We start from the raw sequence: 55,419 nt of genomic DNA on the forward strand, positions 1-55,419 counted from the left end.
TTTTTTCTTTTTTTTCTCTCCCCGCCTCCCCCCGCGGGTTTTTACCCCCTCCCCCCCCCCACACCCCCCCCCCCCCCCCCGGGGGGCCCCCCCCCCCGGGGGGGGGGCCCCCCCCCGACTGCTGCGCGTCCCCCCGGTGGACAGGCCTGACAGTCGCTCCGGGCGGGCATGCGGCATGGTGGCCGGGAAGGCCAACGCAGGTACGCGGAACGGGTACGAGGGCCGGCGCGGATGCGGGAGCAGAACCGGCACGCGTACGTGCACGAAGAACCGGCACGCGTACGTGCACGAAGAACCGGCACGCGTACGTGCACGAAGAACCGGCACGCGTACCGGCACACGGAAAACACCCGAACAGCACAGCCCGGCCCGGCCCAACGGACCGGCCGGTACAGCCAACGCCCCTCGGCCGACGAGCCGACAGCACAGGACAGGACAGGAGGAACCGACCGAAGTGGTCGCGGCCCAGAAGCGGACCGGTCCCGATACAGAACTCGAGGACCGCAAACCGCACTCGGACGAGGCGCACAGCGCCTTCACTCCTCCGTCCGGCGTCCCCCTGCCCCCTCCGCCCGAGGACGAACACCCGACCTCGGAGTTCGCCGTGCCCAGCGGACTGGCGGCCGAGCAGGCGTCGGAGCCGGAAGGTTCGGCCTTCGCCCCGCCGGGCGGGCACACCGCCGCCGGGACGGGAGCCCAGGCGCAGATACGGCAGCTCTCCGGCTACCCGGCGTTCACGCCGCCGCACGGCATGCCCGTGGTCCGGCTGACCAAGGAGACGCCCTGGCAGGACCGGATGCGCACGATGCTGCGCATGCCGATCGCCGAGCGGCCGGTTCCCGAACGGACCGAGCGGCCGGAGGGTGAAACCGGCCCCGCCGTACCGCGCATCCTCGACCTGACGCTCCGTATCGGCGAACTGCTGCTGGCGGGCGGCGAGGGAGCCGAGGACGTCGAGGCGGCCATGTTCGGCGTGGCCCACGCGTACGGCCTGGACCGTGTCGAGCCGACCGTCACCTTCACGCTGCTGTCGGTGTCGTACCAGCCGTCGCTGGTCGACGACCCCGTCACGGCGAGCAGGACCGTACGGCGACGCGGCACGGACTACACCCGGCTGTCCGCGGTCTTCCGCCTCGTCGACGACATCTGCTCCGACGACGTCGAGGTCTCGCTGGAAGAGTCCTACCGACGGCTCGTCGACATCCGCCGGAACCGGCACCCGTACTCGAAGTGGGCGCTGTCCGGGGCCAGCGGCACGCTGGCGGGCGCGGCGAGCATCCTCGTCGGCGGTACGTGGCTGGTGTTCATCCTGGCCGCGATCGGCGCGATGCTGGGCGACCGGCTTGCGTGGCGCGCATCGTCGCGCGGACTGCCGGAGTTCTACCACTTCGTGGTCGCGGCGATGCCGCCGGCCGCGATGGGGGTCGCGCTGAGCCTGGCGCATGTGGATGTGAAGGCGTCGGCGGTCGTCACCGGTGGCCTGTTCGCCCTGATCCCGGGACGGGCGCTCGTCGCGGCCGTCCAGGACGGGCTGACCGGCTACTACATCACCGCCTCGGCCCGTCTGCTCGAGGTCTGCTACCTGATCGTCGGCATCGTCTGCGGCGTGCTGATCGTGCTGTACGGCGGCCTGCAGCTGGACGCGAAGCTGCAGCCCGGGGAGTCGCTGGGCATGACCCAGCGTCCGGTGCTGCAGATCCTGGCGGCGATGCTGCTGACGGTGGCCTTCGCGGTGCTGCTCCAGCAGGAACGGCACACCGTGCTGATCGCCACACTCAACGGCGGTGTCGCGTGGGTGGTCTTCGGGGCGCTGCACTACACGGTCGACATCAATCCTGTGGCGTCGACCGCGGTGGCTGCCGGGCTGGTCGGTCTTTTCGGGCAACTGCTCTCGCGTTACCGCTACGCGTCGGCGCTCCCGTACGTCACGGCGGCGATCGGGCCGCTGCTGCCCGGTAGTGCGACGTACTTCGGGCTGCTGCGGCTGGCCCAGGGGGACCTGAACGCCGGCATTGCCTCGCTGACCCAGGCGGCCGCGCTGGCGCTGGCCATCGCGATCGGCGTGAACCTGGGCGGCGAGGTGGCCCGCCTCTTCATCCAGGCGCCGGGCGCCACCGAGGCCAAGGCCCGCCGAGGCGCCAAGCGCACCCGCGGCTTCTAGCGGCGGGGCGCCGACAAAGGGGCAGGGGCCTGCCGGACACCGGGTTCCGGCGGGTCGGTCGGGTCGGTCGGTCGGTCGGGGCAGTCGGGGCAGTCGGGTCGGTCAGGTCGGTCCAGTCCGTCTGGTCGGCCGGACGGACTCGGAAGCCGCGCGCGCGATCCCGAAGCGGCGCGGGATCGGGCGCGGGTATCAAGGCGGCGCAGGGTCCGGCGTGGGATCCCAAGGCGGCGCGGGATCCGGCCCGGGTATCAAGACGGCGCGCGGGATCCGGCGTGGGTATCAAGACGGCGCGGGATCCGACGTGGGTATCAAGACGGAGGGCCGCCCGGGAACGGGCGGCCCTTTCGCTGTCGTCAGCCGTCGTCAGCTGTGTTCAGCGGGCTTCAGTCGTCCTGTGGTCCTCAGCGCTTGGCGTGACGGCCGCGCTGGCCCTGCGGCGGGGTGTCGCCGGACTCCGCGTGCGCCGCCGCGGAGTCGTCGCCTGCCTTCGACTTGTTCGACTTGGAGCGCGCGCGGAGGAACTCGATCGCGATCGGGAGCACCGAGATCAGCACGATCCCGATGAGGATCGCCTCGATGTGCTCGTGCACGAAGTCGATCTGCCCGAGGGCCGCGCCGAGCACCGTGACCCCGACACCCCACAGCACGCCGCCGATGATGTTGAACACGATGAAGGAGCGGTAGTTCATCCGGCTCACACCGGCGATGATCGGCGTGAAGGTCCGCACGATCGGCACGAAACGCGCCAGCACCAGGGACTTCGGGCCGTACTTCTCGAAGAACTCATGGGCCTTCTCCACGTTCTCCTGCTTGAACAAGCGGGAGTCGGGGCGCTTGAACAGTGCCGGTCCCACCTTGCGGCCGAAGAGATAGCCGACCTGGTCACCGGCGATCGCCGCGAGTGCGATCAGCGTGCAGATGAGCCAGAGCGGGGTGTCCAGCTTGTCCGTGACCACCAGCAGGCCGGTGGTGAACAGCAGGGAGTCGCCCGGCAGGAAGAACCCGATGAGGAGACCCGACTCGGCGAAGACGATCGTCAGGATGCCGATGATCCCGAAGGTGTTGATCAGGTAGTCCGGGTCCAGCCAGCTGGGGCCGAGCGCAAGGGTGGTCACGGTTGACAGGCTCCTGGGTCATGGGCGCAGGCACAAGCGGGGCCCGGGCACAGGTCGGGGCTGGGTGGAGATGCCGCCCAAAGCTATCAACGCGGGGGGAGTGCCCCCGGTTCCGGATAGCCGCTCCGGACGCTCCCGACGTGCGCCCGCCCCACCGTCACGCGACGCTACTCGACAGGAGGTGGATGCAATGAGCATCGACGAGTACGGCGGCGGCCAGGGAACCGGGGCGGACGTCCTGGTGGTGACGACGAACGATGTGCCGGGCTACCACGTCCAGCAGGTCATCGGTGAGGTCTTCGGCCTGACCGTCCGCTCGCGCCACCTGGGCAGTCAGATCGGGGCCGGACTCAAGTCGATGGTCGGCGGCGAGCTGCGGGGCCTCACCAAGACGCTGGTCGAGACGCGGAACCAGGCCATGGAGCGCCTGGTGGAGCAGGCCAGGGCCCGCGGCGGCAACGCGGTGCTCATGATGCGCTTCGATGTGACCGAAGCCGCGGACGTGGGCACCGAGGTGTGCGCGTACGGTACGGCCGTGGTGCTGGCCCCGCAGTCCTGAGGCGGACGCGGGGCCGGGCGCCCCTCCGTACGGTGACGCAGGGGCGGACGGCCCGTCGGTGACGCAGGGGCGGACACGGCCCGTACGGTGACGCCGGCCGAGCGGCCCCGTACCGTGACGCGCCCCCCGGTGACACAAGGCCGAGCGCCCCCTTTCGGTGATGCCAAACCGCACGGCCCCGTTCGGTTCCGCGAAGCCTGCCGGTCCCCGTACCGTGACGCGCTCCCCCGCCCGCTCCGCGCGGTCAGGCGTGGCGGGCGGCGTTGGCGAGGATCGCGTCGCGCAGGAACCGCGCCATGCCGGGCTTGATGGCTTCGTAGGTGGCGGTGAACCGTTCGTCGGCCACATACATCTCCGCCAGGCCGGTCTGTATCTCGTAGCTGCACTCGTAGTAGAAGCGGCAGATCTGCTGCCGGTGCTCCTCCGCGAGGTCCATGGCGGGCTCCGACCCGGGGCCTTCGCCCGAGTCCATGACCGCGGCGAAGCGGTTGCCCCAGTCCTCCTGCTCGGCCCTGATCCGCTGCCAGTCCTCCTTGGTGTAGGAGGTGACCCGGCGCTGGGACTCCGCGTAGGCGTCGGTGTCGCCCCAGCGCTCCTCGACCTCGGCCGCGTACTGGTCCGGGTCATGGTCGCCGAAGACCTCGAACTTCTCCTCCGGTGTGAGGTTGATGCCCATCTTCCGTGCCTCCATGGCGTGTTCGACGGCCGCGGCCATCTTCTGCAGCTCCTCGATCCGTGCGGTGAGCAGACCGTGCCGGCGCCTCAAGTGCTCCTGCGGGTCCGCACCGGGATCGTCGAGCAGGGCCGCGACCTCTTCGAGGGGAAAGCCGAGCTCCCGGTAGAACAGGATCTGCTGCAGCCGGTCGAGGTCACCGTCGTCGTAGCGCCGGTGGCCCGCGTGGCTGCGGGCGCTCGGGGAGAGAAGCCCGATCGCGTCGTAGTGGTGCAGGGCGCGCACCGTCACGCCGGCAAAGCCGGCGACCTGTCCCACGGAGTAGCTCATCGTCTCCGCGCTCCTTCCTTGTGCGCTCCTCAGCCTGAGTCCTCACGCCACGTGAGGTGCAACCCCCGAGTTTCTCGGATGGTTTGCTCTCTTTGCCCCCTTATGGTGTGGCAGTGGTCACGGAATCCGCCTCGCAGTCACCCCCGGAGGGCCCGCGACTTCTGCTCCGGCTCTCCCTCCCCGCGCTGGCGATCGGGGTCGGGTCGAGCCTTCTGCTCATCGGAGTGGAGGAGGTGGCCGAGGGGCTGGAGCATCTGCTGTGGACAACCCTGCCCGGAACGCTGGGCATCGGCCGCTGGTCGGTCGGCTGGATGCTCGCCGTCCTGACCGCTACCGGTCTCGTGGTCGGTCTGGTGGTCTGGAAGGTTCCGGGGCACGCCGGCCCCGACCCGGCCACCACCGGACTGGTGGAGGCGCCCATGGCGGTGGCAGCCGTGCCGGGTGTGCTGCTGACCAGCATTCTGGCTCTCGCGGGCGGCGTCAGCCTCGGCCCCGAGAACCCGATCACCGCGTCCAACATCGCCTTGGCCTACTGGTTCGGGCGGAGGGTCGCGCCGGGCAGCCCGGCCGATCTGTGGCTGGCGCTCGCGGCCGCCGGAACGATCGGGGCGCTGTTCGGGACACCGGTCGCTGCGGCGCTCGTCCTCACCGAGACACTCGCCGGCGGCGCCGTGCGGACACCGGGTATGCGGTCGCTGTGGGACCAGCTCTTCGCTCCGCTGGTGGCCGCCGGAGCGGGCTCCATCACGACCGTGCTGCTCTCCGAGCCGTCCTTCGCCGTGAAGCTGCCCCCGTACACCGGCCCCAGGTTCGGGGACATCCCGGCCGCGATGGTGATCGCCGCTGCGGGAGCCCTGCTGGGCATGGCGGCGGTCCACGCGTTTCCGTACGCCCACCGGGCGTTCCGGCAGTTGCGGCATCCGGTGGCGATGATCACCGCCGGTGGCGTCGTCCTGGGACTGCTTGCGGCGCTCGGAGGGCACCTCACCCTCTTCAAAGGGCTCGACCAGATGGCAGAACTGACGGAGGACCCGGGAGAGTGGTCGGCCGGGAAGCTCGCCCTGATGGCCGCGGTCAAGGTCGCCGCCGTGGTCGTCGCCTCCACCTGCGGCTTCCGCGGCGGCCGCATCTTCCCCTCGGTCTTCGCGGGCACCGCGCTGGGGCTGTTCGCCCATGCGATCGTGCCCGAGGTGCCCGCCGCCGTCGCGGTGGTGTGCGCGGTACTGGGCCTCCTCATGGCGGTCACCCGGCACGGTTGGCTGAGCCTGTTCACGGCGGCCGTCCTGGTTCCCGGAATCACCCTCCTCCCGCTGCTGGTCATTGCCGCACTCCCGGCCTGGCTGCTGGTGACGGGGCGTCCACTGATGCAACTGCGGGACGACGGGACTGCGGCGCGGTGACGCGACGCCGCCAGGCGCAGCAACCGGGCGGGCCCGGTGGGTGAAATGCCCGTATGGTCGCGGCGAAGGGAGGCGTGAGCACCATGTCGCTGCACCAAGGACCAGTCCCCGCCGGCGCCGAGCAGGAGGGCCACCTCTCGGTCAATCCCTTCTTCGGGCCTGCCGATCCGGTCGGAGGCATGACGGCGGCCCCGCCCCGGCACCGGTTGCCGGACGGTCCGATGCCCCCGGGTACGGCCTTCCAGCTCGTCCGCGACGAGCTGATGCTGGACGGCAACTCGCGGCTGAATCTGGCCACCTTCGTCACCACCTGGATGGAGCCCCAAGCCGGCACGCTCATGGGGACCTGCCGGGACAAGAACATGATCGACAAGGACGAGTACCCGCGGACCGCCGAACTCGAGCAGCGGTGCGTGGCGATCCTCGCCGACCTGTGGAACGCCCCCGACCCCTCCACGGCCATGGGGTGCTCCACGACCGGATCGAGCGAGGCGTGCATGCTCGCCGGCATGGCCTTCAAGCGGCGCTGGATGCGGGAGGCTGCCCAGCGGAGCGAGGACAGGCGCTATCCGGGGAATGCGCGGCCCAATCTTGTGATGGGCGCCAACGTCCAGGTGTGCTGGGACAAGTTCTGCAACTTCTGGGAGGTCGAGGCACGCCAGGTCCCCATGGAGGGCGATCGCTTCCACATCGATCCCCAGGCAGCGGCCGATCTCTGCGACGAGAACACCATCGGTGTCGTGGCCGTGCTGGGCTCGACCTTCGACGGGTCCTACGAGCCCGTGGGTGAGGTGTGCGCCGCCCTGGACGCGCTCCAGGAACGCACCGGTCTCGACATCCCCGTGCACGTGGACGGGGCGTCCGGCGCGATGATCGCGCCCTTCCTGGACGAGGACCTGGTCTGGGACTTCCGGCTGCCGCGCGTCGCCTCGATCAACACCTCGGGCCACAAATACGGCCTCGTCTACCCGGGTGTGGGATGGGCGCTGTGGCGCGATGCCGTCGCCCTCCCGGAAGACCTCGTCTTCCGCGTGAACTACCTGGGCGGCGACATGCCCACCTTCGCGCTCAACTTCTCCCGCCCCGGCGCCCAGGTCGCCGCCCAGTACTACACCTTCCTCCGGCTGGGCCGGGACGGGTTCCGGGCGGTCCAGCAGACAGCGCGGGACGTGGCCCGCTCGCTGGCCGAACGCATCGAGTCCATGGGCGACTTCCGCATGCTGACCCACGGCGAGGAGCTGCCCGTCTTCGCCTTCACCACGACCCCTGACATCACGTCCTACGACGTCTACGACGTCTCCCGGCGGCTCCGCGAAAAGGGCTGGCTCGTGCCCGCCTACTCCTTCCCGCCCAACCGCCAGGACCTCTCGGTCCTGCGGGTGGTGTGCCGCAACGGCTTCTCCGCCGATCTCGCCGAATTGTTCGTGGAGGATCTGAGGCAGCTTCTGCCCGAACTCCGGGAGCAGTCCGCCCCCTTGGGCCGCCCTGTCTCCCAGGCGACCGCCTTCCACCACTAGACCGCACAGATCGAGCAGCTCTGTCGTACGCACCTGACCGGCCACGATGCCCCCTCACCGCGGACGCCCCTCCCGGGCGCCGTTCACTCTCTCTACACCGCAGAGCTCCGCCGGGTTCCCAGCCCGGCGATGCCAGCCCGGCGATGCGAGGCCGCGGCACAAGAGGCCCGAGGCCCGGGAGGCCGGGGCCCGGGAGGCCGGGGCCCGGAACGCCGATGACCGGAAGGCGGGGCCCGGGACGCCGGGGCCCGGGAGGGCGGTGACCCAAGGCCGACGGCGCGAGCCGGCGATGCACGGCCTCCCAACGCCGACGGTGCGAAACCGGCAGTGCACGGCCGTTGGCCAACGCCGGGGTGTGGGGCCGCGGTGTGGGGCCGACGGTGCGAGACCGACGCTGCGAAGACTGGATGCACGGTCGGCGGTGCACAGCAGCAGGCCCACGACACGGGCAGTACGGGGTCGGGCGCCCCCGACCCCGTACTGGCTCTCCTACCGGCTCAGGCGGGCGAACCGGCTCACCGCGAGCGGGAAGAAGATCGCGAGCAGCACCAACGGCCAGGCCACGGCCATCTCCGGAGCGTGCTCGGCGATCCACGAACCGCCGCCCCAGCCCGGGTTGGCGAACAGCTCACGCACCGCGCCCGCAGTCGCCGAAAGCGGGTTCCACTCCGCGACCGCCCCCAGCCACCCCGGCATGTCCTCCGGGGAGGAGAAGGCGTTGGACAGGAACGCGACCGGCCAGATCAGGATCTGCACGGCCTGGACCAACTCCGGTTTCCCCGCCAGGAGTCCGAGGAAGATCCCGATCCACAGCATCGCGAACCGCAGCAGGAGCAACAGCCCCACAGCACCCAGCGCCCCGGCCGCGCCGCCCTGCCATCGCCAGCCGATCGCCAGCCCGACCCCGATCATGACCAACAGGCCGAGCGCCGACTGGAGCATGTCGGCCGCACTACGCCCCACCAGCACCGCGGACGACGCCATCGGCATCGACCGGAAGCGGTCCACGACCCCCTTGTCGAGGTCCTGGGTGATGGCGATCATCGTCGCTTCGAGCCCGAACGCCATGGTGAGGACGAACATGCCCGGCACCAGGAACTCCTTGTAGTCCCCGCCGCCCGCGATCGTCATCCCGCCGCCGATGAAATACGCGAACATCAGCAGCATCATCACCGGGAAGACCAGGCCGACGACGATCCGCACCGGCTGCCGTGCCCAGTGGGCGAGTTCGCGCCGCGTCATCGTCCAGCAGTCCGTCAGATACCGGCCCGGAACGGAGCCCGGCAGGGGGCGGGGCGTGGAGTCCTCCGAGGGGGCCGGCACAACAGTGGTGGTCGTCATACGGCAGCCTCCTGGCCCTCGCGCTCGTCCTGTCCGGCGCCGCTCCCGGCACCGCTCCCCCGCCCGGCACCGCGCCCCCGCCCGGCGCCGCGTCCAACTCCCCCGCCCCGCCCGGTGTCCCGACGACCCCCGCCACGAGCCGCGACACCGGCAGCGCCACCGCTCTCGTCCTCGCCCTCGTCCTCGCCCCCGTCCTCGCCCCCGCCCGTCACGTGCAGGAACACCTCGTCGAGCGTCGGCCTCCGCAGGGCGATGTCCTCCGCCTCGACACCGGCCGCGCCCAGCGCCCGTACGGTCTCCGTCAGCGCCGCCATGCGGTCCGTCACCGGCGCGCTGACCCGGCGGGCGTCGGTGTCCGTCCCGACCTCGTCCGTCCCCGCTGCGGCGCCCACCAGCGAGGCGGCCTCGGCCAGTCGGCCCGCGTCGCGCACCACGACGTCGATACGGTCGCCGCCGATCCTCGACTTGAGTTCGTCGGGCGTGCCCTCGGCGATGCACCGCCCCCGGTCGACGACCGAGATGCGGTCGGCCAACCGGTCGGCCTCTTCCAGGTACTGGGTCGTCAGCAGGACCGTCGTGCCGCCGCCGACCAGGGTGCGGACCGCGTCCCACACCTCCGACCTGCCCCGCGGGTCCAGACCGGTGGTCGGCTCGTCGAGGAAGAGGATGTGCGGGGCGGTGATGAGGGCGGCGGCCAGGTCGAGCCGTCGCCGCATGCCGCCGCTGTACTGTCGTACGGGTTTCCGGCCCGCGTCGCCGAGACCGAACCGCTCCAGGAGTTCGTCCGCGCGCGTCCCCGCGCGCCGGGCACCCAGGTGGTGGAGCCGCCCGAACATCTCCAGGTTCTGCCGGCCGCTCAACTCCTCGTCCAGGGCCGCGTGCTGGCCGAGCAGGCCGATCCGGGAGCGGACCTCGCGGGGCCGGCGCAGTACGTCGAAACCGGCCACTTCCGCGCGGCCGCCGTCGTGCCGGAGCAGCGTGGAGAGAATCCGCACGGCGGTGGTCTTCCCGGCGCCGTTCGGGCCGAGGAGACCGTGGACCGTGCCTGCGGGCACGGTCAGATCGAGGCCATCGAGGGCCCTTTTGCTCCCGTAGGTCTTCCGCAGTCCTTCGACGACGACCGAGGGTTCGACGACCGTGGTATCGAGGTCCGTCACAGTGCTCGCCTCCAGTTTCAGTAGTCAAACTTGACTACATCGCGCCCGAAAGTACGCCCGGACTCCCGGATTAGTCAAACTTGATTAATCCTGCTCCGCGCCCGACCCGCCGGATCCGGCCCCGCCCTATCCGGCCCCGCCGTCCTCACCGGATCCACCGGATCCACCGGACCCACCGGACCCACCGGACCCACCGGACCCACCGGATCCACCGGACCCACCGGACCCACCCGCATCCCCTGTCGCGAACGGGTTCTCCACCCCGTCCGGAAGAACGCCCACGAACGGCTCGCCCTCCCCGGCGAACGTGTACGCCCCACCCTCGATCCGCTCGATCAGCCCGCGCGTCCACTCCGCACCGTTGTCCGCCGAGTGCACCCAGAGGTTCATGATCTCGCCGATGTGGCCGATCGACTCCGGGCCCTCCTCAGGCGTGTAGTGGTCCGTCACCGCCGAGCGCCACTCCTCCAGCCGCCGTACGCGCTCCGTGAGCAGCTCCACCGCCTCCTCGCGCGGCAGGTCGACGATGAAGCCGACCGCGGCCGACAGCACATCGATCTTCTGGTCGTGCCGCCGCAGAGCCTCGCGCAGCAGCGCGAAGTACTCCTCCTGGCCCGCGTCCGTGACCTCGTACTCCGTCCGCGGCGGTCCGCCCGCCGTGCTCGGCGCGGTCTCGTGGACGAGCAACAGCCCTTGCTTGGCCATCTGTTTGAGCGCGTGGTAGATCGACCCGGGCTTGGCGTTGGACCACTCATGGGCGCCCCAGTACTCCAGGTCGTTGCGCACCTGATAGCCGTGAGCCCGCCCGTGCTGGCGGACCGCCCCCAGCACCAGCAGCCGGATCGCTGACATGGCCCGTATCTCCCCATCCGCCCTCGTGCCGTACGGCGTCACTGGCGTCACAGTAGCCCGCGCACCAGCCTGTTCAGGCTCGGGAGGGGGAAGCCGGGGGCGGATCCAGGTGACCGGCGGCCCGCCGGTCACCGGCGCTCAGGTGGTGCCGCCCGCCTCCGCCACCAGCTCGAAGGCCGTCTTCTCGTCCAGGGACTCGCGGACGATGTCGGCGTGGCCCGCGTGCCGCGCGGTCTCCTCGATCAGGTGCAGCAGCAGCCAGCGCTGCGAGACCCGCGAGGCCGGCGGGTACCAGGGGGCCTCGGGCAGCGGGAAGGTGTCGTCGAGGCTGGGCAGCGAGCGGATCCAGTCCTCGGTCTCCCGCGCCGTCTTCTCCCAGAAGGCGAGCATTCCGTCGATGGATTCGCCGTCCAGCAGCCGGAAGCTGTCGAGCCAGGTCTCCTGCGTCCGTACGATCTCGCTGGGCCGCTGCTGTGCCCTGCGGAGCCAGCCCAGCTCCGTCTCGGCGACATGCTTGAGCAGCCCCGACAGGGAGAGTTCGCTCGCGCTCGGCTTCTGTGCCGCCTGCTCCTCCGTCAGACCGAGGACGGCCCGGCGGACTCCGCCGCGCTGCGCCTCCAGGAAGGCGAGGAGGGCACCGCGCTCGTCACCTTCGGCCTCGGGGAGTACGTGAGTGGGCATGGGGCCGCCTTTCGTGGGGCACGTCGTCGTACGGGGAAGTCCTGGGGCCGTCAGGTGCGGCCGGTTCAGGTCGGTCCGGTCGAAGCGACCCGGCTCGGGCCCATCCGCGCCTTCCGACACCACCGAAGCTACGGGCGCTTGCGGTCAGGTACGGTCCGCAACTCCCGAGTTCGCAGCGTTCCGTCCGCCCGCGGCGTTCCGCCCGCCCGCACCACTCCCCCGCTCCGCCCACCGCACCAGGCGCCCCCGCCTGTCAGAACGCGAACGTGCTGCGTCCGTGCTGGATCGAGATCCACTTCTGCGTCGTGAACGCCTCCACCATCGCGTCGCCGTTCAACCGCCCCACCCCCGAGTGCTTCTCGCCCCCGAACGGCACGATCGGCTCGTCGTGCACCGTGCTGTCATTGATGTAGATCATGCCCGTGTGGATCCGCTGGGCGATGCGCACCCCGCGCTCGACGTCCGCCGTGTGCACCGCCCCGCTCAGGCCGTACGGGGTGGCGTTGGCGATCCTTACCGCCTCCTCCTCCCCGTCGAAGGGCACCACGAGCGCGACCGGGCCGAAGATCTCCTGGGCGAGCGCGGGCGAGTCGGCCGGGAGCCCGGTGAGGACGGTCGGGTGCACGAGGTTCCCCTGCGTGCTGCCCCGCAGCAGCACCGTCGCGCCCGCCGCGACCGTCGTGTCGACGAAGGCCGAAACCGCCTCCGCCTGAAGGGAGTTGATGAGCGGCCCGATGCGGGTCTCCGGGTCGGCGGGGTCACCGACCTTCAGGGCCCTGACCTTGTCGGTGAACTTCCGGGTGAACTCCGGCTCCACCGTGCGGTCCACCAGCACGCGGTTCGCGGCCATGCAGACCTGGCCCTGATGCACGAACCGGCTGAAGACCGCCGCGTCCACCGCGTAGTCGATGTCGGCGTCCTCCAGCACGATGAGGGCGCTGTTGCCGCCCAGTTCGAGGACGGCATGCTTGAAGTGGGCGGCGCAGACGGTGGCGACATGGCGTCCGGTCTCGTCCGAGCCCGTGAAGGAGATGACCTTCGGCACGGGGTGCTCGATGAGGGCGTCGCCGATCTCGGCGATGTCGGTGACGACGACATTGAGCAGCCCGGCCGGCAGACCGGCGTCCTCGAAGATCTTGGCCACGAGGGTGCCACCGCAGACCGGGGTGTCCTGGTGCGGTTTGAGGACGACCGCGTTGCCGAGGACCAGCGCCGCGGCGACCGACTTCAGGGACAGCAGGAACGGGAAGTTGAACGGGCTGATGACGCCGACGACGCCCACCGGCACCCGGTAGAGACGGTTCTCCTTGCCCTCGGAGGGCGAGGCGATGATCCGGCCCTCGGGCCGCAGGGCCAGGGCGACGGCCTCGCGCAGGAACTCCTGGGCGAGGCTCAGCTCGAAGGCGGCGTTGAGCCGGGTGCCGCCGAGTTCGGCGACGAGGGCCTCGGTGATATCCCGCTCGCGGTCCTCGACGATCCGCAGCGCGCGTTCGCAGACCAGGCGGCGGGCGTACGGGTCGGTGCCGGCCCAGGCGCGCTGCGCCCGCTCGGCGGCCCGGTAGGCCAGGTCCACTTCGCCCGTCGTGGCGATGGTGATCGACGCCAGCTTCTCGCCGTTGTACGGATTGACGTCGATGATGTCCCAGGAGCCGCTGCCCGTTCGCCATTCGCCGTCGATGTACTGGTGGGCCAACTCTGCGAAGTACGACATGCGATGCCTGTCTGGAGGCCGCGGCGCCGGTCGGGCGCCCGCGGACGGGTGCCGCTCCTGATGGCATGTCATCGTAACGACACACCGCAGGAGTTGGGGCTGCTCGCCCGATACGCCGAGGGTCCGCCGGACCGGCCGGACCGCACTCCTCACGCGCTCCGGGGTGCACTCCCCGAAAGCGCCGGACCGCAGCTCTCAGAGGCCCGACCGCGCTTCCCGGAAGTGCCGGACCGCGCTCCTCAGAAGGTCTGGAGGGTGCTCGACAGCAGGTCCCGGCTGCCGGACGGACTCAGGCCGTCCTCCTGGAGCCGCCGCATCACCCGGTCGTACTGGGCGACGTCCTCGGCCTTGTCCAGGTAGAGCGCGCTGGTGAGCTGCTCCAGATAGACCACGTCGGGCAGGTCGGACTCCGGGAAGCGCAGGATCGTGAACGCACCGCTCTCGCCCGCGTGACCGCCGAATCCGAACGGCATGATCTGCAGCCGCACATTGGGCCGCTCGGAGAACTCGATGAGATGGCGGAGCTGACCGCGCATCACCTCCGCATCCCCGTACGGGCGGTGCAGCGCGGCCTCGTCCAGGACCAGATGGAAGTCCGGTGCGCGCTCGGCGATCAGCAGCTTCTGCCGCTCCACACGCAGGGCGACGCGGCGGTCGACCTCGCCTCGGGAGGCGTCGGGCTGGCCGCGGACGACGACGGCGTGGACGTAGTCCTCGGTCTGGAGCAGTCCGGGCACGAACTGGACCTCGTATCCCCGGATGAGGCAGGCGGCGCCCTCCAGGCCGACGTAGGTCTGGAACCAGCCCGGCAGCACATCGCCGTAACTGTGCCACCACCCCGCCGCATTGGCCTCCCGGACGAGGCTCAGCAGCGCGTCGCGCTCGCTCTCGTCGGTGACCCCGTACAGCGTCAGCAGATCCTCGACGTCCCGTGCCTTGAAGCTCACCCGGCCCAACTCCATACGGCTGATCTTCGATTCGGAGGCGCGGATGGAGTAGCCGGCGGCCTCCCGCGTCACGCCACGGGCTTCGCGGAGGCGCCTGAGGTGTGAGCCGAGCAGGATGCGGCGCACCACCGAGCCGCTCGCCCCGCCTGCTCCGTCCGTCGCCCTTCCCGGTTGCACTGTGCTCATTTCCCGACTGCCCGTCTCGATTGGTGATGCACTGCGACCGTCAATGTGCCGAGTCTGCCATCCCCGGGCTCCGTTGCGTGCCCGCGCGGTTACACAGATGAGAAGTCGTCGGGCAAGGCCATGAATCAGGCCGCAGGGAGAATTGGGTTCCAATCCACCCGCGTAGCGATAAGTCCGGCGCCGTGCACGTGCATCTGCCCTTGCATCTGCCCTGCGCATTGGGAACGATGGTCCGCGAGCACAGCACGCCGCCTTGACCGATTCCTATAGGGCCAGGAGTGCCACGCATGGGGACCGAAGGATCGACCATGCTCGAGCCGTTACGGCAGGGCCTCCCTCCCATCGACCCGGCAAGTGTGTCGAGTTCCGTCTCCTGCTCACTCGCCGCGGCCTACGAATCGGTCAGAGAGGCCCGCGCGTTCACCAAGTCCGCGCTCGACCGCTGGGAGTTGACGGAGCGTTTCGACGACGTCGCCCTGGTCGTCTCCGAACTCGTCACCAACGCCCTCCGGCACGCGGTCCCCGACAGCCCCGCCGGGACGCCGGACCCTCCGGTCCGCCTCCATCTGATGCACTGGACCTCCCGCCTGGTCTGCGCCGTACGGGACCCCAGCGAAGCCAGCCCGGTCACCGCCCGGCCCGCTGGAGAACCGGACTTCGCGGCGGAGTCGGGGCGCGGTCTCCATCTCGTGGAGGCGGTCAGCGACGGATGGGGCTGGCATCCTCTCGCGGGAACGCTCCGCGGCAAGGTCGTATGGGCCCTCTTCCGGCTTCCTGCCACGCGTTTCCCCGCCTAGGCCGGGCCGTGGAAGCGGGAGGAATCCGGGGCGGGCGGCTCCATCCCCCTCGGGCACATTCCCAACGGGCCCGCTCTCGCGCGCCCTTGGCCGTACGCGGACCCCGTCCGGTGACCGTACGCGGGCCCCGTCCGAGAGCCACCGTGACGACGGGCCTAGTCGACCAGGTGGTCGAACTCCCCGTCCTTGGCGCCGAGCAGCAGCGCCTCCACCTCTGCCGGGGTGTAGATGAGGGCCGGCCCGTCGGGGAATCGCGAATTACGCATCGCCACACCGCCGTCCGGCAGCTTCGCCAACTCCACGCAGGCGCCCTGTGAGTTGCTGCGACGGCTTTTCGTCCAGACGACATCGTGGAGAGCCGCAGCCGCCATGCCATTACGGTACGGGTGATGCACAGGACTCTCCCGAGGTAGTTGCGTAAGTCAACTGACCTGGGATCATAGCTCCGTTCACATGCCGATGCATGGGCGAATGCACGTGCACGGACTGTGCCCGAAAGGCTTCGGACGGTTGTCCGCGCGGCTACTTGCCCTTTGCGCCGTAGGGCAGCAATGCCATTTCCCGTGCGTTCTTGACGGCACGTGCGAGCCGGCGCTGCTGCTGGGCGGTGACACGTGTCACCCTGCGGCTTCGGATCTTGCCCCGGTCGGAGATGAACTTTCTCAGCAGGTCGGTGTCCTTGTAGTCGATATAGGTGACGCCCGCCGCGTCCAATGGGTTGGCTCGCGGCCGGGAATTCCTTCTGTCGTCGCTGCGGCGCGGCATGAACTCCAGCCTTTCTCAAGAGGGTTGGGGTATCGGAGGGGTATTCAGGAAACGGGGTCGAGTAGCGCGTCGAACGCCGTCGGCAGCCCCTTCCACGCCTCACGCCCCGCCGCGTATTCGGCGTCGGTGAGCAGACAGGACTCGAGGAGCGCGAACAGGGCCTCGCGGTCCAGCCCGGGCGAGGTGAAGACCAGGTGCTGGGCGCGGTCGCCGAGTTCGGCGTCCCAGTCCAGGGCAGCGGCTGCCCGGCGCATCGGCGGGACCATCTCCCAGGCCGCCTCCGGCAGAGCGGCCAGCCAGGGCCCGGAGTTCTCCACACACAGGGCGCCGCCCGCCGCGTCCCAGGAGAGGAGCGTGTCGGGCCGGTCGGCGAGCCAGAAGCGCCCCCGGCTGCGGGCAGCCGCGCAGGTGAGGTCCTCCAGCGCCGCGTAGAGGCGCTCGGGGTGGAACGGCCGGGTGCGGTGCCATACGGCGGTGGCCACTCCGTGCTCCTCGGCGTCCTGGGGCAGCAGCGCACAGGCGGGGTGCTGCCGTGCGGCAGCGGCTTCGATGTCGAAGCCGGCGAACGCGGCGGCGGCCAACGCGCCTGATCCGACCGGGACATGATGGGCCGTCGGATGGAGCTGGCGCAGCAGGGCGAGATCGTCCGGGTCCGGATCCTCACCGCTCTCCGGGGGCGCGAGTGCCAGCACGGGCGGGTACTCCACCTGCCGTGCCCAGGTGTCGGCGACGGTGCGCTGATCGGTCGCCGCGGCCGCGAGACCGGTCTCGGCGAGGTCGTCACCGCACGTCAGGTACGGAACGACGAGGGAGGGGTCGACGACGGTGACGACGCCGGTCAGTTCGAGCGTCTCCCCGCTGAGGGCGGCCACCACCTCCGCCATAGCCTGGGGCTCGACGGAGTCCCACAGCTCCACCACCGCCAGGCGGCACAGCCCGTCGTCGGCGAGCCGCACGAGCTCGGGCACCAGATCCTCGCGCAGCGCGCAGCAGGCGCAGTCGTTGACGAGCGGGGCGTCGCCGCTGTCGAGGAGACCGCCCCCGTCGCGCACCGTGCGCCGCACCGTCCCTGCGACGGCCGTCGACAGGTCGTGGTGGAGCGCCACACTGCCGGGGACGGTCCGCAACAGCCCCTCGACGGCGGCCCTGCGGGCGTCGGCGTGCAGTCCCGCGACCAGCGCCACAGGAAGACGGTGGCGCCGGTCGCGGATGTGCTCAGCGCAGTCGCGGGCCTCCATCAGCGGGTCCCACGGCGGCCGTAGCGGCGCTCGAAACGCTCGACGCGTCCGGCGGTGTCCATGACGCGGGTCCTGCCCGTGTAGAAGGGGTGGCTCGCCGAGGACACCTCGACGTCGATCACCGGATAGGTGGCGCCGTCCTCCCACTCGACGGTCTTCTCGCTCGTCGCGGTCGAGCGCGTCAGGAAGGCGGTGCCGGACGCGCTGTCACGGAAGACGACAGGGCGGTACGCGGGGTGGATTCCGGGCTTCATGGCTGTCTCTCCTCTCGGTTCCTCGCCGGTCGGTTCACCGCCGGCTCGGCTCGGTACCGCGTCAGCGCTCTTCGCGGAAGGCGACGTGGCGACGGGCGACCGGGTCGTACTTGCGGAGCTGGAGCCGGTCGGGGTCGTTGCGACGGTTCTTGCGGGTCACGTACGTGTAGCCGGTTCCCGCGGCGGACCGGAGCTTGATCAGGGGGCGTAGTTCGTTGCGTGCCATGACCGGTACACTAACAGAAATGGTTTCCATTTTCATTAGGAGGTTCTGAGTCTTGTCCGCCCACTGCATGCTGACCGGCCGCAAGCCGGGCTTCGGCCACCACGTCTCCCACTCGCACCGCCGCACCAAGCGGCGCTTCGACCCCAACATCCAGGCCAAGCGCTACTGGCTGCCCAGCGAGCGCCGGTACGTCCGGCTCACCCTCAGCGCCAAGGGGCTCAAGACCGTGGACACGATCGGCATCGAGAAGGCCGTCGGACGGATCCGGGCGCGGGGGTCGCGCGTCTGATGGCCAAGAAGAGCAAGATGGCGAAGAACGAACGGCGGCGGCTGGTCGTCGCGCGGCACGCCGCCCGGCGAGCCGTGCTGAAGGCCGTGATCCGCGACCCGCGGACACCGCCGGAGGAGCGGAGCACGGCCGTGCGCGAGCTCGGTCGACAGCCCCGCGACGCGAGCGCGGCGCGGGTGCGCAACCGGGACGCGGTGGACGGCCGTCCTCGCGGATACTTCCGCGCCTTCGGCCTGTCCCGGGTACGGCTGCGCGAGCAGGTCCACGCCGGGCACCTGCCCGGTGTGCGCAAGTCGAGCCGGTAGGCCGGGTGGGCGGGCCCGCGGCTCCGCGCGGCCCGCCCCGCCCGCGCTCACCGGAGCGCGGCACGACGACAGGAGAGACAGGTGCGCGTACAGGCACGAACAGCCGGTGCTGCGGCGGCCGTTGCGGCGGTCGCCCTGCTGCTGGGCGGCTGCGGCAGCTCCGGCAGCTCCACGGACGACGACGCGGCGGGGAGCGGCGCACCGTCGGGGAGGAACGGCGGGAACGATGCGCAGGACGACCGTGAGGTCGGCCCCGAGTCGGTCGCCGGTGTCTGGCGCACGACCGGTGTCGACGGCGAGTACTACCTCTCGTTCTCGGGCGGGAAGGCCGTCCTGGCCGGCGAGCACGCATGCGCGGGCACGGTCGCACCGGGGAAGGGCAGGGCCGCGCTGAAGCTCGCCTGCCCGGACGGGAACACCGACCGGACCACGGGCACCGTCACCCCGTCCGCGGGCGGCAGGTCGCTCACGATCGAGTGGGGGTCCGGCGCCTCGGAGACGTACACCAAGGCGGGCGGCGGCAAGCTGCCGAAGGACCTGCCGACCGGCCTCGGGACCCCGGCTCCCTGAGCCGGCCGTCACGCTCGCCGACCGTCACCGGCTTCCCTGGTGCACAACGGCCCGTTGTGTCACGCCTGTCTGCGCGGGTCTGACCCACGCGTACGGGGCGGGTCGAGCCGTATGCGCGGGTCGGGCCCGGACGCGTGGGCCAAGCCGTACACGTAGGCCAGGCCCGGACGCGCCCTCCGCGCCGGACGCCGTGACGTGGCTCGGCGCGGGGGCTGACGCCGGTCAGTGGTCGCCGCCCTCGTCGATGAGGCGGCGTACCTCGCGGTCGATGAGCCCCAGCCGGGCCTCCGCGACCATCGGCACCCCACGGCGCTGCCGCCGCGCCTCGTGCGGGTCGATGTCGACGGTGACCAGCCCCGGTTCCCACTTCGGTGCCTGCGCCACGACCATGCCCCGCGGGTCGACCACCCGCGACCCGCCCCAGAACGAGGCGCCGTGCTCGTTCCCCACCCGGTTCACGAAGACGACCCAGCACTGGAGCATCCGCGCGGTGTACGAGAGCAGGGTGTCCCAGTAGAGGCCGGTGTCCATGGCCTCCGGGTCCAGGCTCGCCGCGCTGTTGGTCGGCACGAACACGACCTCGGCCCCGTCCTGCACCGCCAGCCACGGCACGACCGGCTGCCACGCGTCGTTGCAGACCAGCGTGGCCGCGCGCCCGTACCCGCCCGGCAGGTCGTACGCGCGCAGCGACTGCCCGGGGCTCACATGCTTGCGTTCCTCCCACGCCAGATAGGTGGGCAGGTAGAGCTTGCGGTGGGCGTGGAGCAGGACGCCCGAGCCGTAGTAGGCGGCGGTGTTGTACGCGCGCAGGCTGGTGTGCTCGTGGAAGCCGACGACCACGTCGGCGCCGAGCATGCTCAGCTCGGCCAGCCGCGGATCCCGCGTCTCGATCGAGGTGTCCCGCTCCAGCCCGCCGAGGTGATAGCCGTTGAGACTCAGCTCCGGGAACACCACCAGGTCGGCGCCCTGGGCGACGGCCTGCCCGATCTGCTCACGGGCGGTCTCGATGTTCGCCTCGACATCGCCGAGCACACTGTCCGTCTGCGCCAGCGCCACCCGCATGGCTGCTCCCCTCCTCGGCTCGCCGGGGGGACGGTCGGAATCCCCTCCATTCTCGGGCACACGTGGCCCCTCCTGCCTCTCGGAGAGAGACTGCTGCGGTACGCACACGGGGCGTGCGCGGTCACGCCCCGTACCGGCGAGCATCGGACGGGGACGGAACGTGCTGAAGGCGACCCGGGACCAGGTGCTGGCCTGGCGACTGCGGCAGCAGGGCCTCACGCCACGGACGATGTCGACCGTGGCGGAGCTCGCCGAACGGCTGGCCGGGGTGCAGGCGCAGGTCGCGTCGTCGGCCGAGCTGGCGATCGCCACCCGGCAGCGCAAGCCGAGGGCGGGGGCGGTGGAGAAGGCGCTGGCGGACCGTACCGTCGTGAAGACCTGGTCGATGCGCGGCACCCTGCACCTTCTCGTACCGGAGCAGATGGCCGCCTTCCAGTCGCTGCTCGCCGCGGCCCGTACCTGGGAGAAGCCCTCCTGGCAGCGCAGCTTCGGCGTGACCCCGGACCAGATGGAGCGGCTCGGCGACGCCGTCGACGAACTGCTGGACGGGGGGCGGGCGATGAGCCGTGCGGAGCTGACCGAGGCGATCATCGCGATGCCCGGATACGGCGACCTGCGCGAGCAGCTCACCTCCGGCTGGGGGACGGTCCTCAAGCCGCTGGCCTGGACCGGTCACCTCTGCCACGGCTCGGGCGAGGGCAATCGGACGGCCTTCGTCTCGCCCCGCTCCCACGTCCCCGGCTGGACCGGTGTCCCCGAGCCGGAGGAGGCGGCCCGGGTCGCGGTCCCCGCGTACCTGCGCGCGCACGGCCCGGCGACCGCCGAGGCCTTCGACGCCTGGCTGATCCGCGGGCTGACGCGAAAGGCGGACATGCGGGCCCGCTTCGCCTCCCTCGGGGACCGGCTGACGGAGGTCGACGTCGACGGCGACGGCGAGCGGGCGTACCTGCTCGCCGAGGATGCCGATGGGCTGGCCCGTACGAAGCCGTCGAAGGAGGTCCGGCTGCTCGCCGGCTTCGACCAGTACGTGCTGGGCCCCGGCACCGCCGACACCCGCCTCATCGCGGCGGACCGCCGGAAGGCGGTGAGCCGTACGGCGGGGTGGATCTCGCCGGTGGTGGTGCACGAGGGGCGCGTGGCCGGGGTGTGGGACTTCACGGACGACGGGACGGTGGACGTCCGGCTCTTCGCGGAGAGCGGGGCGGTCCCGAAGGCCGCCCTGGAGGCGGAGGTGGCGCACCTGGCGGCATGCACGGGGCGGGGACTGGAGCTGTCGGTACGGACGGTGTGAGTCCGGTCCGCGGGCGCTGTGTGCGCGAACGGGCTGTGCGGGTCCGGTCCATGGGGGCTGTGTGCGCGAACGGGCTGTGCGGGTCCGGTCCATGGGGGCAGTTGCGGGTCCCGGTCCCTGGGGGCTGTGCGAGCCCGGTCCTACGGAGTGGGCGAAGAGGCCGTACGGAGTGGGCGAAGGAGTCCGTACGGAGTGGTCGAGGCGGGTCAGTGGCCCCCTAACCGGGGCGGGGGCTCGCCGGACCCGGCGCGAGGAAAGGCGCGGGACGGACCGGCGTGAGGGAAGGCGCGGGCCCGGGCAGCCGAACCGGGAGGCGTGAAGAACCCGGGCCCGCGCGCCCCTCACACAGACCTTCCGGCCCCGCCCCCATCGCGCCGGAGCGCGGTGAACGGACGGCCTGTGTGGGTCCATTGCCCGGCCGGGCTCCAGCCCGCGGCACGCGCCTCACGGTGCAGTGCCGCGATCCCCACCCGGGCCCAGGGGAAGTCGGTGTCCGCGCAGGCCGCGGTACGCAGCCCGCGCGCCGCAGGTACGGCGACGGTGCCCGAAGCAGCCGTACCGCGCCCGTCGTCGATGCGGACCCGGACCCGTTCGTCGAGGTCCCCGGGGGCCGCCTCGACCAGGGCCAGCCCGCCCGGCGCGACAATCGCCGCGACCCGTTCGAGGAGCGCACGCGGGTCGCCGCCGATGCCGATGTTGCCGTCGATGAGCAGCGCCGTGCCCCAACGCCCCTCCCCCGGCAGGGGGTCGAAGACCGAGCGGCGGAGCGCCTGCCCGCCCTCGCCGACCGTACGGGCGACGGCTGCCGGGCTGACGTCGATGCCCAGGCTCACCCGGCCCATCGCCGCCAGGGCCGCGACCAGCCGGCCGGGACCGCAGCCGATGTCGAGCACGCTCCCCTCGCAGCGGCGCAGCACGCTCATGTCGGAGCTGTCGGCGCCCGCACACCAGCGTTCGACGTCGAGGGGAAGGAGCCAGCCGTCGGCCCGGCGCAGGAAGAGCGGGCCGCGCCCAGTGCGGAGGGCGGTCGCGTACGGGTCGGCCCGCCAGGCGACGGTCGACGACCTTGAGGAGGGCCGCGGCGCGGGGACGGCGGGCGCGGCAGGGAGCGGCGCGGCAGGGAGCGGCGCCGCAGGGAGCGGCGCGGCGGCCTGTGACGGGGACGGGGACCGGGTCACCGTGCGGCCGCCCGCGCCATGCGCGCGACCTCCGCGGCGAACCGGCCGTCCGGCGCTGCGGTCGCCACCTCGGCGGCGTCGGCGGCGGTGTCGACGTCGCGCAGTACCGGAAGATCCCTCACCCGCAGTCCGGCGTCGACGAGCCGCTGCCGCTGGACGGCACCGGTTGCGGCAGTGGACATCGGTACACCGCGTACGAGTCGGGGGGCCGGATCCGCCAGCCCGAGGGCCCAGAATCCGCCGTCCGCGGCCGGTCCGAACCAGGCGTCGCAGCCCGTCCACGCGTCCGGGCGGAGGACGGGGGCGAGCAGTGCGGGCGTGATCTGCGGGGTGTCCATGCCGATCAGCAGCGCCGGTCCCGTACAGCGGGCGAACGCCGCCGCCAACCGCTCGTCCAGCCCGCCGCCGCACTGCGGTACCACCTCGATGCCGGGCGGCAGCCAGGGGCCGGGCCGCCCCTCCAGGACGAGCACGCGCTGACGGGCCGGTACGGCGAGGGCGGTGCGGAGGGTGTCGGCGAGCGCGGCCGCGGCCAGTTCCGCGGCCTCCTCCGGCGTGTAGCCGGGGGTGAGCCGGGTCTTGACGCTTCCGGGCACCGGCTCCTTGGCGATCACGAGGAGTGTGGTGGCGCCGTCCTCGCTCGCGGGCGCCTGCCGCGCGACTGCGTACGGGCCGGGGCCGGGGCGCGGTCCGGGGCGCGGTGCAGGGCGCGGTCCAGGGCGCGGTCCAGGGCGGGGTCCAGGGCCGGGGTTCGCGAGGCGGCCCGGGGGGATCGAGCGTTCCGTCATCGTGTCCGCGTCCTTTCGGGAGCTGCCGGGAGGCGGTACGGCGCCGGCGTTCCCCGCGCACCACCGTCCGTGTCGGGCCCCACGGCAGGCAGGTCTGCGGTGGAGAGGTCACCGGCGGCGGGGTGCGCGCAGTCCCGGCCCGCGCTCGCCGGACCCGCGATGCCGGGACCCGCGATGCCGGGACCCGCGGTGCCGGGACCCGCGGTGCCGGAACCCCCCTTGCCAGGGCCCCCGTTGGCGAGATCCGCGGTGACCGGGTCTTCGACGCCGTGCTCCCCTCCTGGCCGTAGGGTCACGTCGACACGGGCACCGGACCCGGCCGCCTCCCCCACCGTGGGGGGCAGTTCGGCAGGCCCCACGTCGGACCGCGGGGGCCGGCGCAGAACGTCCCGCATGTCGTGGACCGCGTGCCAGGTGCCGCGCCAGGTACCCGTGACCTTCGACGCCCCGGTCCGCGGTAGATACGGCACATCGCGCTCCTCGATGCACCAGCCCGCGTCCGCCGCCTCCACCACCATCTGGAGCGGATAGCCGCTGCGCCGGTCGGTCAGGTCCAGTCCGAGCAGGGCCTCGCGGCGAGCGGCGCGCATCGGGCCCAGGTCACGGAGCGCCACCCCGGTACGGCGCCGGAGCATCCGCGCGAGGGCCAGGTTGCCCACCCGTGCGTGCAGGGGCCAGGCTCCGCGGGCCTGCGGCCGTCTGCGTCCCAGGACCAGGTCGGCCGCCCCCTCGGCCACGAGGCGTACGAGACCGGGCAGGAGTCCGGGGTCGAGCGAGGCGTCGCAGTCGAGGAAGCAGACGAACTCGGCGTCGGCGGCGAGGAGTCCGGCATGGCAGGCGGCGCCGAAGCCGCGCCGGGGTTCGTGCACCACCGTGGCGCCCAGGTCACGGGCGATCGCGGCGGAGCCGTCCGTCGAGCCGTTGTCGACGACGACGGCCCGCCAGCCGTCCGGGATGCGGTCCAGGACCCAGGGCAGGGCGGCCGCTTCGTCGAGGCAGGGGAGAACGACGTCCACGTCGGTTGCAGTCGCTTTGGTCACCCTCATCACCGTACGGAGAAGGAACGGACATTCCGGACTCAAGCTCCTTACGAAACACGGACGTCGGGCCGTGGGCGCCCCCTGGAGGGACCGCAACGGCACGCCCAGTGCGAGGCTGGGGGCATGCAGAGCCCCGCGCCTTCCGCGCCCACCGCCGGCCGCGTCCTCGTCGTGGACGACGACCCGACCGTGGCCGAGATCGTCGCGGGCTACCTCGACCGCGCCGGATACACCGTCGACCGCGCCTCCGACGGCCCCGCCGCCCTCGCCCGCGCCGACGAGCGCCGGCCCGACCTGGTCGTGCTCGATCTGATGCTGCCGGGCATGAACGGCCTCGACGTGTGCCGGATCCTGCGCGAGCAGGGCCCGGTGCCGGTGATCATGCTCACCGCGCGCGGCGACGAGGACGACCGCATCCTCGGTCTTGAGGTCGGCGCGGACGACTACGTCACCAAGCCGTTCAGCCCGCGCGAACTGGTCCTGCGCGTCGAGTCCGTACTGCGCCGTTCTCGGGCGGTTTCCGGGGAGTCCGGCGGCGCTGCTCCGGGCGCCGCCGGGGACGGGAGGCTCGCCGCCGCCGGGCTGGAACTCGACCCGGTCGCCCGCCGCGCCACGAAGGACGGGCGCGAACTGGCCCTCACCCTCCGCGAGTTCGACCTGCTCACCTATCTGCTGCGTCACCCCGGCCGCGCCTGCGGACGCGAGGAGCTGATGCACGAGGTGTGGGGCTGGGAGTTCGGGGACCTGTCGACCGTCACCGTCCACGTACGGCGGCTGCGCTCGAAGATCGAGGACGATCCCGCCGCGCCACAGCTCATCACGACCGTCTGGGGTGTCGGCTACCGCTTCGACCCGCCGGGCGGCGGCGGGGAACCACGGAACTGAAAGGCGGGACGCCGTGCGTGACCTCCTCCTGATCGCGCTGTACGCCCTCATCGGCGCCGCCGGTGCCGGGCTGCTGGGCGCGTTGGCTCTCCGCCTGCTGCGTCACCGGTCCGTGGCGGTCGCGCTGACCGTCGTGGCGGCGGTCGCGGTGACGGCGATGCTCGCCGGAACCCTGGTCGTCGCCTGGGCGATGTTCCTGTCGGCCCACGACCTGACGGTGGTCACCACGGTCGTGGGCATGGCCGCCGTCGTCTCCCTCGCGGTGGCACTCGCCCTCGGCCGCTGGGTGGTCGCGCGCAGCAACGAGCTGACGCTGGCGGCCCGTTCCTTCGGCGAAGGCGGCCGCTTCGCGGCGCCCGGCGGCGAGGCCACGGCTGAACTCGCCCAGCTCAGCCGGGAGTTGGAGGCGACCAGTGCCCGCCTCGCCGAGTCCCGCGAACGCGAGCGCGCCCTCGACGCCTCGCGCCGCGAACTGGTGGCCTGGATCTCGCACGACCTGCGCACCCCGCTCGCCGGTCTGCGCGCCATGGCCGAGGCGCTGGAGGACGGCATGGCGCAGGACCCCGAGCGCTACTTCCGCCAGATCCGCACCGAGGTCGAGCGGCTCAACTCGATGGTCGGGGACCTCTTCGAACTCTCCCGCATCCACGCCGGCGCGCTGACGCTGTCACCGAGCCGGATGTCGGTGTACGACCTGGTGGGCGACGCGCTGGCGGGCGCCGATCCACTGGCGCGTGAGCTGGGCGTACGGCTGGTGGGCGACCCCGTCGACGCGGTGCCGGTGGAGGTCGACGGCAAGGAGATGACGCGGGTGCTGGGCAATCTGCTCATCAACGCCATCCGCCGTACCCCGGCCGACGGCACGGTCGCGGTGGCCGCCGAACGCCGGGGACACGACGCGGTGGTCCTGTCGGTGACGGACGGCTGCGGCGGCATCCCGGAGGAGGATCTGCCGCGCGTCTTCGACACGGGCTGGCGCGGCAACCACGCCCGGACACCGACTCCTCCGGCGGGCGCGGGCCTGGGGCTGGCGATCGTCCGCGGGATCGTCGAGGCCCACGCGGGACAGGCGGGCGTACGGAACGTGCCGGGCGGCTGCCGTTTCGAGGTGACCCTGCCGGCGGCGTTCCAGCCGGGTGCGCAGTTCTCCGGCCGGGCCGGCTGCTGACGGCAGCCCTCGCGGCGGCCCGGCGCGGGGCAACTCGTGCCTTTCCCCACGCCGCGACCGGTACGCCGCGACCGGTGGTCCCCCGCCCCCGGCAGGCCCAGGCTCCATCCGCTCAGACCTCTGCCGCTCAGCCCCCTGCCGCTCAGCCCCCTGCAGCTCAGATTCCGCCTCTCGACCGCGGCGTCTCAGGCGCGGCGCCTCAGTCGCGGCCCCTCAGGTGGCCGGTCGGGCCCCGGGGCAGTTCTGCCGAGGCCGGTCGGGCCCCGGCATGACAGGTCCCGGCCGGTGGGGCCCTGTCAGGTCCCGGCATGTCAGGCCCCGACAGCTCACGCCCCGGCCGGTGCTCGCAGCGATGCGCGGGCGAACTCCGCCATCCCGTCGGCGAAGGCCACCTGCGGGCGCCATCCCAGCTCGCTCGTCAGCCGTCGCGAGGACGCGGTGATGTGGCGGACATCCCCGAGCCGGTACTCGCCCGTGACGACCGGCTCCGGCCCCCCGTGCGCAAGCGCCAGCGCCGCCGCCATCTCCCCCACCGTGTGCGGCTGTCCGCTTCCGGTGTTGTAGGCACGGAATCCGCCGCCGGGCATGCCCGGCAGGGACGTCAGCGCGGTGACGTTGGCCGCGGCGACATCCCGTACATGGACGAAGTCCCTCCGCTGCCCGCCGTCCTCGAACACCCGGGGCGCCTCGCCTCGTTCCAGCGCCGAGCGGAAGAAGGAGGCCACGCCCGCGTACGGGGTGTCGCGCGGCATACCGGGCCCGTAGACGTTGTGGTAGCGCAGCGAGACCGCACTCCCGCCGGTCGTCCGCGCCCAGGCCGCGGCCAGGTGTTCCTGGGCGAGCTTGGTGGTCGCGTAGACGTTGCGGGGGTCGGCCGGGGCGTCCTCCGCGACCAGGCCGGGCACCAGCGTCCGTCCGCAGACCGGGCAGACCGGCTCGAAGCGGCCCGCGTCCAGATCGGCGGGCGTCCGCGGGCCGGGCCGGACGGTGCCGTGGCGCGGGCAGTTGTAGCGCCCCTCTCCGTAGACGACCATCGAACCGGCCAGCACCAGGTCCCGGACACCGCTTCCGGCCATCGTGGCCAGGAGTGCGGCGGTGCCGAGGTCGTTGCACGAGACGTAGTCCGGCGCGTCCGTGAAGTCCCGGCCGAGACCGACCATGGCGGCCTGGTGGCAGACGGCGTCGACGCCGCGCAGGGCACGGCGCACCAGCGCCGGGTCCCGGACGTCGCCGTGGAAGCACGCCGCTGCCCCCGGCACGGACAGTGCCGTGCCGCGCCCGGGGTGGGCCGAGGGCAGCAGGGCGTCGAGAACGACGGGCTCGTGGCCGAGTGCGGCCAGAGCCGTGACGATGTGCGAGCCGATGAAGCCCGCCCCTCCGGTGACGAGTACGCGCATGCCGGCGACGCTACGGCCGACAGGACGCGGGCGTACGGGAGTGTGCCGCGCCGTCACGGGTCCGTAAGGACTCGTGCGTCGGCGGGCGGCCGTGCCGCGAACTCGCACGGCCGGACTCACACGGCCGGACTCGGCGGGCGCGCCCGCCGGGACATGGCCGTCCGGACACGGCCGTCGGGACACGGCCGTCGGGACATGGCCGTCAGCGGTCGGCCGGCCGGGGGACGGCTCGGGACGCGGCTGTCAGCGGCGCGCCTTCGCACGGTCGACGGCTGCCACTCCGAGTGCCGCGAGGACGACCTGGAAGAGCAGTTCGATCCAGTCGATGCCGCCCGTATCGGCCACGTCGATCCCGTAGGCGATGGCGGTTCCGATGAGGGCGGCGACGATGCCGATCAGCATCGTCCACAGGATGCCGATGTGCTGGCGGCCCGGGATGACGAGGCGGCCCAGCCCTCCGATGATGATGCCGATGACGATCGCGGTGATGATGCCGGAGATCTCCATGGGGTCCTCCGCGGCTGTACTGCGGAGCTTCCGGCGAAGCTCCTGCCCTCCATCTTCCCCCTGTGAGCGCACACCACCACTCCGACCAGGACCTTCGGGCCTGCGCAGGGTCCCGGGCGGAGCTGGGGCGGAGCTGGGGCAGAGCTGGGGCAGAGCTGGGCCCGTGTCTTGTGGATCGGCCCGGATCGGCTCCCGGCGTCCGGTGCCGGAGGCACCTCCCAGCGGTGGCCGGGGGCGCAAGGCGGAGATCGTCCTCGTAGTGGGCCCGCTCGGATGCTCCGGCAGCGCGGCTGGGGGCACCTCCCGGGCGAAGTTCCGGGGGAGCCGTGGCCAGGCGTCGCGGGCCCGAGATGATCCGGAAGACCGGCCTAACGGCCGTCCCGGAACGCCAGGACCGTCTCCACCGTGTCCGCCTCCGCCGCCGCTTTGTCGTCGCGGTAGCGGAGCACCCGCGCGAAGCGGAGGGTCACGCCCTCCGGATAGCGGGTGGACCGCTGTACGCCGTCGAAGGCGATCTCCACCACCAGCTCGGGCCGTACGGTCACCACCCACCCGTCGTCCTGAACGGCCAGCTCCCGCAGTCGCTCGGTCTGCCACTCCAGGAGCGCGTCGGTCAGTCCCTTGAAGGTCTTGCCGAGCATGGCGAAGGAGCCGTCGGGGCGGCGGGCGCCCAGATGGAGATTGGACAGCTTGCCCGTACGCCGCCCGTGTCCCCACTCGGCCGCCAGCACGACGAGGTCGAGCGTGTGGACGGGCTTGACCTTGAGCCAGGAGGCGCCACGCCGTCCAGCGCCGTATGCCGAGTCCAGCCCCTTGACCACCACGCCCTCGTGACCGCGCGCCAGCGCCTCGTCGGCGAACGCGCGCGCCCGGGCACGCACCGCGTCGTCGGCCGGGTCCTCGATGACAAGGCGCCGTACGCGCAGCGGCTCCGGTACGACCCGGGCCAGCTCCGTGTTCCGCTCGGCGGCCGGCAGTGTCAGCAGGTCGCGGCCGTCGACCGACAGCAGGTCGAAGAAGACCGGGGAGAGGGGCAGCGTCGCCTGCGCGCCGGTGACGTCCAGCCGGGAGCCGACGCGGCCCGCGGTCTCCTGGAACGGCCGGGGCCGGCCGTCCTCGCCCAGCGCGATGACCTCCCCGTCGAGCACCGCCCGCTCCGCCGCGAGCTCCCGCGCCGCGGCGACGACCTCCGGGAGGCGGTCGGTGATCTCGTCGAGGGTGCGGGTGAAGACCCTTACGCTCTCGCCGTCCCGGTGCACCTGCGCGCGGATCCCGTCGAGCTTCTCCTCGATCGCGCAGGGCCCGAGCCGGTCAAGCGCCTCGTCCACGTCCTTGGCGGTCTGCGCGAGCATCGGCTGGACGGGTCGGCCCACTTCGAGCCGGAAGTCGGCGAGCGCTTCGGGGCCGCGCGCGAGCAGCGCCTCGGCGACGGCGCCGAGCGATCCGCCGAGCATCACCGCGCGCCGTACGTCCGCGGGGGCCGCTCCGGCCGCGGCCGACAGGCCCTCGACGGCGAACGCGTCCAGCGCGCCCTGCCGCAGCTCGCCGCTGATCAGCCCGAAGAGGAAGCGCTGTTCCGCCTCGGTGGCGGCGGACAGCAGCTCCCGCAGCAACCGCTTGCGTTCGGCCTGTGCGCCCTTGCCGGAGACGACGGCGATACGGCCGAGGGCGTCGTGCACGTCCAGAACGGTCAGGCCGGGCTCGTCCGCGGGCGGGACGGGGTCTCGCAGGGTGCTCCAGCCGACGCCGATCCTGCGCTGCGGGAGGCGGCCCGCGAGATAGGTGATGACGACGGGCGCCTCGGCGGGCTCCGCCTTGCGGAACAGCTCGGCCAGCAGCGCGACCTTCTCCGTCCGGGCCGAGGTCGCGGCGACGTCGCGCGACGTCCCGGCGATGTCGGCGAGCAGCATGTGCCCATGATGACCCAGCGACGGGTCGCCCTCATCTCGCGGCTCATCTCGCGACTCATCCCGTGACCGTGGGGCCACGGGTCCCGCTTCGCGTCCTCGGCTCACCTGCTCCCCCTCATTTCGCGTCCGCGTAGCACTCGACCACCGCCGTGGTGAAGGGGAACGAGACCGGGGTGTCGCCGAAGGCCGCCCGTCCCGCCCGCTCCCCCGCCGCGCGGATCGCCTCCTTCACCGCCTCCGCCTCTTCCTCCGGGCAGTGGACGATCACCTCGTCGTGCTGGAAGAAGACCAGTTCGGCGCGGAGTTCCGCGAGGGACTGGCGCAGCGCGGCGAGGACCAGCAGGGCCCAGTCGGCCGCGCTCCCCTGGACGACGAAGTTGCGCGTGAACCGGCCCCGGGCCCGGGCGTCGCGGGACGCGTAGCCGTACCCCTGCAGCTGTCCCTGTCCCTGTCCCTGCCCATGTCCCTGTCCCTGTCCAGGACCGGCGGCCCCGTCCGCGGGCGGCGCCTCTTCCTGCGGCAGGCCCGCCTCCCCCGGCTCCGCGTCCGCCGCGGCGGCGGACGGCGGGCAGGTCCGGCCGAGCCAGGTGCGGACGAGGCGGCCCTCCTCACCCGCGCGCGCGGCGTCGTCGACATGGGCGACGGCCGCGGGGAAGCGGCGGCGGAGGTCCGCGAGGAACTTCAGCGCCTCACCGGACGTCTGCCCGTACACCGCGCCGAGCAGGGCGAGTTTGGCCTGCTCGCGGTTGCCCGCGAAGGCCCGGTCGGACAGCGCGGTGTAGAGGTCGCCGCGGTGGCCGGCCACCTCCATCAGGCCCCGGTCGCCGGAGACCGCGGCCAGGACGCGCGGCTCCATCTGGTCGGCGTCCGCGACGACGAGGCGCCAGCCCGGGTCGGCGACGACCGCCCGCCGTACGACCTTGGGGATCTGCAGTGCCCCGCCGCCGTTGGACGTCCAGCGACCGGAGACCGTACCGCCCGGCACGTACTCGGGGCGGAACCTGCCGTCCCTGACCCAGGAGGTCAGCCACGCCCAGCCGTGCGCGGTGTGCAGCCGGTAGAGCTTCTTGTATGCGAGCAGGTGCGGAACGGCGGGGTGGTCGATCGCCTGAAGTTCCCAGGCGCGCGTGGAGGTGAGCCTGATGCCCTCGCGGGCGAAGGCGCGGACGATGTCCGCGGGCAGGTCGGGCCGGACGCGTACGCCGCCGAACGCGCGAGTGACCTCGTCCGCCAACTCGGCCAGCCGCTGCGGCTCCTGGACCCCCGGATAGCGTTCGCCGAGCATCTCGGTGAGCAGGGCGCGGTGCACATCCGCCCGCCAGGGGACACCGGCGCGGGTCATCTCGGCGGCGACGAGCGCCCCGGCCGACTCGGCCGCCGTCAGCAGCCGCATCCGGCCCGGGTGTTCGGCCGCCTCGTGCCGGCGCTGCTGGTCGGCGTACACCTCCAGGAGCGCGGCCAGCGGGTCCGTGCCCGGCGGCAGTGGCACGGGGCCCGGTTCGAAGAGCGAGGGCTGGGACTGGGAGGCCCGGGGCGGCGGGTCGTCGGGCACGGGCAGCCGGTGCAGCCGGGCCCATGCGGCGGCGAGGGAGCGCGGCCGGCCCCAGTGGCCCTCGTGCCCGGTCAGCAGGGCTTCAGCGGCCTCGACGTCGTAGCACCGCTCGACGCGGACTCCGGCGGCCAGGAGCCGGGGATGCAGGTCGGCGGTCGAGCGCCACACCCACCGCTCGACCTCGGGAAGGCGGGATCGTACGGCGTCGGCGAGCCCGGACGCGGGCACGTCGGTGACCGGCCCGTCCGGCCGCCCCTCCGCGTCGAGGGCCACGAGCCGGGCACCGCCGTCCTCCGTCACCGCCACGGCACACCGCATGGGGGGAGTCTCGCACCGGGGTACGACAACGGGGCCGGGCCGCGGAAGCGGGGAACGGAAGCAGGGAGCGGAACAGGGAGCGGAAGCGCCATTGGGACGCGGACGGCGAGGCGCCGAGGGGCCCTTGCGCAGAAGGACCGCAGCGGGCCGAGCGGCCGGGCACCAGCGCGCGGTGGTGGCCGCGCACAGGAGCCGGGCGGCGGAGCGGGGCAGCGGAGCGGGACCGCAGCGACGCACCGCGGCTGACCGGAGTGCCGCGGTGCGGGCGGGCCGCCCCGGTTCACGGCGAGTGGTCCGTCGGCGACGGCCGGTGGCAGTCGACCCGTGAGGGCGGCCCCCGGGCCTGTCACGTCAGCAGAACTTCCCTCCGCAGCGGCAGACTTGGGCCCATGACGGACAGCCCCACCGTGATCCACCCGGTCCCGTACTACGCCCAGTGGGAATCGCCCGGCCTCGTCCCCGCGATCATCGCGGGCACCACGCACGCGAGCGACGACCCGCTCTGGCCCAAGTCCGGTGCCGCCGACGCCGCCGAGTACGCGTTCTGGTCATGGCGCATCTGCGGCATGGCCTGTCTGCGCATGGCCCTCGACCACTGGGGCCACGACGTGCCGCCCGCGGTGTCCCTGGCCGAGGAGTTCACGGACGCGGGCGCGTACGTACGCCATGCGGACCGTGTCGACGGGCTGATCCACGCCCCGTTCGCCGCCCATGTCCGGCAACGCTGGGGCCTGTTCGCCGCATCCCGCCCCGAGCTGCCCGCGCGCGACCTCCCCGCGCACCTCCGCGCGGGCCGTCTGGTGGTGCTGTCCGTGCACCCGTCGGTCCGCGACCTCGCGCCCGACCCACCGGGCCGCGGCGGGCATCTCGTCCTCGCGGTCGGCGTCACTCCGGAGGCGGTCGTCATCCACAACCCCTCGGGGTTTCCCGGCCGTTCGCAGGCGTTCGCCCAGGTTCCCTGGGCGGACTTGGACCGCTTCTACGCGGCCCGCGGCATCGTGCTGGGCCCGGCCGTGTGACGGCGGCCATCACCCCGTCCCCATGTCCGCCGGTCCGCTACAGCCCCCGTACGCGCCCTGCCGCCTCAGTCGCCGCGGCGGCGCGCCCGGACCAGCCGGAGCGCGGCGACCGCAGCGGCGCAGATCGCCGTCGCACCGAGCAGCACCAGCCAGTTGCGGGGATAGTCCAGTGGCAGGGCGGTCGGGTTCGACGGCCGGCCCGGCCGCAGGAGCAGGGGCAGGGCGACGACGGTCAGGCCCCCGCCGACCACCAGCGCCCCGCGCAGGGGACCGCGGAACGCGTCGCGTCCGCGGCGGCGGGCGTCCGGCGCCCCTGCGGTCAGGGCCCGCGTGCCTCGGACGAGCAGCCACCACACGCCGATCACGGCAGGCGCGATGAGCGCATCGTGCAGCACCAACGCCCCGCCCAACCACACCACCACGTCTCCCGGGTCCCGGACGGTCCCGCCCGCGAACAGCAGCCACGCGCCGACCCCGGTGAGGCCGAGCCCTGCCGCCCCCAGCAGCACGCGCAGTGCCCGCATCGCAGCCATCACAGCACCTCCAGCCGCGTGACCCACTTCGTCTGGAGCACGCCGGGCCGGTTGGGCGCGATGATGCGTGCCGGGTAGCCGTGATCGAGCGACAGTTCCTCGCCCCCCAGCCGCAGGGCGAGCAGGGTGAGGGGATCGCGGGCGTAGGTGCGGCCCATCTCCATGACGCGGTACGCGCCGCGCCGTTCCATCGACGTCACCCGTATCCGTGCCGTCGGCGGCGCACCCGTCCGGTCGAGCAGGTCCCGTACGCGGACGCCCGTCCACTCCGCCGATCTGCTCCATCCCTCCACGCACGCGAGGGGCAGCGTCACCGTGGTCTGCTCCAGGGCTCGCAGCTCGCCGAGCGTCAACGCGTAGGGCAGCGGACCGGACACCGTCAGCCGCCAGTTCTCGCGCACCTCCGCGCGCGGGCGGATCCCCGCGGCCGCTGCCGTGCGGTTGACCGGCAGTCCCTGGGGGGCGTGGCCGGGGTGGCGCGGAGCGAGCAGGTCCACCCGCCCGAGGGGGGTGACCGACTGCCCCACCGTCACGACCGTCACCGCCCCGACGGCCGCGCCCACCGCGGCGAGCAGTGAACGGCGGTCGGGAGCGTCCTCCTCCGGCAGGGCGAGCGTGCCGGGCGAGCGGCTGCGCCAATGCGCCGCGATCTCCGGGGCCTTGACCGCGAGGTGCAGCAGCAGCGCACCGGCCAGCAGCCAGGCCACGGCGTAGTGGACGGGCACGAAGGAGAACGGCCAGGGGTACCACTGGGCGATGTTCAGCAGCCCGCTGAACAGCTCGAAGACCGCCGCCGAGACGAGTACGGCGACCGAGAGCCGCTCGAGCGCATGCCGGACGGACCGCACCACCGGCCGGACGAACAGCCGCGGGTAGACCGCCCACAGCTTCGCCAGAAGGAGCGGGACGGACGCGATGCCGGAGGCGACGTGCAGCCCCTGGCTGACGCGGTAGCCCCAGGCGGGGCGGGCCGGCAGCCCGTCCATCAGCCAGGCGGGCGGCTGTTGCAGCACATGGCTGACGAGCCCGGTGACGAAGCACACGGCGATCGCGGCCCCGAGGAGGCGGCCGATCACGGTCGCCGTACGGGCGTCGTGCAGCTTTCCCGAGAAGGCGGGCAGGGGCGGGCGGCGCGCGAACGGCCGTCGCGGGAGGCGGAGCGTCATGGCCACCATCAGACCCCGGCTCCCGGCGTGTTCGGGCGGTCCGGGGCCTTACGAAACACGGACATCGGGGCCGCCGCGGGTCCGCCGCGGCCCGCCCGGTGCCACGCTGAGCGGCGTGATCACCCCCGTCACCGAACCCGCCGGCCCCGCCCCCGCGCCCGCCGCGGTGCGCTCCTCGGCCTTCCGCACAGGACTCGCCACCGCGCTGCTCGCCGCCCTCGTCACGGTCCTGGCCCTCACCGTCCTCAGCGACTCCTTCCACACCTCTCCGGCCACGCTGACCTCGTGGTACGCGGCGGCCTGGGTCCTGTTCGCCGCGGCCGTCCTGTCCCTGCGCAAGGTGTCCGGGCGCCGGGCGGCGGTCCTGGTGATGGCCGGCGGCGTGGCCGTCGCTGCGACAGGGCTGCTGGCCCCGCCGCGCACGAGCACCGACGCTTACCGCTACGTGTGGGACGGCCGGGTGCAGGCCGCGGGCATCTCCCCGTACGACCACGCTCCCGCCGACCCGGCCCTTCTGCCGCTGCGGGACGGGTGGCTGTTCCCAACTGGCGAGGCGTGCGACGGCCCGGACCTCGCCCGCGTCCCCGCCGTCCCGGGCGAGGTGCGCTGCACACGCCTCAACCGCCCGATGGCACACACGATCTATCCGCCCGTGGCGGAGGGGTACTTCTTCCTCGTCCACGCGGTGTCGCCGGAGGGTGCGCGAGTGAAGCCCCTCCAGGTCGGAGGCGCGCTGCTGTCGGCCGGAACGACCTTTGTGCTGCTGGCCGTTCTCCGGCGGCGCGAGCGGGGACCGCACGGCGCGGCGTACTGGGCGTGGTGTCCCGCCGTCCCGATCGAGGCGGTGAACAACGCGCACGCCGACGTCCTCGGCGTGCTCCTCGCCGTCGCCGGACTCGGGGCGGTTGCGGCCGCGCAGCGGCGAAGCCCGGCCGAAGGAACGCCCCCGCAAAGGGCGTTGACCGGAAGGGCCGTCCTCGCAGGAGGGCTGCTCGGGGCGGCCACGGCCGTGAAGATGCTGCCCGCGGTTCTGCTCCCGGGCGCCCTGTCGGGTGTTCTGGCCCGGGGCGCCTCAACGCCCCGGGCCCGCCTGCGGACCGCGGCCGCCGTCCTCCTCCCCGCCGCGGCCGTCGTGGCGGGGACCTATCTCCCGTACGTCCTGGCCTCCCGCGCCTCCGTCCTCGGCTACCTCGGGGGCTACGCCGCGGAGGAGGGGTACGAGGACGCGTCCGCCAGGAACCGCTTCGCCCTGCTGCGGCTCGTCCTCCCCGATGCCTGGGCCCAAGGCGCGGCCGCCGCCGTCCTGTTGACCGTGGTCCTCGTCGTGCTGCGCCGCGGCGACCCGGCGCGCCCGTGGCGCGGAGCACTGCTGGTGACCGGGACGGCCTTCCTCGTGCTGACGCCCGGGTACTCCTGGTACGCGCTGCTGGTGGTGGCTCTCGTCGCCCTGGACGGGCGGTGGGAGTGGCTGGGCGTCGCGGTGGCCGGTGCGGCCGCGTACGTGGCAGGCAGGCTGGTCGCGGGGGACGACGCGATCGGCACCTGCGCGTACGCGGTGGCCGCGTTCGCCGTCCTCGCGGGCTGGGCTGTGCGTTCAGGGGTGACGCGGCCCGGGGCCCTGCACTCCCGGCTCCAGCCCTCCCGGGCGCGGCGCACCGTCACCAGAGGGCGACGCGCCGTCACCTCAGAGCGACGCGCCGTCACCTCAGAAGTGACGGCGCCTCAGCCCTCCTCGGGCTCGGGGGTGTAGACGGCGAACATGCCGCCCTGCGGGTCGAAGAGGCCGGCGACCCGTCCCGTCCCCGGGATGTCCATGGCGGGGTAACCGACGCGCCCGCCGAGCCGGGTGGCCGTGTTGACCGCCGCGTCGACGTTGAGCACCGCGAAGTAGAGCGTCCAGTGCGGGGGGAGATGAGCCGGGTAGCGCTCGTCCATCTCCACCATGCCGCCGAAGTTGATGCCGCCGGCGCCCCAGTGGACGTACTCCTCGCCCTCGGTGCTCCAGCCGAAGACGGACGGGTAGAACGCCTTCGCCGCGTCCGTGTCACGGGTGGCCAGCTCGACCCAGCACAGCGTCCCCGGCTCGTTCAGCCGTGCTGCTCCCCGGAACGTACGGGCCTGCCACAGCGAGAAGACGGCCCCCGTGGGGTCGGCGGCGACCGCGAACCGCCCCATGTCGAACACATCGCCCGGCTCCACCAGGACCGAGCCGGCCCCCTTGCGGATGTCCCCGGCCGTCTCGTCGGCGTCGGCCACCGCGATCGCCATGGTCCAGCCGGCCTGCTGCCCTTCCTCCTGGACCGGGGTCAGCCCGGCCACGGGGTCGTCGTCGAGGAGCAGGATCGTGTAACCACCGGCCTCGGGACGCGGGTCGGGCTCGGCACGCCAGCCGAGGAGGCTGCCGTAGAAGGCGGCGGCCCCGTCGGGGTCGGAGGTGGCCAGCTCGGCCCAGCAGGGAGCGCCGAGCACCGGCTCGCTGATCTTCACGGGGGTCTCCTCACGCGCGGAGGCGGTCGCTGTTGCCGACGTTCTCATGCGGAGCGTGACCGCGCAGAGCGACGCGAAACCCCCTGCCGCACCCCGTCCGTGAGCCCCTCTCCGCACCCTTTTCCGTACGTACCGACCTCCTACGCCCCCGAGTCCGCCCCCGAGTCCGTCTCCGGGTCCCTCTCCGGGTCCCTCTCCGGGTCCGGCTTCGGGTTCGGCTCCCGGTCCGGCCCCTGCGCGCGCACCTGGTGGACATGGTCGAGCGAGTCGCGCAGGTCCGTCAGCCAGGTGTCCGCGTTGCGCTGGACCAGCCGTACGCACCACGCCAGGGCGTCGCTGCGGCTGCGGGCCGCACCGCCCGCGATGAGTGTGTCGAGGACCTGCCGCTCCGGCTGGCGGAGCCGGGTCATGACGGGTGCGGCGACGTTGGTGTAGAGGGCCCGCCGGCCGCCGCATTCCACGCCCCATGACACCTTGCGGTCGTAGCGGCGCTCGGCTTCCCGGGCCACGATCATGCGGTCCTCGCGGGTGCGCTCGCGGAATTCCGCGATCCGCCCGTCGAGTGCCGCCTCGCGCTCTGCTTCCGGCGCGTCCGCGGGCAGGTCCGGCTCGGGGATGCGGCCGATGACGGTGATCTCCTCGCGGTCCGCTGTCACATCCAGCAACTCGAGGAAGAGCCCGTCCGGCAGCCGCCCCGCGAACCAGCCGCGCAGCGCGCCTCTCTGCTCTGCCGTAATCATGTAATCGAGATTACGCCGTCGGCACCTGCCATACCAGGGTCGTGCCACCGCCGGGACGGTCCGCCAGCTCCAGCTTCCCGCCGAGCTGCTGAGCCCGCTCCGTCAGATTGCGCAGGCCACTGCGGGGCGCGTCGGCGGGTATGCCCACGCCGTCGTCGGTGACGGTGAGCGTGAGGTACGAGGCGCCGGCCTCGATGGCCACGTCCGCATGGCGGGCGTTCGCGTGCCGGGCGGTGTTGGTGAGCGCCTCCCAGAGCACCGCGATCACATGGTCGGCGACGTCGCGCGGCACCTGCGTGTCCAGCAGGCCCTCCATGCGCAGGCTCGGCGTGAAGCCCAGGACCGGGACGATCTCGCCCATGGCACGCACGGCGCGCGCCCGGAGGTTCTGGCCTGAGCCGGTCTCCCTCGACCGCAGACCGAAGATCGTCGTACGGATGATCTTGATGGTCTCGTCCAGGTCGCCGACCGCGCGCAGCACGCGCTCCGACGCCTCCGGGTGCCGGATGATGCGCTCCGCGCTCTGCAGCGTCATGCCCGTGGAGAACAGCCTCTGGATGGCCAGGTCGTGCAGGTCGCGCGCGATGCGGTCGCGGTCCTCCAGGATCGCGATCTGCTCGGCGTCGGTCCTGCGGTCCGCCAGTTCCATCGCCACGGCGGCCTGTCCGGCGAAGGCGAGCAGCGGCTCGATCTCCTCCTCCCGGAATTCGGGCCCGTCGGAGAAGCGCACCAGCATCACCACACCTCGCATCTCGTCGCCCGTGCCGATGGGGACCGCGACAGCCGGGCCGAGCCCCGGAAAACGCTCGGGCGCGTGCTGGATACGGGTGTCGCTCAGGACATCGGCACTGGTCACCGGCTTGCCGCTGGAGAGCGCCTGGCCCCGGAGCGTGCCCTCAATCGGCAGGACGAGCCCCCGGTGCGCCTCCGCGTGATCGCCGATGGCCAGCTCCACGGCCATCGTTCCGGTGTCCGCCACCGGGACGGCGACGACCGCGAGCGCCGCGCCCGTGATCTCCTTGGCCTGCTCGGCGATCAGCCCGATCACCTCGTCGCGCGCCCGGCCCGACAGCAGACTGCTGGTGATCTTCCCGCTGGCCCGCACCCAGCGCTCGCGGCGGGTGGCCTCCTCGTACAGCCGGGCGTTGTCGATCGCCACTCCCGCCGCGACGGCCAGGGTGGACAGCACGGCCTCGTCCTCGGCGTCGAACTCCGCGCCGCCCCGCTTCTCGGTCAGATAGAGGTTGCCGAAGACCTGGTCGCGAACGCGGATGGGGACCCCGAGGAAGCTCTCCATCGGCGGGTGGTTGTCCGGGAAGCCGTACGAGGAGGGGTGCTCGGAGATGCGGGGCAGCCGCAGCGGCTCCGGATGGTTGATCAGCTCACCGAGGATGCCGTGGCCCGAGGGGAACGGGCCGATGGCGGAGATGTCGTCGTCCGTCACCCCGACCGTCAGGAACTTCGACAGCTTCCGCCCGTCGGGGCCGATCACCCCGAGCGCGCCGAACTCGGCGTCGACCAGCACCGCCGCCGCCTCGGCGATCCGGCGCAGCGCCTGCTCCAGGTCCAGCTCGCGGCCGACCGACAGTACGGCCTCCAGCAGCCGGTGCACCCGGTCACGCGTGCCCCGCGCCATTTCCAGACGGGTCTGCACCTCGTCGAGCAGTTCGTCGAGCCTGAGCTGCGGCAGTTTCTCGCGGTCCTCGCCGGAGGGCCAGCTCCCCTCGCCGGAAGCCCCGGCCGCTCCCGGGAGCGCGCTCGCGTCGGAGAGCCCGCCCGCACCGGGACGTGCGTCCCCGGGGCGCGGCTCGCTGCCACGCTCTTCCCCCTCGTGCCCTTCACGGGCACCCCGTCCAGCACCGGTCACTGAAATGTCTCCTCCGGATGAGAACGCCTCCGGACCTGGGACCGACCAACCTCACCGCCATTCTCACGCGCTTAGCGGCACACGGCCTGGGGAGCAGGGGCGAATCGGGACGTTTTCGGCCCCGCACAAGGCCGTACGGGGCCGAAATCAGCGGCACCGGGGCCCTGCGCGGCCCGCGTCCCCGGGCCTGACCGGAGTCGCCTGGCCAACCGGCAGCGCGTGGCGCACGCTGTTCACGTGAGCACGAAGGTTTTTCTGCTCGATGACCACGAGGTCGTACGCCGCGGGGTGCGCGATCTGCTCGACTACGAGCCGGACATCTCGGTGATCGGCGAGGCGGGCACCGCCGAGCAGGCACTCGTCCGTATCCCCGCGCTGCGCCCGGACGTCGCGATCCTGGACGTGCGGCTGCCGGACGGGGACGGGGTCGCCGTCTGCCGCGAGCTGCTGTCACGGATGCCGGAGCTGTCCTGCCTGATGCTCACGTCGTTCGACGACGAGGAGGCCCTGCTGGACGCGATCATGGCCGGCGCCTCGGGCTATGTGCTCAAGCAGATCCAGGGGTCGGACCTGGTCACCGCGGTCCGTACGGTCGCCTCCGGCCAGTCCATGCTCGACCCGAGCACCACGACGCGGGTGATGGCGCGGCTGCGCGGGGAGGACGTGGAGGACGAGTCCGACGAGAGCGCGATGCCGCGGCTGACCGAGCGCGAGCGGGAGATCCTCGTCCTGATCGGTGACGGGCTGACGAACCGGGAGATCGGTCTGCGGCTCCACCTCGCGGAGAAGACCGTCAAGAATCACGTCTCACGGCTGCTGGCCAAGCTGGGAGTGGAACGGCGCATCCAGGCGGCGGTCATCGCGACCCAGGCGCAGGACCGCCGGGAGGCGCAGGAGCTCCATGAGCGGGGGCACGACTAGCCGATCGGCCGGCGCACTTCGACGGGTGCGGTGGGTGCGGTGGGGGGTGCGAACCGGGACTACACCCTGGCGACGGCGGCCTCGACGGTGTCGTGCAAGGTGAAGTAGCGCGTCAACTGCGCCAGGCGCAGCAACCTGGACACGGAGGGATCACGGATCACGATCGAGAAGTGTCCGTGGTGCTCCAACGCACGACGCCTCGCGCGGACCAGCATCGACAGTCCGCTGGCGTCGAGGAAGCTCACCTCGCGCATGTCCAGGACGATGTACGGCTCGTGGCCTTCCGTCAGGACGTCGAGGTAGTCCGATATTCCCGGGGTGTTGAGGATGTCGAGCTCTCCGCGCAGCTCCACCACGGACTGCCTGCCGACGACCCGCTGTCCCACGAACTCCCCATGCCTGTCCAGGCGCCTGTCCTCAAGCATGGCCGTCACCGCATTCATAGCTGCTCAATCCTCTGATGGTCTCTCACTCGCGATCTCTTACTTGTGCGGCACCGCCGCCACCGGGCAGCGTGCGTGGTGTATCACCGCATGGGCGACCGGTCCGAGGTGGGTACCGTGGCCGGGGTTCTGCATCCTGCGCCCCATGACGACCAGGCCCGCGCGGGCTGCCGCCTCGACCAGGTGGCGACCGGCCCGCCCGGAGAAGGCGTCCTCCACGACCTCCGTGTCGGGGAACTTGCTGCGCCACGGCCTGAGGATCTCGGTGAGCGCCTGGCGCACCTCGTCCTCCTGCCGCGGCTCGGTGTCGTGCCCGGGACGACCCGCCGCGTAACGGTGCACGGGCGCGATGTCCCAGGCGTGGACGACCCGCAGCGGCACCTGCCGCCGGTCGGCCGCCTCGAAGGCGAAGGCGATCACGTCGTCGCAGGGCTGCTGCATATCCAGCCCCAGGACGACCTCGCGACCCGACAGGGGGGACCGTTCCGGCTCGCTCTGGCCCTGCTCCCCCGGGCGTACGAGAACCACGGGGCGCGTCGCCTCGGCGAGCGTCTCGAGACCGGTCGACCCGAGCAGGAACCCGACGACGCCGCCGAGGCCACGGGAGCCGAGCACGAGCAGCGCCGCATCGGCCGAGGCCGCGAGCAGCGCGGCGACCGGGGTACCGGACACCAGCTCGGTGGTGACGGACAGCTCGGGGTGGAGGCCCTTGATGCGTTCCTCCGCCTCGTGCAGGAGGCGCGTCGCCCAGTCCCGCTGCGTGTCGTTGGACGGGACGAGGGCTCCGGGGTGCACCTTCCACTCCCACGCCTGCACGAGGCGGAGCGACGTGCCGCGCAGCTGCGCTTCCTGGGCGGCCCAGTCCGCGGCGGCGAGGCTCTCCAAGGAGCCGTCCACACCCACGGCGATGGTTCCGTCCCACACGTCCGACCTCCCATTTCTGCCCTTGCACCATCAAGACTCCCGTCCGGGCGCTCCCACGGGCAGGGGGCGCCCGGCCCTCACCGGGACCCGACAGGCCCCACTCGGGCACCGGGCCCGGATCCGGGCGCGGAGGGACCTTCGGCCCTCCGCAAAGGGCCCGGTCAGCCCTGGTGCCGACGCGATCGGACATGGGGACTCTGGTGTCGTACGGGCAGTGGACCCCCCGGCAGGGCACGGTCGTACGGGTGTGGACCGGGAGTCCGGGACGGACATGGCATGGACCGGTGACCCTGGCCGGGCGCGGACCGCGAACCCGGGAAGGGCACTGGCACGGGCAGTGGGCCGGCGGCGGGACGGGCCACGCGCGGGAAGGGAGCGCGACATGACCGGCGTGATCACCAGGGGCGGGGTGCTCGCCGCTCTTCCGTCGGACCACCTGGACGAGCTCATGGTGCTCGCGCGGGAGGTCTCGTTCCCGGTCGGCACCCGCATCATCGACGAGGGCAGCAGGGCCGACCGCTTCTGGGTCATCCGCTCCGGGAGCGTCGCCCTCGACATCCACGTCCCCGGGCGGCGCCCGGCGATGGTGGAGGAGATCGGCGCGGGCGAACTGCTGGGCTGGTCCTGGCTGTTGCCTCCGCGCCACTGGCACCTCGGGGCCGAGACCCAAAGCCTGGTCTGGGTCTACGAGTTCGACGGCGGCGCGGTGCGCGCGCTGTGCCGGAAGGAGCCGGAACTCGGCATGGCCCTCGCGATCGAGGTGGCGGACGCCATCGCCCAGCGCCTGATGGCTTCGCGTACGCGCCTGCTGGACCTTTACGGGCCGAACGGCAGTGGGCCGGCGTGGTGATGAGGGCTGTCCGCTCGTACGACGGACCGCGCCGCTCGGAGAACTGACCGCGCCGCTCCGAGGGGTGGGCGCGCCACACGTACGACGGACCGTGCCGGGCATGGGGCCGACGACGTGTGAGTGCTCCGCTCCGGCCCTGCCACCATCCCTCCCGGCGCGTAATCGACGGGTCGTCAGGTGAGTCCAACTCCCGTACTGCGCTGTCGAGTTCACCGATCCCCCTCTCGTTGCCCACACGCAGTCCTCGAGTGGCCGGCAACCGCTGGAACGGAAGTCCATCAACTTTCAACAACCTATAGCGTACACACGGAATCCCGGCTACCTTCACACTTTCAACACATCAGGGGGGGGATCTCCGTGGCACACCCGAACATGCCCAACCAGCCGTACCCGCCCATGCCTCAGGCGCCGATGCCCGGGCCGCCCGCTCCGCAGCGCAGTTGGTTCGCCCGACACAAGGTGCTGACCGCCATCGGCGGGATCTTCGCCGTCTCCCTCGTCATCGGCATCGCGACCGGCGGCGGGGACGACGGCTCCAAGGGCTCCCAGGGCAGCGGCACCAACACCACCGCCCTCAAGGAGAAGGAGAACGCCGAGCCGAAGCAGGCCGCGGCGGAACCGGCCAAGGAAGAGCAGGGCAAAGAAGAGCAGGCCAAGGAAGACCAGGGCACGGAAGAGCTGCAGCAGGAGAAGAGTCAGGCGGACCGGTTCAGGGAGTTCGTGGCGAAGAACGGCACGCCCACCGAGAAGGCGGCCGTCGGGCACATCACCAAGATCCAGGGGGCGGACGAGCAGAACGACATCCTCGACTCTGCGGAGGTCTACACCGACTTCACCGGCGGGCTGATGGGCCCGCACCAGAACGAGGGCAAGCTGATCGCCTCCGCCTTCGCCGACTGGAAGGACTCCGAGAACGGGCTCGTCACGGTATACGACCAGGACGGCGAGATTCTCTCCAACGGCCAGTTCTGATCACAGGGATCCGCCCCCGTCAGAGGGCGGCGCCCGGCCCCTGTGGCGCCCCCAGCGCCCCAGGGGCCTCACGCGTCCCAGCCCGCCGGGGCATGACAAGACAGCCGGCGCATCGGTGCATAACGTTGAAAACCGAACCCTGCCCACGGAGCACCGGACCACTGCCGGAAGGGGTCGGTCATGAGGGTGAGCCTGAAGGACGTCGCGGAGCGCGCGGGCGTCTCCATCAAGACCGTCTCGAACGTGGTGAACAACTACCAGCACATCACCCCCGCCATGCGCACCCGCGTCCAGCACGCCATCGACGAACTCGGCTACCGGCCCAACCTGACCGCCCGCCACCTGCGCAAGGGACGCACCGGCATCATCGCCCTCGCCCTCCCCGAACTGGCCAACCCGTACTACGCCGACCTGGCCGACGCCGTCATCGACGCCGCGGCCCAGCACGACTACACGGTGCTGCTCGACCTCACCGGCGGCCGCCGCCGGCAGGAGGCCCAGGTCGGGCAGGGCTTCAGCGCCCGGGTCACGGACGGCGTCATCCTCAGCCCGGTCGAACTGCGCCCCGAGGACCTGCGCAACCGCGACGACGACGCGCCGCTGGTGCTGCTCGGCGAGCGACCCGGCGACCTGCCGTACGACGCGATCGCCATCGACAACGTCGCGGCGGCACGCACCGCCGTACGCCACCTCACCGGCCTGGGCCGCCGCCGCGTCGCCTTCCTCGGCGGGCACACGAACGACGCCGCCCACCCGGCCCACCTCCGCGTCCAGGGCTGGCGCGAAGTCCTCGCCACCCAGGGCGTGGACGCCCCGGACGCCCTGATCGCCCCCACGGACGGCTGCGACCGCGCGGACGGCGCCGAGGCGATGACGCGCATGCTCGACGCGGGCGAACCCCCGGATGCCGTCTTCGCGTACAACGACCTGATCGCGATCGGCGCGATGCGGGTGCTCTCGGATCGGGGCATGCGGGTGCCGGAGGACATGGCGGTGATGGGCTTCGACGACATAGCCGAGGGCCGCTTCGGCGCGGTCACGCTGACGACGATCGCCCCCGACAAACGCACCATCGCCCGCCTGGCGATCGAGTCGATCCTGACCCGCCTCCAGAACCCCGACCGCACGGCTGAGTCCATGCGCAAGGGCGAACTCCGCCCGGAATACCGGCTGTTGGAGCGGGAGAGCACGCTGGGGCGTGGGTGACGGCGACGGATGGCCGAGCCGCCCCCGCCCCCGCTCCTACCCCTGTCCCCGCTCCTGCCCCTGCGCGACTCAGGCCTGTGGGCGCTCCCGTCGGCTATCCGCCTGCCGCCGCCCTTTTCGCCAGCCGCCGGGCCTGCGCCGCCGTCTCTTCCCGGCCGGACGTCGAGCCGTCCGGGGCCGGGGCGCCGTAGCGGACGTCCACGCCGGAGTCGGTGGCGCGGGCGACGATGCCCGGGATCGCGCGTTCCGCCAGGGCCGCGATCGTCAGCGACGGGTTGACCGTCAGGGACGCCGGCACCGACGAGCCGTCCGTGACGAACAACCCCCGGTGGCCGCGGAGTTCATGCAGGTCGTCCAGCGCCGATGTGGCCGGGTCGTCGCCGATACGGGTGGAGCTGAGGGGGTGGGCCGTCACCGCGCCGGCCACGTCCTCCGTCCACGGCCGCACCCGCGCGAGCCCGTCCTTCTCCAGGATGGCGCGCAGTTCGGCGTCGGACTCCCGCCAGCCCTTGCGCGTACGGTCGGTGGCCCGGAAGAAGAGGCTGCCGAGGCCCAGGCCCTGGGCGAGGCGGGTGAAGCTCCCGGTGAGCGGTACGGGTCCGAACGTGCCCTCGTTGTCGTCCTCCGTCATCGCCAGCAGCGTCAGCCACGACCGCCAGTTCTTGCGCATCCGCCGCTTCTCCACGCCGTACCAGCCGGGCCCGTCGCCCGCCGCCTGCGCCAGGACGTTGGTGATCGTGGGGAAGTAGATCTGCTGCAGCGAGAACCGGGTGAACTCCTCGTCGTCCGCCCGCAGTCGGTCGTAGCTCGCGGCGGTGATCGGACGGCCGATGTGCAGGGCCGCGTACGCCTCGCCGCCCGGTCGGGACAGGTCGAGCAGGGAGCGGACCTTGTCCTCGTCCACTTCGGCCACGCTCACCCGGTCGCCGTTCCCGGAGAAGTGGCGGCCCACGGCCTTCGGCATGCCGCCGAGCGCCACGGCCGAGCGCTGCAGGATGACGGGCGTGCCCACGGCGCCAGCCGCGAGGACCACCACCTTGGCGTGGATGGTTCCGGTGCCCTGGGGGACGGTGTAGTTGTCGGGGTCGAGGACGGTGTACGTGACGGCGTACCGGTAACCGGACTGCAGCGAGGGCCGGATGATCTGCACCTCGTGCAGCGGCCGTACGGTCGCGCCGTGCGCTTCGGCGGCCGGGAGGTAGTTCGTCAGCATCGAGCGCTTGGCATCGAAGACACAACCGGACAGCATCCAGTTGCAGTTGGTGCACTTCTGGGTGTCGACGGCGATGGGCACCGGGTTGCAGGTGCGGCCCGCGCGGGCGCATGCCGCGGCGAAGACGCCCCCGGCGTAGGAGACGTCGGACCAGCCCGTGCGCGCGACCGGAATGGACTCCTCGACTCGGTCGTACCAGGGGTCGAGCCCGGCACGCGTGATGCGCTGGGGCCACAGCCGCCTGCCGATGCTGCCACGGCGTTCGAACGCGAAGGTCGGCGCGCGCAGCGAGGCCGCGAAGTACACCACGCTGCCGCCGCCGACGCAGTTGCCCGCCACGACCGTCATGCCCTCGCCCCGGATGACGTCGACGATCCGGTTGTACGTACCGAGCTGCGTGGACTGCGCGAAGTCCTCGCTCTCCATCCGCGGACCGCGCTCCAGGATCGTGACGCGGGCGCCGCCCGCCGCCAGGTGGTACGCGGGGATGGCCCCGCCGAAGCCGCTGCCGATGACGAGGACATCCGTGGTCTGCGCTGTCATGCCGGGCTCCCCGAGGGGGTGGTGGACGGGTGCAGCGGGGCCAGAGCCCGGCCGTAGGAGTACGCGCCGAAGCGCCATGCACCGTCCGCGCCGGCGGCCGGGAAACCGAGCCAGGTCAGCCCTGGATGGCCGGTGCGCACGGCATCGGCCGTGTCGTCGTTCGCGGCGGTGTCGAAGGCGAGCGCCACCACCAGGGCGAGCACCTGCCAGATGGCCCGGTCGACGTCCTCCGGCCCGTACAGCTTGCCCACGAGCTTCGTGCGGTGGGCGAAGGACAGCCCGACGAACGGCGGTTGGAGCGGGGGCAGCAGGATCAGATGCGTCGCGGCGTACGCCGTGGCCCGGGTGGTGAGCAGGGCGGCGATGGCCGGGAGCAGCGGGCGGAGCGGCAGTTCGGGCGAGGCGAGGACCTCCAGCGCCCCCGCCTGGACCGCCCCGGGGCCGCTGACGGCCCCGGCGACGGCCCGGTCACCCGGGTGTCTGCGTTCCCCGGGAATGATCGTGTCGGCGAACGCCTCCAGCGTCTGCGCGGTGATGGGGTCCACCACCGCCGGCGCGGCTCCGGCGCCGCCCGCGAGCGCACCCGCGGTCACGCCGCCGGCGGCCAGCGTGGCGGCTGCCGCGGCCAGTCCCTTCAACACCGCCCGGCGGTCCAGTGGAGCACCCATGGCTCACCCCGCCAGGCTGCAGGGAAGGCTGAACGGGAGCGTGACGCTGACGCCGCTCTCCCCGGAGTCCTCACCGAACCGGGCCAGTGCGTCGGCCAGTTCGGGGAAGTGGGGGCGGAGCGCGGTCACGGCGTCGCCGATTCCGGCCGGTTGCCCGCCGATGCGGAAGTTCGTGACGCGGAGCCCGGCGCGCCGTGCCCCCTTGTCCCACCAGTACTGGCCGTCCCAGGTCACGTACGGCACATCGCCGGTCGACTTCTGCACGCTCCAGTGGTCCCGCTGGTAGTAGCGGCAGGAGAGACCGGCGATCGCGAAGCGGGAGGGCTCGGCGAGCAGGAAGCGGAGCGCGCCGCCGTTGTCGATGGTGATGTCGCGCTTGTCGTACTCCACGCACAGCGGGTCGTACGCCCACATCCACAGCGGGGGGTGCTCGCCCTCGCCGAAGTGGTGCCACACGCACTCCGATGTGAACGGCGGCTCCGCGAAGGGGCCCACCGTTGCCGAAGCGGCGGCCGCGGACGCCGTGGACGCCGTGGACGTCTCGGAGGCCCTGGACGACTGCGCGGCCGACGCGGACGCACCGGGAACGACGGCCGCGACGACGGCGCCGAGAGCGAGACCCAGCGCGGCGTTGCGGAGACGGGCGCGTGTACGGGAGCGGACCATGGAACCTCCTGGGAACGAGCAGGGGTCGAACCTGGACGGCTCCGCGTCGGGCGTGGGGACTCCGCGGCGAAGACCAATCAGAGAATGGGGGCGCACCGACGACGTCGGCAATACTTGTGCAGTGACTCATCCACTGGGTCACTGATTCTTCACGGGGTACCGAGGGCCTGCACAACGGCCACGGAAGAGACCGGGGTGACGGGCGGGCCTTCACAGGACTCAAGGGGTGCGGGACGTACGGGAGCGGGGCCCCGCTCGGCCGGGCCCACGCCGTACCGGTCGGCAAGACCCACGCCGCCATGCCGAGACGCGGCGAGACCCGCACCGGACGCGGCGAGCCCCACGGCCGGGCACCGGACGCGGCGAGCCCCATGGCCCCCGCACCTGACGTGGCAAGAGCCACGGCCCCCGTACCGGCGGGGGGGGGGGGGGGGGGGGGGGGGGGGGGGGGGGGGGGCGCGGGGGCGGGGGGGGGGGGGGGGGGGGCGGCCGGGGGGGGGGGGGGCGGGGGGGGCGGGGCCCCGGCCGCCCGGGTCGGCCGCCCCCGCGCCCGCCCCCCCCCCCCCCGCCCGGCCCCCGCCCGCGGCGCCCCCCCCCCCCCCCCCCCCGGCGGCCCCCCCCCCCCCGCCCCCCCCCCGGGGGGGGGCCCCCCCCCCCCGGGGCGGGGCGGGGCCCCACGCCGAACCGTGAATCCGCGTTGCGCGCGCCGGACTTGGTCCCGGCGGATCTCAGAGCGCGACCGCGACCGCCGCCGTACCGCCGACCAGGACGATCACCCCGCGCAGGACGGCCGGCGGCAACCGGCGGCCCACCTTGGCGCCCAGCCATCCGCCCAGCGTCGAACCGGCCGCGATCACTCCGGCCGCGGCCCAGTCGACATCGGTCGCGGCGATGAAGACGACGGCGGCGACGCCGTTGACGACGGTGGCGAGGAACCGACCACCGCGTTGATTCCGCCCGCGGCGACCGCCGCCGCACCGATCGCGACTGCCTCGACCGCTTCCACACCGCCCCAGCGCTCGTGATGACGACCGCCGCACCCGGCACGCGGACGACTCCGTACCCGGCACACGGACGGCCCCGTGCGGCTGCCGAGCCCCGCACGCGGCCCGGCGAGGATCGTCACCCTGCCCCAACGCCGCGGTCAGTCCCGGGATTTGCTGGCACAAGCCCAAGCGACGGCTTCATCCGAGCCGCCGTACGGCCGGCTCACCGGCGTAGAAGGATTGTCGGCCGCATGGGCCTGGGGCCCATGTGCATGTGACCTGGGCTCTGCAAGGTCGAGAAGTCTGCGAGTGAACGATGTGAAGCCGCTGCCCACTCTTGCACTCCCTCCCCCAAAGAGCCCGAACTGTTTCCTCTGGTCTCCCCCGCGGAGCAGTGGAAACGGAATAAGCACACAGGCCCCAGGAATGCGTACGGGCACTATGCCAACGCACCTTTGCCGACTGCAAGTCAGTAATTCTCCGGTTCTCGCCACGCGAGAACCGGAGAGTCGGTTTCTCTGAGGACGAGAAAGAGCGGGGCCGTTTCTCACCACACGAGAAACGAGGGTTTGCAAGGCGGCTCCACCAGCAGAATCCGCATGCCATAGCCTGTCCACGACCTACCCACAACTGCTAGGGAGTGCAGTGCGAGCGATCACGATGCGGGAATTCGGCGGCCCTGAGGTGCTGGAGCTGGCCGATGTTCCGGAGCCCCAGCCCCGCGCGGGGTATCTGCCGGCGAACGTGACCTGCGCGGGCGTCAATTACGCGGACGTTCATGTGCGGGGGAACACGTATCTGAACCCGGTTGAGCTGCCGTACATCCCCGGAAACGAAATCGTCGGGACGGTGGACGGCGGGCGTCGTATTGCGGCACTGACAGCAGGCGGAGGTTACGCGGAGAAGGCCCTCGTCCACCGGCGCGTCATCTGGGACATCCCGGATGATGTGACCGACGAGCAGGCCGTTTCACTGACCCTGCAGGGCAATTCGGCCTGGCACCTGCTGTTCACCGCGGCGCAGGTGACCAGCGGCCAGCGTGTCCTCATCCCGGCTGCGGCCGGTGGTGTCGGGTCGCTGGCCGTTCAACTGGCCAAGAGCGCCGGAGCGAAGGTCGTCGCCCTGGCGAGCACCGAGGAGAAACGCCACCTGGCGCAAGACCTCGGCGCGGACGCGGTGGTGGACTCCTCGACGGCCGATGAACTCACGGAGCGCATCCTTGAGGCCGCCGGCGGTCCGGTCCAGGCGGCTCTGGAGATGACCGGCGGCAAGACCTTCCACCAAGTGCTGGGCGCGGTCGCCCCTCGCGGCCGTGTGGTCGTGTACGGCTACGCCGGCGGTGAGCTGGCGAACGTTCCCACACGGGAGTTGATGGAGCGGTCGATCACGCTGTCGGGATTCTGGCTGCCCCATCTCTACAGCGACCGCACGGCGCTGCCGACGTCGATGCGGGCGCTGTTCGCGGCGGTACGGTCCGGGGACCTGCGGCCGGTCATCGGAAAGGCGTACGGACTCGGCGAGGCGGCGCAGGCACACCGTGACCTGACCAGCCGTTCGCAATCGGGGAAGCTTCTGTTGGACACCGCTCACTAGGATGGTGGATCCCCCACGCGGACATACGAGTTGGAACGCTCGTCCCCGCAACGGGGCCGCGCCTCCGCAGGAGGAGGCGCGGCACTGATCCCAGGGGAGGAGCGACCGGATGGGCACTGGGACGAGCCACGCCGAAAGGGTCTTCAGGGTGCAGCGCGCCTTCGTCGACCTCGGAGGACCTGACCACAGCCTGAGCGAGCTGGCCGAAACGACGGGGCTGGATGACTCGACCGTCAGCCGGATACTGCAGAGCGGCATCTACAGCGGTACGTTCGCCCGCCCCCGCCGTGGGCGGTATCAGCTCGCCCGGGCCGTCAGCGAGCTTGCGTTCCAGGCGCTTTCGCATGACGGCCTCTCCGGGGACGAGGCACACGCCGTGCTGCAGCAGCTCCGGCTGGCCACCGACGGCGGGATGGTCTTCCTCTACATGAAGGCCCCGTTCGGAGGCATCAACCGGCAGTGCATCGACATGGCTGTCGGCGACTCGGACCTCGTCGAGCTCGGGATGACGCCGCGGGATGTCCTGTCGGTCACCCGCTCTCTTCGTACCGGGGCGTCGGGCCGGACGATACTCGCCTACCTGCCGCCGGTCCTCCAGCAGCGGGTGTTCGACGAGCCGGTCCCTGAAGAAGCGGGCCCCGGGGTCTACCAGGACAACGACGAGCTGCGTGATTCCCTCGCGGACATCCGGGACCAGGGCTACGCGGTGGGCTACCAGGAGTGCATGTCCGGCTGGAACTCCTGCGCGGCTCCCATCATGTGGGACTCCTCGATCATGGGCGCGGTTCTCCTCCTGCGCCCGGCCCAACTGATGCCGCACGCACCCCAGAAGGTCATCGACGCCACCAAGCACGCCGCGGCTCGACTGAGCCGCCTCGGCGGGGGTGACTGGCCCGCAGGCTGAGGGACGCATCGCAACAGCAGGCGGGGTCCGGTTGAACCGGGCCCCGCCTGCTGGTTGTTCGCAGGGGCGGTCAGTCTTTCGACCCGAACCGGGTCCCCCACCGACGGAGCCCGGAACCTCCACCGCGGGGCCCCGCTCTCGTCCGGGAGGGCGAAGGCGCGTTCGTGGGTTCACGACCAGACGGGTCGCCCGGTCTCCCACAGCGCCGCCACGTGGGAGGCGAACCGGTCGTACAGCCCGTCGTCGCCGAGCCTGCGCAGGTGCAGCATGGGCGAGTCGTGCCCGAGGAGGTTGGAGATGTGCGGCGTCACCAGCATCTGATCGTCGAAGGTGAACACCGAGAGGGCGATGTGCTCGTCGCTGTACTTCGCCTCAATACCCGGCGCGTCTCGGATCTTGTCGAGCGCATCGAGCGTGATCCGGATCCGCGTCCCGACTGTGAGTGGAACACCCTCGACCTCTTCACGCTTACGGGTGACCTCCGACTCGGGATCACCCACGACGAACCGCACCGCGCAGCCTTCCTGAGCCTTCCGCTTCAGCCGATCGGAGAGACGCGGGTGCTCCTGCCAGATGAAGTAGTTGGTGTACCCGGCGAACGTTATGGCCTGCGATGCCCCGTCGATCAGCGACGCCCACACGCTGGTCGGGCACGCATTTCGGTACGGGTACGCGGAGACGATCTCCCGGTCCGCGCCCACCTTGACGGTGGACCTGACCGCCTTCGGCCACAGCACGTCTGCACTCACTCCCAACGCCGTCTCCACCTCGGCGCGCGTCCTCGGATGCGGGACCCGAGGGTCGGATAGCCACCGCTCAGCTGTCTTTACCGTGACGCCGACTGTACGTGCGAGCCGTCCAGTGGTCATCTTCCGCTCCGCCATAGCGTCGCGCAGCGCTGTGTTCAAGGCGCCCCCCGAGGACGTTGGGACCTTCTTGGACGGTAGACCTTAGACGCCGATACGTCCCTCATGTGTCCGTGGAAACGTCCCCTGGACGGGCCGAAGTTGGAGTCATGGCGGACAAGGACTGGCCCCACGCATCACCCTCACGCGAAGCACTGCGCCGGTACGTGGCGCGTCGCGAGGGGATAGTGCGCGGCATGAACGAGGGCACCGACGCGGACGACTCAGGAGGCGCCGCGATCCCCCCGGGGTCCATGGCGTACCCGCCGTGCCGGTGCCCGCGGTGCCGCAAGGCCAGGGCCTAGGACGCCACGCCGCCGCCCCCCGGTATGCCTCAGAGCGCCGGTCAGGGCGCAATCAGCAAGCGTCAACCACGACACAGGAGGCACAGTGACCATCACCGCAGAACGGCCCTTCGTCACCGCCACCGACCCCCGGACACTCCTCGGCTCCGAGCTCGTCAACCGACTCGCCACCCGCATCGTCAAAGACCACCCCGGCATCGACCTTCCGTTCGCCGACCGGATCGTCACCCAGACCGCGGCGTTCCTCGCCGCATGCGGCGACAACACCGGCCAGCCCCTCTCGCCCAGCGGGAGCATCGACGTCGGCTGGCACACCTTCATCCTCCACACCCGCGAATACGCTGCCTTCTGTCAGCGCATCGCGGGACACTTCGTCCACCACGTCCCGACCGACCCCGACGAGGGCGAGGAAGGGACAGCCGCAGCAGCCCGGCAACGCACCCTCGAGGCCATCACCGCGGCCGACTACACCGTTGACCTCGAGCTGTGGCCGGAGATGAGCGACTGCAGCCAGTGCCACGCCGGTTGCAGCGACAGCCCCAACAGCGGCAAGAGCAAGCAGAAGTGACGTAGGCACAACGCGCCACCAGCCGCCCGGCCCGCGCCGGGCGGCTGTCTCAAGGAAGCGGAGCGGATCGCATGGCAGAGACGGCCTGGGACACCTACTCGCAGCAGAAGCCGGAGCGACGGCTGACGAACGCCGCCGGCAAAACGACATGGTTCAACTGGACCCAGTACGCCGACCACGGGCCCGACGCGGAAGTACTGGGCATCAGCCAGGGATCGACGGTCCTGGAACTGGGTTGCGGGAAGGGCGGCAACCTCGCGCACGTCGCGACCCTCGGCGCGCGCGCCACCGGAGTGGACCTGTCCCTCGCCCAGCTGAAGGCCGCCGACGCCCGGTGGGCGGACACCGCCCTGCTCGAGCTGCACCAGGCGGACGCGCTCGACTTCCTCGCCCGCTGCACGGACACCTTCGACGCGGTGTTCTCCGTCTTCGGCGCCGTCTGGTTCACCGACCCCGCCACGTTGCTGCCCGCGATCCGCGAGCGGCTCCGTCCCGGAGGCTTGCTCGCCTTCTCCCACCGGCCACCCATTGAGGGGTGCTACGGCTGCCAGGCGTCGTACATCAACCGGTCCGAGGACGAGGACCCGCTCGTCGTGAAGCGCTGGGACTACGAGCCACAGCAGTGGACGCAGATCCTCCGCGAACGCGGCTTCACCGACGCGACCGCCCTGGTGCTGCCCGCCCCGCCCGGCCGTCGCAAGATCGGCACGATGCTCGTCCGCGCCACAGCCTGACGCCGCACAGCCGGCGCCGGTCGTCCTCTTCCTGCGTGGAGGGTGGCCGTGGCCTCTTAATGTCTTGATCGTTTACCCCTGGGGCCGGCAACGGGCCAACAGATAACCTGTCGGGCGCCGACAGAGAGATGCCCCAGGCTCATCCCGCTCTCACCTGGGGCAATTCATGTAGGCCGTGTGGGACTCGAACCCACAACCAATGGATTAAAAGTCCACTGCTCTGCCAATTGAGCTAACGGCCCGTGCTCGTGCTCCCCCGAGCATAGCGGGGACGAGCCGGACGGCCGATCGGGTATCCGCCGGGCGCGTATGGGCCCCCTGCCGGGACCCCCACCGTACCGGCCTCGTACGGGACACCCCGCCCCTGCCCCTGCCCCTGCGTCGTGGACAGCGCCGGGAGCGGATGGGAGCACGCCGCCCGTGCACGGGCCTCCATGGTGTCACGCGCTCACCCCGAAGGCCGCGCCGCGTCACCGTTGCCGTCTGCCCGCCGCCGGGCCGCAGCGGCAGGGGAGACGCCGCCGCCCCCGGGCACCGAAGTGGTCCGGGGGCGGCGGTGGTTCAGCAATGGGCGCCGGGGTCAGCCGTTGCGCTTCCAGCGCGGCTTGTCGGCGCGGCGGTCGAACGAGCGGCCACCGGAGGCCGAGCCACCGCGGTGGTCGTCGCGCTTGGCCGGACGGTCGTCGCGGCGGTCACGGTTGTACGGGCGGTCGTCGCGACGGTCGCGGTTGAACGGACGGTCGCCGCCACGGTGGTTGTGGTCGCGGCGCTCGAAGGAGCGCCCGCCGCCGAAGCCGCCGCGCTCGCCGTCCCGGCGGTCACGGTTGACGGGACGGTCGTCCCGCCCCTCACGGCTACCGCCGAAGCGTCGGTCGTCGCGGTCGAACGAGCGGCCACCGCGGTCGTCGCGACGGTCGCGGTTGAACGGACGGTCGTCGCGGCCACTGCGGTCGCGGTCCCGGCCGCCGAAGCCCCGGTCGTCGCGACGGTCGCGGTTGACCGGGCGGTCGCCGTAGCCACCGCGGTCGTCACGGCG

54 protein-coding genes, 1 tRNA gene and 1 pseudogene (1 of these 56 cut by a window edge) are annotated in these 55,419 nt (G+C 72.3%); 21 read left to right on the forward strand and 35 right to left on the reverse strand.

The annotated features are described in order from the left end of the window. Positions 1-454 precede the first annotated feature (454 nt). Positions 455-2,161, forward strand: a complete 1,707-nt coding sequence (locus ACGFNH_RS20265) for a threonine/serine exporter ThrE family protein (protein ID WP_393655576.1) — start codon at positions 455-457, stop codon at positions 2,159-2,161. 401 nt (positions 2,162-2,562) lie between these two features. Here the strand turns inward: ACGFNH_RS20265 and ACGFNH_RS20270 are convergent, their stop codons facing one another. Beyond that, positions 2,563-3,276, reverse strand: a complete 714-nt coding sequence (locus ACGFNH_RS20270) for a DedA family protein (protein WP_393655578.1) — start codon at positions 3,274-3,276, stop codon at positions 2,563-2,565. A 190-nt stretch (positions 3,277-3,466) separates the two neighbouring features. Here ACGFNH_RS20270 and ACGFNH_RS20275 point away from each other — a divergent pair, with 190 nt between their 5' ends. Continuing rightward, the gene (locus ACGFNH_RS20275; RefSeq protein WP_393655580.1) at positions 3,467-3,835 is read left to right on the forward strand and encodes a YbjQ family protein; all 369 of its coding nucleotides are present in this window, start codon (positions 3,467-3,469) and stop codon (positions 3,833-3,835) included. Between the two features lie 244 nt (positions 3,836-4,079). On the opposite strand, the gene ACGFNH_RS20280 is transcribed toward ACGFNH_RS20275, so the two are convergent. Then, positions 4,080-4,838, reverse strand: coding sequence for a MerR family transcriptional regulator (locus ACGFNH_RS20280; RefSeq protein ID WP_393655582.1), 759 nt, complete (start codon positions 4,836-4,838; stop codon positions 4,080-4,082). Positions 4,839-4,951: 113 nt separating this feature from the next. Here ACGFNH_RS20280 and ACGFNH_RS20285 point away from each other — a divergent pair, with 113 nt between their 5' ends. After that, complete coding sequence (locus ACGFNH_RS20285) at positions 4,952-6,238, forward strand: ion channel protein (RefSeq protein ID WP_393655584.1); 1,287 nt, start codon at positions 4,952-4,954, stop codon at positions 6,236-6,238. A gap of 83 nt (positions 6,239-6,321) precedes the next feature. Continuing rightward, on the forward strand, positions 6,322-7,755 hold the full coding sequence (locus ACGFNH_RS20290) for a glutamate decarboxylase (protein WP_393656144.1): 1,434 nt from the start codon (positions 6,322-6,324) through the stop codon (positions 7,753-7,755). Positions 7,756-8,244: 489 nt separating this feature from the next. Here the strand turns inward: ACGFNH_RS20290 and ACGFNH_RS20295 are convergent, their stop codons facing one another. The 6 genes from ACGFNH_RS20295 to ACGFNH_RS20320 form a co-directional block, all read right to left on the reverse strand. Beyond that, positions 8,245-9,096 carry an ABC transporter permease gene (locus tag ACGFNH_RS20295; protein ID WP_393655586.1) on the reverse strand — a complete coding sequence of 284 codons (852 nt, stop codon included), beginning with the start codon at positions 9,094-9,096 and terminating at the stop codon, positions 8,245-8,247. Continuing rightward, positions 9,093-10,253, reverse strand: coding sequence for an ATP-binding cassette domain-containing protein (locus ACGFNH_RS20300; protein ID WP_393655588.1), 1,161 nt, complete (start codon positions 10,251-10,253; stop codon positions 9,093-9,095). Before ACGFNH_RS20300 ends, ACGFNH_RS20295 begins: the two co-directional genes overlap by 4 nt. Positions 10,254-10,379: 126 nt before the next feature. Then, entirely contained in the window at positions 10,380-11,105 is a 726-nt protein-coding gene (locus tag ACGFNH_RS20305; RefSeq protein ID WP_393655590.1) for a PadR family transcriptional regulator, read from the reverse strand. A 138-nt stretch (positions 11,106-11,243) separates the two neighbouring features. Next, on the reverse strand, positions 11,244-11,786 hold the full coding sequence (locus tag ACGFNH_RS20310) for a DinB family protein (RefSeq protein ID WP_393655591.1): 543 nt from the start codon (positions 11,784-11,786) through the stop codon (positions 11,244-11,246). A 253-nt stretch (positions 11,787-12,039) separates the two neighbouring features. Further along, positions 12,040-13,497, reverse strand: a complete 1,458-nt coding sequence (locus ACGFNH_RS20315) for an aldehyde dehydrogenase family protein (protein ID WP_393655593.1) — start codon at positions 13,495-13,497, stop codon at positions 12,040-12,042. Between the two features lie 239 nt (positions 13,498-13,736). After that, complete coding sequence (locus ACGFNH_RS20320; RefSeq protein WP_393655594.1) at positions 13,737-14,630, reverse strand: helix-turn-helix domain-containing protein; 894 nt, start codon at positions 14,628-14,630, stop codon at positions 13,737-13,739. 287 nt (positions 14,631-14,917) lie between these two features. Here ACGFNH_RS20320 and ACGFNH_RS20325 point away from each other — a divergent pair, with 287 nt between their 5' ends. Next, the gene (locus ACGFNH_RS20325; RefSeq protein WP_393655596.1) at positions 14,918-15,427 is read left to right on the forward strand and encodes an ATP-binding protein; all 510 of its coding nucleotides are present in this window, start codon (positions 14,918-14,920) and stop codon (positions 15,425-15,427) included. Positions 15,428-15,582: 155 nt separating this feature from the next. Here ACGFNH_RS20325 and ACGFNH_RS20330 read toward each other — a convergent pair whose 3' ends face one another. From ACGFNH_RS20330 to rpmG, 5 genes are all read right to left on the reverse strand, one after another. Then, a complete protein-coding gene (locus ACGFNH_RS20330) occupies positions 15,583-15,822 on the reverse strand; it encodes a DUF397 domain-containing protein (protein WP_393655598.1) in 240 nt (79 codons plus the stop codon). A 127-nt stretch (positions 15,823-15,949) separates the two neighbouring features. Beyond that, positions 15,950-16,192, reverse strand: a complete 243-nt coding sequence (rpsR, locus tag ACGFNH_RS20335; protein WP_393655600.1) for a 30S ribosomal protein S18 — start codon at positions 16,190-16,192, stop codon at positions 15,950-15,952. Positions 16,193-16,236: 44 nt separating this feature from the next. Further along, positions 16,237-17,430: a GTP-binding protein gene (locus ACGFNH_RS20340; RefSeq protein WP_393655602.1), complete on the reverse strand. Its 1,194-nt coding sequence runs from the start codon at positions 17,428-17,430 to the stop codon at positions 16,237-16,239. After that, positions 17,430-17,684: a type B 50S ribosomal protein L31 gene (locus ACGFNH_RS20345; RefSeq protein WP_393655604.1), complete on the reverse strand. Its 255-nt coding sequence runs from the start codon at positions 17,682-17,684 to the stop codon at positions 17,430-17,432. Before ACGFNH_RS20345 ends, ACGFNH_RS20340 begins: the two co-directional genes overlap by 1 nt. Before the next feature lie 61 nt (positions 17,685-17,745). Next, the gene (gene rpmG, locus ACGFNH_RS20350) at positions 17,746-17,910 is read right to left on the reverse strand and encodes a 50S ribosomal protein L33 (RefSeq protein ID WP_393655606.1); all 165 of its coding nucleotides are present in this window, start codon (positions 17,908-17,910) and stop codon (positions 17,746-17,748) included. Between the two features lie 52 nt (positions 17,911-17,962). Here rpmG and rpmB point away from each other — a divergent pair, with 52 nt between their 5' ends. The 3 genes from rpmB to ACGFNH_RS20365 all read left to right on the forward strand — a co-directional run bounded on the left by rpmB (position 17,963) and on the right by ACGFNH_RS20365 (position 19,074). After that, entirely contained in the window at positions 17,963-18,199 is a 237-nt protein-coding gene (gene rpmB, locus ACGFNH_RS20355; RefSeq protein ID WP_393655608.1) for a 50S ribosomal protein L28, read from the forward strand. After that, complete coding sequence (rpsN, locus tag ACGFNH_RS20360) at positions 18,199-18,504, forward strand: 30S ribosomal protein S14 (protein ID WP_393655610.1); 306 nt, start codon at positions 18,199-18,201, stop codon at positions 18,502-18,504. Before rpmB ends, rpsN begins: the two co-directional genes overlap by 1 nt. A gap of 81 nt (positions 18,505-18,585) precedes the next feature. Next, entirely contained in the window at positions 18,586-19,074 is a 489-nt protein-coding gene (locus ACGFNH_RS20365) for a hypothetical protein (protein ID WP_393655612.1), read from the forward strand. A gap of 222 nt (positions 19,075-19,296) precedes the next feature. On the opposite strand, the gene ACGFNH_RS20370 is transcribed toward ACGFNH_RS20365, so the two are convergent. After that, positions 19,297-20,136 (reverse strand): nitrilase-related carbon-nitrogen hydrolase, encoded by an 840-nt coding sequence (locus tag ACGFNH_RS20370; protein ID WP_393655614.1) that lies wholly within the window; start codon positions 20,134-20,136, stop codon positions 19,297-19,299. 160 nt (positions 20,137-20,296) lie between these two features. On the opposite strand from ACGFNH_RS20370, the gene ACGFNH_RS20375 reads away from it, so the two are divergent. Then, positions 20,297-21,427 carry a winged helix DNA-binding domain-containing protein gene (locus tag ACGFNH_RS20375; protein WP_393655616.1) on the forward strand — a complete coding sequence of 377 codons (1,131 nt, stop codon included), beginning with the start codon at positions 20,297-20,299 and terminating at the stop codon, positions 21,425-21,427. 341 nt (positions 21,428-21,768) lie between these two features. Here ACGFNH_RS20375 and ACGFNH_RS20380 read toward each other — a convergent pair whose 3' ends face one another. From ACGFNH_RS20380 to ACGFNH_RS20390, 3 genes and pseudogenes are all read right to left on the reverse strand, one after another. After that, positions 21,769-22,605 (reverse strand): methyltransferase domain-containing protein, encoded by an 837-nt coding sequence (locus ACGFNH_RS20380; RefSeq protein ID WP_393655618.1) that lies wholly within the window; start codon positions 22,603-22,605, stop codon positions 21,769-21,771. After that, complete coding sequence (locus ACGFNH_RS20385; protein ID WP_393655620.1) at positions 22,602-23,219, reverse strand: DUF2064 domain-containing protein; 618 nt, start codon at positions 23,217-23,219, stop codon at positions 22,602-22,604. Before ACGFNH_RS20385 ends, ACGFNH_RS20380 begins: the two co-directional genes overlap by 4 nt. A 542-nt stretch (positions 23,220-23,761) precedes the next feature. Next, a pseudogene (locus ACGFNH_RS20390) lies at positions 23,762-24,439 on the reverse strand (glycosyltransferase family 2 protein); the annotation flags it as partial. A gap of 117 nt (positions 24,440-24,556) precedes the next feature. On the opposite strand from ACGFNH_RS20390, the gene ACGFNH_RS20395 reads away from it, so the two are divergent. Then, entirely contained in the window at positions 24,557-25,318 is a 762-nt protein-coding gene (locus ACGFNH_RS20395; protein WP_393655622.1) for a response regulator transcription factor, read from the forward strand. A gap of 13 nt (positions 25,319-25,331) precedes the next feature. After that, positions 25,332-26,486: a sensor histidine kinase gene (locus ACGFNH_RS20400; RefSeq protein WP_393655623.1), complete on the forward strand. Its 1,155-nt coding sequence runs from the start codon at positions 25,332-25,334 to the stop codon at positions 26,484-26,486. A gap of 326 nt (positions 26,487-26,812) precedes the next feature. On the opposite strand, the gene ACGFNH_RS20405 is transcribed toward ACGFNH_RS20400, so the two are convergent. The 4 genes from ACGFNH_RS20405 to ACGFNH_RS20420 all read right to left on the reverse strand — a co-directional run bounded on the left by ACGFNH_RS20405 (position 26,813) and on the right by ACGFNH_RS20420 (position 32,170). Beyond that, positions 26,813-27,883 (reverse strand): NAD-dependent epimerase/dehydratase family protein, encoded by a 1,071-nt coding sequence (locus ACGFNH_RS20405; protein ID WP_393655625.1) that lies wholly within the window; start codon positions 27,881-27,883, stop codon positions 26,813-26,815. A 243-nt stretch (positions 27,884-28,126) separates the two neighbouring features. After that, positions 28,127-28,390: a GlsB/YeaQ/YmgE family stress response membrane protein gene (locus tag ACGFNH_RS20410; RefSeq protein ID WP_393655627.1), complete on the reverse strand. Its 264-nt coding sequence runs from the start codon at positions 28,388-28,390 to the stop codon at positions 28,127-28,129. A gap of 368 nt (positions 28,391-28,758) precedes the next feature. Then, entirely contained in the window at positions 28,759-30,300 is a 1,542-nt protein-coding gene (locus ACGFNH_RS20415) for an ATP-dependent DNA ligase (RefSeq protein WP_393655629.1), read from the reverse strand. Positions 30,301-30,415: 115 nt separating this feature from the next. After that, complete coding sequence (locus ACGFNH_RS20420) at positions 30,416-32,170, reverse strand: bifunctional 3'-5' exonuclease/DNA polymerase (RefSeq protein ID WP_393655631.1); 1,755 nt, start codon at positions 32,168-32,170, stop codon at positions 30,416-30,418. 389 nt (positions 32,171-32,559) lie between these two features. Here ACGFNH_RS20420 and ACGFNH_RS20425 point away from each other — a divergent pair, with 389 nt between their 5' ends. Beyond that, positions 32,560-33,189: a C39 family peptidase gene (locus ACGFNH_RS20425; protein ID WP_393655633.1), complete on the forward strand. Its 630-nt coding sequence runs from the start codon at positions 32,560-32,562 to the stop codon at positions 33,187-33,189. Between the two features lie 65 nt (positions 33,190-33,254). Here the strand turns inward: ACGFNH_RS20425 and ACGFNH_RS20430 are convergent, their stop codons facing one another. Together ACGFNH_RS20430 and ACGFNH_RS20435 are read right to left on the reverse strand one after the other, a co-directional pair. Next, positions 33,255-33,722: a hypothetical protein gene (locus ACGFNH_RS20430; RefSeq protein ID WP_393655635.1), complete on the reverse strand. Its 468-nt coding sequence runs from the start codon at positions 33,720-33,722 to the stop codon at positions 33,255-33,257. Continuing rightward, a complete protein-coding gene (locus tag ACGFNH_RS20435; RefSeq protein WP_393655637.1) occupies positions 33,722-34,888 on the reverse strand; it encodes a molybdopterin-dependent oxidoreductase in 1,167 nt (388 codons plus the stop codon). Before ACGFNH_RS20435 ends, ACGFNH_RS20430 begins: the two co-directional genes overlap by 1 nt. A 166-nt stretch (positions 34,889-35,054) precedes the next feature. On the opposite strand from ACGFNH_RS20435, the gene ACGFNH_RS20440 reads away from it, so the two are divergent. Beyond that, positions 35,055-36,638 carry a glycosyltransferase 87 family protein gene (locus tag ACGFNH_RS20440; RefSeq protein WP_393656146.1) on the forward strand — a complete coding sequence of 528 codons (1,584 nt, stop codon included), beginning with the start codon at positions 35,055-35,057 and terminating at the stop codon, positions 36,636-36,638. Here ACGFNH_RS20440 and ACGFNH_RS20445 read toward each other — a convergent pair. The 3 genes from ACGFNH_RS20445 to ACGFNH_RS20455 form a co-directional block, all read right to left on the reverse strand. Further along, positions 36,611-37,375 (reverse strand): VOC family protein, encoded by a 765-nt coding sequence (locus tag ACGFNH_RS20445; RefSeq protein ID WP_393655639.1) that lies wholly within the window; start codon positions 37,373-37,375, stop codon positions 36,611-36,613. The two genes, ACGFNH_RS20440 and ACGFNH_RS20445, sit on opposite strands and share 28 nt — an antisense overlap. Positions 37,376-37,515: 140 nt before the next feature. Beyond that, positions 37,516-38,115: a hypothetical protein gene (locus ACGFNH_RS20450; protein WP_393655641.1), complete on the reverse strand. Its 600-nt coding sequence runs from the start codon at positions 38,113-38,115 to the stop codon at positions 37,516-37,518. 10 nt (positions 38,116-38,125) lie between these two features. Continuing rightward, entirely contained in the window at positions 38,126-39,805 is a 1,680-nt protein-coding gene (locus ACGFNH_RS20455; protein ID WP_393656148.1) for a GAF domain-containing protein, read from the reverse strand. A 414-nt stretch (positions 39,806-40,219) separates the two neighbouring features. Here ACGFNH_RS20455 and ACGFNH_RS20460 point away from each other — a divergent pair, with 414 nt between their 5' ends. After that, the gene (locus ACGFNH_RS20460) at positions 40,220-40,903 is read left to right on the forward strand and encodes a response regulator (protein WP_393655642.1); all 684 of its coding nucleotides are present in this window, start codon (positions 40,220-40,222) and stop codon (positions 40,901-40,903) included. A gap of 59 nt (positions 40,904-40,962) precedes the next feature. Here the strand turns inward: ACGFNH_RS20460 and ACGFNH_RS20465 are convergent, their stop codons facing one another. Then, a complete protein-coding gene (locus ACGFNH_RS20465; RefSeq protein ID WP_393655644.1) occupies positions 40,963-41,328 on the reverse strand; it encodes an STAS domain-containing protein in 366 nt (121 codons plus the stop codon). Between the two features lie 57 nt (positions 41,329-41,385). Further along, positions 41,386-42,270, reverse strand: a complete 885-nt coding sequence (locus ACGFNH_RS20470; protein ID WP_393655646.1) for a universal stress protein — start codon at positions 42,268-42,270, stop codon at positions 41,386-41,388. Between the two features lie 382 nt (positions 42,271-42,652). Here ACGFNH_RS20470 and ACGFNH_RS20475 point away from each other — a divergent pair, with 382 nt between their 5' ends. The 3 genes from ACGFNH_RS20475 (at position 42,653) to ACGFNH_RS20485 (ending at position 45,298) form a co-directional block, all read left to right on the forward strand. After that, positions 42,653-43,120 (forward strand): cyclic nucleotide-binding domain-containing protein, encoded by a 468-nt coding sequence (locus ACGFNH_RS20475; protein WP_393655648.1) that lies wholly within the window; start codon positions 42,653-42,655, stop codon positions 43,118-43,120. Positions 43,121-43,477: 357 nt separating this feature from the next. Beyond that, a complete protein-coding gene (locus ACGFNH_RS20480) occupies positions 43,478-44,092 on the forward strand; it encodes a hypothetical protein (RefSeq protein ID WP_393655650.1) in 615 nt (204 codons plus the stop codon). Between the two features lie 180 nt (positions 44,093-44,272). Then, complete coding sequence (locus tag ACGFNH_RS20485; RefSeq protein ID WP_393655652.1) at positions 44,273-45,298, forward strand: LacI family DNA-binding transcriptional regulator; 1,026 nt, start codon at positions 44,273-44,275, stop codon at positions 45,296-45,298. A 94-nt stretch (positions 45,299-45,392) separates the two neighbouring features. Here the strand turns inward: ACGFNH_RS20485 and ACGFNH_RS20490 are convergent, their stop codons facing one another. From ACGFNH_RS20490 to ACGFNH_RS20505, 4 genes are all read right to left on the reverse strand, one after another. Continuing rightward, positions 45,393-47,054 (reverse strand): FAD-dependent oxidoreductase, encoded by a 1,662-nt coding sequence (locus ACGFNH_RS20490; protein ID WP_393655654.1) that lies wholly within the window; start codon positions 47,052-47,054, stop codon positions 45,393-45,395. Then, on the reverse strand, positions 47,051-47,722 hold the full coding sequence (locus ACGFNH_RS20495) for a DUF5987 family protein (RefSeq protein ID WP_393655655.1): 672 nt from the start codon (positions 47,720-47,722) through the stop codon (positions 47,051-47,053). Before ACGFNH_RS20495 ends, ACGFNH_RS20490 begins: the two co-directional genes overlap by 4 nt. Positions 47,723-47,725: 3 nt before the next feature. Next, entirely contained in the window at positions 47,726-48,388 is a 663-nt protein-coding gene (locus ACGFNH_RS20500; protein ID WP_393655656.1) for a hypothetical protein, read from the reverse strand. Positions 48,389-49,116: 728 nt separating this feature from the next. After that, a complete protein-coding gene (locus ACGFNH_RS20505) occupies positions 49,117-49,458 on the reverse strand; it encodes a TSUP family transporter (RefSeq protein ID WP_393655657.1) in 342 nt (113 codons plus the stop codon). Between the two features lie 561 nt (positions 49,459-50,019). Here ACGFNH_RS20505 and ACGFNH_RS20510 point away from each other — a divergent pair. After that, positions 50,020-50,967, forward strand: coding sequence for a zinc-binding alcohol dehydrogenase family protein (locus tag ACGFNH_RS20510; RefSeq protein WP_393655659.1), 948 nt, complete (start codon positions 50,020-50,022; stop codon positions 50,965-50,967). Positions 50,968-51,076: 109 nt separating this feature from the next. Then, complete coding sequence (locus ACGFNH_RS20515; protein ID WP_393655661.1) at positions 51,077-51,871, forward strand: IclR family transcriptional regulator; 795 nt, start codon at positions 51,077-51,079, stop codon at positions 51,869-51,871. Positions 51,872-52,041: 170 nt separating this feature from the next. Here the strand turns inward: ACGFNH_RS20515 and ACGFNH_RS20520 are convergent, their stop codons facing one another. Then, positions 52,042-52,620 carry a hypothetical protein gene (locus ACGFNH_RS20520; protein ID WP_393655663.1) on the reverse strand — a complete coding sequence of 193 codons (579 nt, stop codon included), beginning with the start codon at positions 52,618-52,620 and terminating at the stop codon, positions 52,042-52,044. A 546-nt stretch (positions 52,621-53,166) separates the two neighbouring features. Between ACGFNH_RS20520 and ACGFNH_RS20525 the strand changes: the two genes are divergently transcribed. Together ACGFNH_RS20525 and ACGFNH_RS20530 are read left to right on the forward strand one after the other, a co-directional pair. Continuing rightward, entirely contained in the window at positions 53,167-53,649 is a 483-nt protein-coding gene (locus ACGFNH_RS20525; protein WP_393655665.1) for a glycine-rich domain-containing protein, read from the forward strand. Positions 53,650-53,720: 71 nt separating this feature from the next. Next, positions 53,721-54,383 carry a class I SAM-dependent methyltransferase gene (locus tag ACGFNH_RS20530; protein ID WP_393655666.1) on the forward strand — a complete coding sequence of 221 codons (663 nt, stop codon included), beginning with the start codon at positions 53,721-53,723 and terminating at the stop codon, positions 54,381-54,383. 169 nt (positions 54,384-54,552) lie between these two features. Here ACGFNH_RS20530 and ACGFNH_RS20535 read toward each other — a convergent pair. Together ACGFNH_RS20535 and ACGFNH_RS20540 are read right to left on the reverse strand one after the other, a co-directional pair. Then, positions 54,553-54,625, reverse strand: a tRNA-Lys gene (locus ACGFNH_RS20535). 338 nt (positions 54,626-54,963) lie between these two features. Continuing rightward, positions 54,964-55,419: the 3' end of a DEAD/DEAH box helicase gene (locus ACGFNH_RS20540; protein WP_393655668.1), read on the reverse strand. It continues 1,839 nt past the right edge of the window; 456 of the gene's 2,295 nt are visible here — the last part of the coding sequence; its start codon lies beyond the right edge, outside the window; its stop codon occupies positions 54,964-54,966.

It is taken from the genome of Streptomyces sp. NPDC048639 (assembly GCF_043199075.1).
Taxonomy (GTDB): domain Bacteria; phylum Actinomycetota; class Actinomycetes; order Streptomycetales; family Streptomycetaceae; genus Streptomyces.

What these genes read in the sequence shown, in the direction of transcription:
- ACGFNH_RS20325 (WP_393655596.1), top strand. Translation starts at nt 14,918, where the DNA reads ATGGGGACCGAAGGATCGACCATGCTCGAGCCGTTACGGCAGGGCCTC.
- ACGFNH_RS20425 (WP_393655633.1), top strand. Translation starts at nt 32,560, where the DNA reads ATGACGGACAGCCCCACCGTGATCCACCCGGTCCCGTACTACGCCCAG.
- ACGFNH_RS20305 (WP_393655590.1), bottom strand. Translation starts at nt 11,105, where the DNA reads ATGTCAGCGATCCGGCTGCTGGTGCTGGGGGCGGTCCGCCAGCACGGG.
- ACGFNH_RS20485 (WP_393655652.1), top strand. Translation starts at nt 44,273, where the DNA reads ATGAGGGTGAGCCTGAAGGACGTCGCGGAGCGCGCGGGCGTCTCCATC.
- ACGFNH_RS20340 (WP_393655602.1), bottom strand. Translation starts at nt 17,430, where the DNA reads ATGGAGGCCCGCGACTGCGCTGAGCACATCCGCGACCGGCGCCACCGT.
- ACGFNH_RS20405 (WP_393655625.1), bottom strand. Translation starts at nt 27,883, where the DNA reads ATGCGCGTACTCGTCACCGGAGGGGCGGGCTTCATCGGCTCGCACATC.
- ACGFNH_RS20415 (WP_393655629.1), bottom strand. Translation starts at nt 30,300, where the DNA reads ATGCTGCTCGCCGACATCGCCGGGACGTCGCGCGACGTCGCCGCGACC.
- rpmG (WP_393655606.1), bottom strand. Translation starts at nt 17,910, where the DNA reads ATGGCACGCAACGAACTACGCCCCCTGATCAAGCTCCGGTCCGCCGCG.
- ACGFNH_RS20280 (WP_393655582.1), bottom strand. Translation starts at nt 4,838, where the DNA reads ATGAGCTACTCCGTGGGACAGGTCGCCGGCTTTGCCGGCGTGACGGTG.
- ACGFNH_RS20410 (WP_393655627.1), bottom strand. Translation starts at nt 28,390, where the DNA reads ATGGAGATCTCCGGCATCATCACCGCGATCGTCATCGGCATCATCATC.
- ACGFNH_RS20295 (WP_393655586.1), bottom strand. Translation starts at nt 9,096, where the DNA reads ATGACGACCACCACTGTTGTGCCGGCCCCCTCGGAGGACTCCACGCCC.
- ACGFNH_RS20420 (WP_393655631.1), bottom strand. Translation starts at nt 32,170, where the DNA reads ATGCGGTGTGCCGTGGCGGTGACGGAGGACGGCGGTGCCCGGCTCGTG.
- rpsN (WP_393655610.1), top strand. Translation starts at nt 18,199, where the DNA reads ATGGCCAAGAAGAGCAAGATGGCGAAGAACGAACGGCGGCGGCTGGTC.
- ACGFNH_RS20515 (WP_393655661.1), top strand. Translation starts at nt 51,077, where the DNA reads ATGGGCACTGGGACGAGCCACGCCGAAAGGGTCTTCAGGGTGCAGCGC.
- ACGFNH_RS20495 (WP_393655655.1), bottom strand. Translation starts at nt 47,722, where the DNA reads ATGGGTGCTCCACTGGACCGCCGGGCGGTGTTGAAGGGACTGGCCGCG.
- ACGFNH_RS20490 (WP_393655654.1), bottom strand. Translation starts at nt 47,054, where the DNA reads ATGACAGCGCAGACCACGGATGTCCTCGTCATCGGCAGCGGCTTCGGC.
- rpsR (WP_393655600.1), bottom strand. Translation starts at nt 16,192, where the DNA reads ATGCCGCGCCGCAGCGACGACAGAAGGAATTCCCGGCCGCGAGCCAAC.
- ACGFNH_RS20500 (WP_393655656.1), bottom strand. Translation starts at nt 48,388, where the DNA reads ATGGTCCGCTCCCGTACACGCGCCCGTCTCCGCAACGCCGCGCTGGGT.
- ACGFNH_RS20395 (WP_393655622.1), top strand. Translation starts at nt 24,557, where the DNA reads ATGCAGAGCCCCGCGCCTTCCGCGCCCACCGCCGGCCGCGTCCTCGTC.
- ACGFNH_RS20315 (WP_393655593.1), bottom strand. Translation starts at nt 13,497, where the DNA reads ATGTCGTACTTCGCAGAGTTGGCCCACCAGTACATCGACGGCGAATGG.
- ACGFNH_RS20435 (WP_393655637.1), bottom strand. Translation starts at nt 34,888, where the DNA reads ATGACGCTCCGCCTCCCGCGACGGCCGTTCGCGCGCCGCCCGCCCCTG.
- ACGFNH_RS20450 (WP_393655641.1), bottom strand. Translation starts at nt 38,115, where the DNA reads ATGATTACGGCAGAGCAGAGAGGCGCGCTGCGCGGCTGGTTCGCGGGG.
- ACGFNH_RS20290 (WP_393656144.1), top strand. Translation starts at nt 6,322, where the DNA reads ATGTCGCTGCACCAAGGACCAGTCCCCGCCGGCGCCGAGCAGGAGGGC.
- ACGFNH_RS20475 (WP_393655648.1), top strand. Translation starts at nt 42,653, where the DNA reads ATGACCGGCGTGATCACCAGGGGCGGGGTGCTCGCCGCTCTTCCGTCG.
- ACGFNH_RS20465 (WP_393655644.1), bottom strand. Translation starts at nt 41,328, where the DNA reads ATGCTTGAGGACAGGCGCCTGGACAGGCATGGGGAGTTCGTGGGACAG.
- ACGFNH_RS20275 (WP_393655580.1), top strand. Translation starts at nt 3,467, where the DNA reads ATGAGCATCGACGAGTACGGCGGCGGCCAGGGAACCGGGGCGGACGTC.
- ACGFNH_RS20370 (WP_393655614.1), bottom strand. Translation starts at nt 20,136, where the DNA reads ATGCGGGTGGCGCTGGCGCAGACGGACAGTGTGCTCGGCGATGTCGAG.
- ACGFNH_RS20530 (WP_393655666.1), top strand. Translation starts at nt 53,721, where the DNA reads ATGGCAGAGACGGCCTGGGACACCTACTCGCAGCAGAAGCCGGAGCGA.
- ACGFNH_RS20320 (WP_393655594.1), bottom strand. Translation starts at nt 14,630, where the DNA reads ATGAGCACAGTGCAACCGGGAAGGGCGACGGACGGAGCAGGCGGGGCG.
- ACGFNH_RS20310 (WP_393655591.1), bottom strand. Translation starts at nt 11,786, where the DNA reads ATGCCCACTCACGTACTCCCCGAGGCCGAAGGTGACGAGCGCGGTGCC.
- ACGFNH_RS20430 (WP_393655635.1), bottom strand. Translation starts at nt 33,722, where the DNA reads ATGGCTGCGATGCGGGCACTGCGCGTGCTGCTGGGGGCGGCAGGGCTC.
- ACGFNH_RS20345 (WP_393655604.1), bottom strand. Translation starts at nt 17,684, where the DNA reads ATGAAGCCCGGAATCCACCCCGCGTACCGCCCTGTCGTCTTCCGTGAC.